This window comes from Myxococcaceae bacterium JPH2 (genome assembly GCA_016458225.1).
Lineage (GTDB): Bacteria > Myxococcota > Myxococcia > Myxococcales > Myxococcaceae > Citreicoccus.
Genome location: JAEMGR010000003.1, coordinates 1 through 57,671 on the forward strand (window position 1 = coordinate 1; position 57,671 = coordinate 57,671).

The 57,671-nt window shown below is 69.8% G+C and carries 42 protein-coding genes and 1 tRNA gene (1 of these 43 running past the window's edge); 18 read left to right on the forward strand and 25 right to left on the reverse strand.

From position 1 onward, the window contains the following. On the reverse strand, positions 1 to 967 hold a 967-nt coding region (locus JGU66_04765; GenBank protein MBJ6760064.1), incomplete at its 3' end, for a peptidase M4. Between the two features lie 262 nt (positions 968 to 1,229). Here JGU66_04765 and JGU66_04770 point away from each other — a divergent pair. Beyond that, complete coding sequence (locus JGU66_04770; GenBank protein ID MBJ6760065.1) at positions 1,230 to 2,444, forward strand: DUF1615 family protein; 1,215 nt, start codon at positions 1,230 to 1,232, stop codon at positions 2,442 to 2,444. Positions 2,445 to 2,454: 10 nt separating this feature from the next. On the opposite strand, the gene JGU66_04775 is transcribed toward JGU66_04770, so the two are convergent. The 5 genes from JGU66_04775 to JGU66_04795 form a co-directional block, all read right to left on the reverse strand. Then, positions 2,455 to 4,080 (reverse strand): fibronectin type III domain-containing protein, encoded by a 1,626-nt coding sequence (locus tag JGU66_04775; protein MBJ6760066.1) that lies wholly within the window; start codon positions 4,078 to 4,080, stop codon positions 2,455 to 2,457. Between the two features lie 139 nt (positions 4,081 to 4,219). Further along, positions 4,220 to 5,680 carry an insulinase family protein gene (locus tag JGU66_04780; GenBank protein MBJ6760067.1) on the reverse strand — a complete coding sequence of 487 codons (1,461 nt, stop codon included), beginning with the start codon at positions 5,678 to 5,680 and terminating at the stop codon, positions 4,220 to 4,222. Beyond that, positions 5,677 to 7,083 (reverse strand): insulinase family protein, encoded by a 1,407-nt coding sequence (locus tag JGU66_04785; GenBank protein MBJ6760068.1) that lies wholly within the window; start codon positions 7,081 to 7,083, stop codon positions 5,677 to 5,679. Before JGU66_04785 ends, JGU66_04780 begins: the two co-directional genes overlap by 4 nt. A 92-nt stretch (positions 7,084 to 7,175) precedes the next feature. Further along, a complete protein-coding gene (locus JGU66_04790; protein ID MBJ6760069.1) occupies positions 7,176 to 10,979 on the reverse strand; it encodes a DEAD/DEAH box helicase in 3,804 nt (1,267 codons plus the stop codon). 351 nt (positions 10,980 to 11,330) lie between these two features. After that, a complete protein-coding gene (locus JGU66_04795) occupies positions 11,331 to 11,873 on the reverse strand; it encodes a hypothetical protein (GenBank protein ID MBJ6760070.1) in 543 nt (180 codons plus the stop codon). A 376-nt stretch (positions 11,874 to 12,249) separates the two neighbouring features. On the opposite strand from JGU66_04795, the gene JGU66_04800 reads away from it, so the two are divergent. Then, complete coding sequence (locus tag JGU66_04800; protein MBJ6760071.1) at positions 12,250 to 12,429, forward strand: hypothetical protein; 180 nt, start codon at positions 12,250 to 12,252, stop codon at positions 12,427 to 12,429. Positions 12,430 to 12,454: 25 nt separating this feature from the next. On the opposite strand, the gene JGU66_04805 is transcribed toward JGU66_04800, so the two are convergent. Next, positions 12,455 to 13,483 (reverse strand): hypothetical protein, encoded by a 1,029-nt coding sequence (locus tag JGU66_04805; protein MBJ6760072.1) that lies wholly within the window; start codon positions 13,481 to 13,483, stop codon positions 12,455 to 12,457. Between the two features lie 292 nt (positions 13,484 to 13,775). Here JGU66_04805 and JGU66_04810 point away from each other — a divergent pair, with 292 nt between their 5' ends. Then, a complete protein-coding gene (locus tag JGU66_04810) occupies positions 13,776 to 14,186 on the forward strand; it encodes a PaaI family thioesterase (GenBank protein ID MBJ6760073.1) in 411 nt (136 codons plus the stop codon). A gap of 146 nt (positions 14,187 to 14,332) precedes the next feature. Here the strand turns inward: JGU66_04810 and JGU66_04815 are convergent, their stop codons facing one another. Continuing rightward, positions 14,333 to 15,433, reverse strand: a complete 1,101-nt coding sequence (locus JGU66_04815; protein MBJ6760074.1) for an alkene reductase — start codon at positions 15,431 to 15,433, stop codon at positions 14,333 to 14,335. A gap of 193 nt (positions 15,434 to 15,626) precedes the next feature. Between JGU66_04815 and JGU66_04820 the strand changes: the two genes are divergently transcribed. Beyond that, positions 15,627 to 16,973, forward strand: a complete 1,347-nt coding sequence (locus JGU66_04820; protein MBJ6760075.1) for a hypothetical protein — start codon at positions 15,627 to 15,629, stop codon at positions 16,971 to 16,973. A 79-nt stretch (positions 16,974 to 17,052) separates the two neighbouring features. Here JGU66_04820 and JGU66_04825 read toward each other — a convergent pair. After that, a tRNA-Phe gene (locus JGU66_04825) sits at positions 17,053 to 17,125 on the reverse strand. A gap of 78 nt (positions 17,126 to 17,203) precedes the next feature. Continuing rightward, entirely contained in the window at positions 17,204 to 18,001 is a 798-nt protein-coding gene (locus tag JGU66_04830; GenBank protein MBJ6760076.1) for a sigma-70 family RNA polymerase sigma factor, read from the reverse strand. 120 nt (positions 18,002 to 18,121) lie between these two features. Between JGU66_04830 and nhaR the strand changes: the two genes are divergently transcribed. Continuing rightward, positions 18,122 to 19,021, forward strand: a complete 900-nt coding sequence (nhaR, locus tag JGU66_04835) for a transcriptional activator NhaR (GenBank protein MBJ6760077.1) — start codon at positions 18,122 to 18,124, stop codon at positions 19,019 to 19,021. A 6-nt stretch (positions 19,022 to 19,027) separates the two neighbouring features. Here nhaR and JGU66_04840 read toward each other — a convergent pair whose 3' ends face one another. Further along, the gene (locus JGU66_04840) at positions 19,028 to 20,749 is read right to left on the reverse strand and encodes a sigma-54-dependent Fis family transcriptional regulator (protein MBJ6760078.1); all 1,722 of its coding nucleotides are present in this window, start codon (positions 20,747 to 20,749) and stop codon (positions 19,028 to 19,030) included. Positions 20,750 to 20,844: 95 nt separating this feature from the next. Next, the gene (locus JGU66_04845; GenBank protein ID MBJ6760079.1) at positions 20,845 to 21,441 is read right to left on the reverse strand and encodes an RNA polymerase sigma factor; all 597 of its coding nucleotides are present in this window, start codon (positions 21,439 to 21,441) and stop codon (positions 20,845 to 20,847) included. 137 nt (positions 21,442 to 21,578) lie between these two features. Here JGU66_04845 and JGU66_04850 point away from each other — a divergent pair, with 137 nt between their 5' ends. After that, complete coding sequence (locus tag JGU66_04850; GenBank protein MBJ6760080.1) at positions 21,579 to 25,520, forward strand: protein kinase; 3,942 nt, start codon at positions 21,579 to 21,581, stop codon at positions 25,518 to 25,520. Positions 25,521 to 25,595: 75 nt separating this feature from the next. Here JGU66_04850 and JGU66_04855 read toward each other — a convergent pair whose 3' ends face one another. Then, positions 25,596 to 28,685 (reverse strand): hypothetical protein, encoded by a 3,090-nt coding sequence (locus tag JGU66_04855; GenBank protein ID MBJ6760081.1) that lies wholly within the window; start codon positions 28,683 to 28,685, stop codon positions 25,596 to 25,598. A 412-nt stretch (positions 28,686 to 29,097) separates the two neighbouring features. Here JGU66_04855 and JGU66_04860 point away from each other — a divergent pair, with 412 nt between their 5' ends. Further along, on the forward strand, positions 29,098 to 30,699 hold the full coding sequence (locus JGU66_04860) for an adenosine deaminase (GenBank protein ID MBJ6760082.1): 1,602 nt from the start codon (positions 29,098 to 29,100) through the stop codon (positions 30,697 to 30,699). 29 nt (positions 30,700 to 30,728) lie between these two features. Here JGU66_04860 and JGU66_04865 read toward each other — a convergent pair whose 3' ends face one another. From JGU66_04865 to JGU66_04875, 3 genes are all read right to left on the reverse strand, one after another. Beyond that, entirely contained in the window at positions 30,729 to 32,303 is a 1,575-nt protein-coding gene (locus tag JGU66_04865) for an aromatic amino acid hydroxylase (GenBank protein ID MBJ6760083.1), read from the reverse strand. 97 nt (positions 32,304 to 32,400) lie between these two features. Continuing rightward, the gene (locus JGU66_04870; GenBank protein MBJ6760084.1) at positions 32,401 to 33,321 is read right to left on the reverse strand and encodes a LysR family transcriptional regulator; all 921 of its coding nucleotides are present in this window, start codon (positions 33,319 to 33,321) and stop codon (positions 32,401 to 32,403) included. Between the two features lie 51 nt (positions 33,322 to 33,372). Then, positions 33,373 to 33,582, reverse strand: coding sequence for a hypothetical protein (locus JGU66_04875; protein MBJ6760085.1), 210 nt, complete (start codon positions 33,580 to 33,582; stop codon positions 33,373 to 33,375). A gap of 218 nt (positions 33,583 to 33,800) precedes the next feature. On the opposite strand from JGU66_04875, the gene JGU66_04880 reads away from it, so the two are divergent. From JGU66_04880 to JGU66_04890, 3 genes are read left to right on the forward strand one after another with little or no spacing between them, the layout of a single operon-like run. Continuing rightward, positions 33,801 to 35,108: a glycosyltransferase gene (locus JGU66_04880; GenBank protein ID MBJ6760086.1), complete on the forward strand. Its 1,308-nt coding sequence runs from the start codon at positions 33,801 to 33,803 to the stop codon at positions 35,106 to 35,108. A 59-nt stretch (positions 35,109 to 35,167) separates the two neighbouring features. After that, positions 35,168 to 36,490: a nodulation protein NfeD gene (locus JGU66_04885; protein MBJ6760087.1), complete on the forward strand. Its 1,323-nt coding sequence runs from the start codon at positions 35,168 to 35,170 to the stop codon at positions 36,488 to 36,490. Beyond that, positions 36,487 to 37,302: a slipin family protein gene (locus JGU66_04890; protein ID MBJ6760088.1), complete on the forward strand. Its 816-nt coding sequence runs from the start codon at positions 36,487 to 36,489 to the stop codon at positions 37,300 to 37,302. Before JGU66_04885 ends, JGU66_04890 begins: the two co-directional genes overlap by 4 nt. Here the strand turns inward: JGU66_04890 and JGU66_04895 are convergent. Then, a complete protein-coding gene (locus JGU66_04895; protein MBJ6760089.1) occupies positions 37,268 to 37,765 on the reverse strand; it encodes a DUF2721 domain-containing protein in 498 nt (165 codons plus the stop codon). The genes JGU66_04890 and JGU66_04895 overlap by 35 nt on opposite strands. Before the next feature lie 116 nt (positions 37,766 to 37,881). On the opposite strand from JGU66_04895, the gene JGU66_04900 reads away from it, so the two are divergent. From JGU66_04900 to JGU66_04915, 4 genes are all read left to right on the forward strand, one after another. Continuing rightward, the gene (locus JGU66_04900) at positions 37,882 to 38,385 is read left to right on the forward strand and encodes a MerR family transcriptional regulator (GenBank protein MBJ6760090.1); all 504 of its coding nucleotides are present in this window, start codon (positions 37,882 to 37,884) and stop codon (positions 38,383 to 38,385) included. Beyond that, entirely contained in the window at positions 38,382 to 40,985 is a 2,604-nt protein-coding gene (locus tag JGU66_04905; GenBank protein ID MBJ6760091.1) for a VWA domain-containing protein, read from the forward strand. Before JGU66_04900 ends, JGU66_04905 begins: the two co-directional genes overlap by 4 nt. A gap of 372 nt (positions 40,986 to 41,357) precedes the next feature. Further along, positions 41,358 to 42,182 carry a histidine kinase gene (locus JGU66_04910; protein ID MBJ6760092.1) on the forward strand — a complete coding sequence of 275 codons (825 nt, stop codon included), beginning with the start codon at positions 41,358 to 41,360 and terminating at the stop codon, positions 42,180 to 42,182. Next, a complete protein-coding gene (locus JGU66_04915; GenBank protein ID MBJ6760093.1) occupies positions 42,179 to 42,880 on the forward strand; it encodes a response regulator transcription factor in 702 nt (233 codons plus the stop codon). The genes JGU66_04910 and JGU66_04915 overlap by 4 nt, the downstream gene beginning before the upstream one ends. An 18-nt stretch (positions 42,881 to 42,898) precedes the next feature. On the opposite strand, the gene JGU66_04920 is transcribed toward JGU66_04915, so the two are convergent. The 4 genes from JGU66_04920 to JGU66_04935 all read right to left on the reverse strand — a co-directional run bounded on the left by JGU66_04920 (position 42,899) and on the right by JGU66_04935 (position 48,457). Then, positions 42,899 to 44,266 (reverse strand): beta-lactamase family protein, encoded by a 1,368-nt coding sequence (locus JGU66_04920; GenBank protein MBJ6760094.1) that lies wholly within the window; start codon positions 44,264 to 44,266, stop codon positions 42,899 to 42,901. 138 nt (positions 44,267 to 44,404) lie between these two features. Next, positions 44,405 to 45,421, reverse strand: coding sequence for an alcohol dehydrogenase catalytic domain-containing protein (locus tag JGU66_04925; GenBank protein ID MBJ6760095.1), 1,017 nt, complete (start codon positions 45,419 to 45,421; stop codon positions 44,405 to 44,407). 159 nt (positions 45,422 to 45,580) lie between these two features. Continuing rightward, entirely contained in the window at positions 45,581 to 47,200 is a 1,620-nt protein-coding gene (locus JGU66_04930; GenBank protein MBJ6760096.1) for a hypothetical protein, read from the reverse strand. Between the two features lie 243 nt (positions 47,201 to 47,443). Further along, entirely contained in the window at positions 47,444 to 48,457 is a 1,014-nt protein-coding gene (locus JGU66_04935) for a pyridoxal-phosphate dependent enzyme (GenBank protein MBJ6760097.1), read from the reverse strand. A gap of 76 nt (positions 48,458 to 48,533) precedes the next feature. Between JGU66_04935 and JGU66_04940 the strand changes: the two genes are divergently transcribed. Continuing rightward, positions 48,534 to 49,451, forward strand: a complete 918-nt coding sequence (locus JGU66_04940) for a LysR family transcriptional regulator (protein ID MBJ6760098.1) — start codon at positions 48,534 to 48,536, stop codon at positions 49,449 to 49,451. A 56-nt stretch (positions 49,452 to 49,507) separates the two neighbouring features. Beyond that, complete coding sequence (locus JGU66_04945; GenBank protein ID MBJ6760099.1) at positions 49,508 to 50,605, forward strand: hypothetical protein; 1,098 nt, start codon at positions 49,508 to 49,510, stop codon at positions 50,603 to 50,605. Here JGU66_04945 and JGU66_04950 read toward each other — a convergent pair. Beyond that, positions 50,602 to 50,874: a DUF1232 domain-containing protein gene (locus tag JGU66_04950; GenBank protein MBJ6760100.1), complete on the reverse strand. Its 273-nt coding sequence runs from the start codon at positions 50,872 to 50,874 to the stop codon at positions 50,602 to 50,604. The two genes, JGU66_04945 and JGU66_04950, sit on opposite strands and share 4 nt — an antisense overlap. Positions 50,875 to 50,988: 114 nt before the next feature. Further along, complete coding sequence (locus tag JGU66_04955) at positions 50,989 to 52,044, reverse strand: ABC transporter ATP-binding protein (protein MBJ6760101.1); 1,056 nt, start codon at positions 52,042 to 52,044, stop codon at positions 50,989 to 50,991. Between the two features lie 123 nt (positions 52,045 to 52,167). Here JGU66_04955 and JGU66_04960 point away from each other — a divergent pair, with 123 nt between their 5' ends. After that, entirely contained in the window at positions 52,168 to 52,806 is a 639-nt protein-coding gene (locus JGU66_04960; GenBank protein MBJ6760102.1) for a nuclear transport factor 2 family protein, read from the forward strand. A gap of 85 nt (positions 52,807 to 52,891) precedes the next feature. Here JGU66_04960 and gyrA read toward each other — a convergent pair whose 3' ends face one another. Continuing rightward, complete coding sequence (gene gyrA, locus JGU66_04965) at positions 52,892 to 55,678, reverse strand: DNA gyrase subunit A (protein ID MBJ6760103.1); 2,787 nt, start codon at positions 55,676 to 55,678, stop codon at positions 52,892 to 52,894. A gap of 190 nt (positions 55,679 to 55,868) precedes the next feature. Next, the gene (locus JGU66_04970; GenBank protein MBJ6760104.1) at positions 55,869 to 56,627 is read right to left on the reverse strand and encodes a tetratricopeptide repeat protein; all 759 of its coding nucleotides are present in this window, start codon (positions 56,625 to 56,627) and stop codon (positions 55,869 to 55,871) included. A gap of 119 nt (positions 56,628 to 56,746) precedes the next feature. Here JGU66_04970 and JGU66_04975 point away from each other — a divergent pair, with 119 nt between their 5' ends. Then, positions 56,747 to 57,671, forward strand: partial view of a M24 family metallopeptidase gene (locus JGU66_04975; protein ID MBJ6760105.1) — the 5' portion only. 425 nt of this gene lie beyond the right edge of the window; only the first 925 of its 1,350 coding nucleotides appear in the window; it begins with the start codon at positions 56,747 to 56,749; its stop codon lies beyond the right edge, outside the window.

Sequence of the window (57,671 nt, forward strand, 5' to 3'; positions counted from 1 at the left end):
ACGCGTTCACGTAGCCGGAGTCGTAGTGCACCGTGCTGATGAACGTGTGGCCCAGGGCGTCGTACGAGTCGCGGTTGAAGTTCTGCTTGTAGCAGTCGTACGTGTAGCCCAGCATGTCGTAGTTCGCGTCCACGACCGCGTCGCCGGTGGCCGCCTGGCCCTCGCTGCGCTTGAGCGTACCGGGCTGCACGACCTTGTTTCCGGCCGAGTACACCTGGCGATTCAGCGCCGTGTGGATCTCCGGAACGCGCATCAGCGTGGAGGAGTCCAGCGCGCTCACGTACACGCGGTCGCGCAGGGGCATGCCGTCACCCTGGCCCACGACCTTCACTTCCCACGCGAGGTTGAGCTTGCCCGCCTCGCTGCGCACGTACACCAGACGGGGCTCGCCCTTCACGGACAGGCCCGAGCCCACCGTGGAGCGCAGCGCCGCGGCGGACGCGCCGCTGCTGGCAACGCGCGGCTGCGACGACACCTTCTCGCCGTCACGCGCTGAGCCGTTCGCCATGTACACCGTGCCATCCGCGCGAACGTGGACGATGAGGTCGCCGCCGATGACCTCCAGGCCGTCCTTCGTCTGCTGATAGCGCAGGTGCTGGTTGCCCTGCGCGTCGGTGTGAGACTTGCGGAACACCATGTCCTGCGCGCGCAGCCGGAAGGCCGGCGCCACCATCGACACCACGGGGGCCGCGGCCTGGCCCACCGACAGCACCGACAGCGTCCGCTCCACGCGGCCCAGCTCGCCCCGGATGGTGTCCGGGATGCCGTCCGGGTGCACACCCAGCACCTGGGCGCCACCGAGCGCCTCCAGGGTCGACTGGATGTCCTGGCCCGCCACCTTCTCCTGAGACGGAGACTGAGGAGCCGGGGTCTCGTTACCACCACCGGTCTGGTCCGCTGCACCGCAGGCCGCGAGGGAAACTCCCAGCCAAGCTGCGCCAAACGTCTTCAAAACTCGATGAGCCAACGCAATACCTCCGTGAAGAACGGCCCCCAAGTCCTGACACACCTGGAAACAGTAGATCAACTGATTTTTAGACAAAGTCGCTTTAAACACTCTCTCCCACATTGCATGAATCATGACACTTTCACGAATTGCATGACTTGATTGATTTTCCGTGAAGTGTTTCAGGTGATTTCCAGTGGACGTGAAGCCCGCCGAGCGGATGTATCACCTGTCACATGGGACACAGGGACTGCGCGTGGGACGGTCTGGGTTGATGCCAGGAATGACGGCGACACGACGCATCAGGAGCGCTCGGGGCACGTGGATGTCCCTGCTGGGACTGCTGTGCACACTCGCGGCGTGCGCCCATCGACAGGAAGTGACGCTGCCCTCGGTGCCGCCGCCGCCGCTGCTCACCGCTTCGCAGGTGGCGGGTCTGATTCCTGGCACCGTGAAGGACCGCGAGGGTTGGGCCACGGATGTCCTCGCGGCGCTGGAGCAGGAGGCGATTCCGCCTTCGCCTCCGGCGGTCTGTTCGGTCCTGGCAATCATCGAGCAGGAGTCAGGCTTCCAGGCGGATCCCGCGGTGCCGGGGCTGGCGCGCCTGGTGCGCCAGCGCCTGGATGCGGAGGCCGGGAGGTTGGGGCCGCTGGGCAAGCGCCTGCTGTCGGAGGTGCTGGCCGCGAAGGCCCCGGGACAGACGCGCTCGTTCGACGCGCGGCTCGGCGCCCTGCGCACGGAGCGAGACCTGGACCGCCTCTTCCGAGACATGCTCGCGTACGGGGAGCAGACGTATCCGAAGACGTTCGCGGCGGCGGACCTGGCCAGCAGCCTGTTGCGCGCGCAGAAGCTGGAGGACCTCAATCCCATCACCACCGCGGGCTCGATGCAGGTGAGCGTGCAATACGCGCTGGAGAAGGCGGGCGAGGACGCGGACCCCGTGGCGGTCCGCGAGTCGCTCTACACGCGCGCGGGCGGCGTGCGCTACGGCACGGCGCGCCTGCTGGGCTTCGACGCCGCGTACCCCGAGCCCCTCTTCCGTTTCGCGGACTACAACGCGGGCTTCTATGCCTCGCGCAACGCGGCGCTCCAGTCCCAGGTGAGTCAGCTCACGGGGCTTGGGCTCGCGACCGATGGCGACCTCCAGCTCTATGACAAACAAGGCGAGCCGCGCGACGAGGACAGCCAGAGCCTGCGCGCCCTGCTCGTCTTCCGACAGCGCTTCGCGCCGGACCTCTCCGAGCGACAGGTGCGCCGCGACGTGCGCGCGGAGAAGACGCTGGACCTCGAGTCCACCGACACGTGGCGGGCCGTGAAGCGCGCCGCGGCGAGGCGGACAGGAGAGACGCCCGCCTACGCCCAGCTCCCCGAGGTGACGCTGAAGAGCCCCAAGCTGCGCTCGGAGCGCACCACCGCGTGGTTCGCGCGCTCGGTCGACACGCGCTACCAGAAGTGCCTGACCCGCTACCACGCACAGGAGCGGGCCGGCACCCCTTGAAGCCAGACGACTACGGCGTGGTGAAGGTGGCGCTGAACGTGTCCGCCGTGAAGATGGGCAGCAGCTCCCCGGAGGTGTTGGGCGCGCGCCACGGTTCATAGTGGGGCGAGCCATCCGCGATGAGCCGGACGTAGTACGTGCTGCCCGGCTCCAGCGTGTTGGGCGGCACGCGGAACTGGGTGGCCGAGCCCGGCACGATGATGCGCAGACGCACCTGCGGATAGTCCATGCCGGACAGCTTGTAGAACGACGCACGGTAGGCCGTGGGCGTGCCCATCACGGGCGACTGCCACGCGAACACGGGGCTGGTGGCCCCCACGGCGCGCGGCACATATGCGTTCACGCCATCGATGGTCAGCTCGCGCGGGGGCGAGATGCGCGGCACCACCGGCCCCGCGATCAAATTGTCCAAGGTGTCGATGACGCCCAGGCTGCCACTCGGGAAGTACACCAGCCCGGAGTCCGTGGTGACGGGCGTAGACGCCCGGAACGAGTAGGTGGCGGACCCGAGGACACCCCAACTGGACGGATAGGGATTGCCGTAGGACAGCCGGCGCGCCACGTCCCACGACGCCCCGCGCGGCATCGTCAGGGTCATCAGCTCCCCTGTGTAACCCACCCAGCCATCCTGGAGGCCGTGCGCCACGGGATAGACACTGAGCAGCGGGATGGACGCGGTGGCCTGCGGGTTCACCGCCGAGGTCCACTGGGTGAACGCGGGCAGCCGCCACTCGACGGAGAAGTCGTTCTGGGGAACCGCCTGCATCACCCCCGTCACCGGCATGGGCGTGGTGCCATCCGGCGCGAAGGAGAAGGTCCCCATCCGCACGCTGCTCACCACGGACGTGTACGCGAGGGGCCCTCCATCCGGCATCGTGCCCGCGTCGAGCGTGTTGAGCTGATTGACATACAGCCGGTCGCCCTTGTCCGCGTCGAAGACGGGCAGCGTGTAGCCGGTGTTGCTGTAGATGTGGCCATCGCGGCTGAGCACGAACGTCTGGCCCGCGACCGGCGTGTCCATGCCGAAGTCGGACGGGGCATACAGGTCGACGTCACCCGACGTGAGCTGCACCGAGGTGCCCGGCGCGTTGATCGAGCGGTAGTCCTGCCACGGCTCCATGTTGACCAGGTTCACCTGGGCCGGCGAGTCACTGAACGCGGAGTAGACCGCGTCCGAGCGCCCCACCCGGTTCACGCCCAGGTCCACGTGCGTGGCGTCCCCCAGGAGATAGAGGCTCCCCGTGCGCAGGTAGTGCGCGCCCGAGGGCACGCCGGTGAAGCGCACGCCACCGCCCTCCACCGCCGTGCCCGTCATGCGCGTGAAGCCCACGCCATCGGGGATGAGCAGCTCCACCGACTCGGGCGCCACGGTCTCCTGCCGCAGGGCCACGCCCACCGCGGTGTGGAAGCGCGTGGTGCGCGTCACCAGCACCGTGCCCCCCTCGGGCACCCCCGCGTCCATCTCCCCGCAGCCGGGCAGCAGCGGAACACCCTCCACCTGCGCGGGGTTCCCATCCGCGTTCAGCGTGGCCTCTCCGCCCGCGGGCCCGTTCTCCAGCCCCGGGTCTCCTTCCGCGCAGCCCAGCCACGCGGCACACAGCGACACCATCCCCCACGACAACCGACGCAACGACATGCAACCTCCAGGAAAGGAAGAACACGCCTCGCGGGGCACGACGGACCCACGAGGCTCGCGAGCAAAGACGTACTCGCGAGCCTTTCCTGAGATGCAAAATGAACAGTCCTTCGTCTGGGAATGAAGGACTGTTCAGGACCTAACGGGCCGGGGCCGGGGCGAAGCGCTTGTCAGCGAGCTTCATCTCGGTGACGGGGCCGTACTTGCGCGCCAGCTCGCGGATGTCAGCGGCCTTGCCCACCAGGACGAAGGTGAGGTTCTCGGGCGCGGGCAGCACGCGCTGGAGGACGGTGCGCACGCCGTCGCGGGTGGAGGCGGAGATGGCGGCGGCGAAACCATCCACGTCGTCATGGTCGAGCCCATAGAAAGACAGCTCGGCCAGCTTGGTGGCCACGGCGAGCCCCATCTCCAGCTTGGGCGGGAACTGCCCCAGCACGTAGGCCTGGGCGGACGCGAGCGTGGCGTCATCCATGCCCGTCTGGCGATAGCGGGCGAGGATGTCCAGGGCCAGGTCGATGGCGCGGCCCGTGGTCTCCGTCTTCGTGTACGAGGAGATGACCAGCGGCCCCGGCTGCGTGCCCGGGAACGAGATGGACCGGGCGCCATACGTGAGGCCGGTCTTCACGCGCAGCTCGCTGTTGAGCAGCGAGGTGAAGCGCCCACCCAGCACGGTGTTCCCCAGCTCCAGCGCGACGCGGTCCGCGTCCGTGCGGGAGATGCCCGTGTTGCCAATCCAGAAGTACGTCTGCGTGGCGTCCGGCTTGTCCACCAGCAGCACGCGGCGACCCTTCGTGGGCGCCGTGGCCGCCACCGTGGGCGCCGGCTGTCCCGCGCGAGCCCAGCCGCCGAGCGCGGCCTCCAGCTTCGCGGCGAGCGCGCGCGCATCGAAGTCACCCACCACGGAGAGCACCAGCCGGTCCCCGCCCAGGTGCGCCTTGGCCCAGCCCTGCACGTCCTCGCGGGTGAGCGCGGCCAGCGACGCCTCCGAGCCTCCCACTGGATTGCCATACGGGTGCCCCGCGAAGTGGAAGGCATTAAAGTACGTGCCCACCACGTTGCGCAGGTCGCCGTCCTTGTTGGACGCAATCTCAGACACCATGCGCTCGCGCGTCTTCTCCAGCTCCTTCGCGTCGAAGCGCGGCCGGGTGAGCAGGTCCGAGAGCAGCTCCACCATCAGGCCGGTGTCGCGCGCCAGGAACTCACCCGAGAGGATGACCGCCTCGCGGCCGGCGACGACCTCCATCTGTCCGCCCACGCCCTCCATCGCCTCGGCGAACTGGCGGGCATCGCGCGCGCCAGCGCCCTTCTGGAGCAGCTCGGCGGTGAGCGCGGAGAGGCCCTCCTTGCCGGCCGGGTCGGTGATGGCGCCGCCCTTCAGCCACGCGCTGAAGGACACGAGCGGCAGCTCGCGCCGCTCCACGAGGATGAGCTTCGCGCCGTTCTTCAGCGTGACGATGGTGGCCTGGGGCAGCTTCACGCCCGAGCGGGCCGCGGGCGCGGACGTCGCGGGCGCGGACGCGGCGGGGGCCATGGCCCAGGTGGGCAGCGAGCCGAGCAGCAGCGCGGCGAGGACGGGCTTCAAGCAAGTCGAGGGGTTCATCGCGCGGCGTCCTTCGCGGCCGGAGTGGAGGCTTCCTGCGTATCGGTGGGCACCAGCCAGCCCACGGTGCGGCGCTGCGAATCGAAGATGCGCGCGGCCACCTTCTTCACCTGCTCGCGCGTCACCTTCTCGTAGCGCGCGGGCGCGTCGAACAGCTGGCGGTAGTCGCCTCGGAACGTTTCGGTGGCGCCCAGCTCGCGGGCACGGCCATCGTTGGTCTCCAGGCCACGCCAGAAGGTGGCCAGGGCGATGTTGCGCGCCTTGCGCAGCTCGGCGTCCGTGACGCCCTCACGCGCCACGCGCGCCAGCTCCTCCGTGGCGAGCGCCTCGGCCTTCGCGAGGTCTCCACCGGGCGGGACATCCACGAGCAGCCACACCAGCGAGGGGTCGAACCCGCCGGAGAACGAGCCGCGCACGCGAATGGCCGCGCGCTCCTCCTCCACCAGCCGCCGATGCAGGCGCGACGAGTCACCGTCCGAGAGGATGCGCACGAGCAGGTCGAGCGCCTCCGAGTCCGCGTCCTTGGCGGCGAGCCCGTGGTACGCGAGCTGGAGCAGCGGAGACTGCGCGAACTTCTTCACCACCACGCGGCGCTCCCCCTGCTGCTCGGGCTCCTTCGTGCGCACGGGCTCGGGCGCGGGCTGCGCGGGGATGGGCTCCAGCGTCTTCTCGATGAGGGCGAAGATTTGCTGGGGCTGCACGTCGCCCGCGATGACGAGCGTGGCGTTGTTGGGGGCGTAGTACGTCTTGAAGTACCGCTGGAGGTCCTCGATGCGCCAGGACTCGATGTCCGAGGGCCAGCCAATGACAGGAATCTGGTACGGGTGCGCGACGAACGCGGTGGCCTGCACCTGCTCCATCAGCGAGCCCGTGTTGTCATTGTCCACGGACGAGCGGCGCTCGGAGTAGACGACGCCGCGCTCGGACTCGATGACCTGCGGATCAAACGCGAGGTTCTGCAGCCGGTCCGCCTCCAGGTCGAGGATGACGGGCAGCGCCGAGACCGGGAACCAGTCCTGATAGACAGTCACATCCTCGGAGGTGAAGGCGTTGTTGGCGCCGCCGTTGGCCTCCATGACGCGGTCGAACTCACCCGGGCCGTACTTCTTCGCGCCGTTGAACATCATGTGCTCGAAGAAGTGAGACAGGCCGGTGATGCCGGGGCGCTCGTTGCGGCTGCCCACGCGGAACCAGTTGTTCAGCGCGACATTGGGGATGTCGTGGTGCGGCCAGACGATGACCTTGAGGCCGTTCTTGAAGGTGCGGGCCTCGACGCCGGCCCCGAGCTTGGGCGTAGCGGAGGCCGAGGAAGGCCGGGGGGCAACCCGGCCTGACTGGGCGCTGGCGGCGGGCGCGGCCAGCAACGACAGGCACGCGGACCACAACAACGGCTGACGGAACATCCTTGCTCCTGAGCAGGGGACGAGGCCCGCGAACGGGCGAAGTCGCACGATATTCCAGAACCCGCCAGGTGCCCTGCCCCTCTCACGCGGCGTCACTCCCGCGCGGTGTCTCCACTGAAGCGCAGGAGCGCCAGGAGCTGCTCCGAAGACAGCGCGCCGCCCCCATCCGCCTCGGACAACAGGCTGTCCGCCAGGTCGCGCTTCTCGGCGTGCAGGGCGAGGATGGCCTCCTCGATGGTCCCCTCCGAGACGAACCGGCACACCGTGACGGGCCGCGTCTGACCGATGCGGTGCGCCCGGTCCGTCGCCTGGTCCTCCACCGCGGGGTTCCACCACGGGTCCAGGTGGAGGACATGGTCCGCGCCGGTGAGGTTGAGTCCGGTGCCACCCGCCTTGAGGGAGATGAGGAACAGCTCGCCCTCGCCGCGCTGGAACGCGTCCACGCGCGCCTGTCGCTCCGCGGCCGGTGTCTGTCCATCCAGGTACAGCACGGACAGGCCCCGCGCGAGCAGGGCCTCCCGCACGAGCGAGAGGTGTCTCACGAACTGGCTGAACACGAGCGCCCGGCCGCCCTCCGCGCGCAGTGCCTCCACGTGCTCCAGCACCCGCTCCAGCTTCGCGGAGGACAACCCCGACTCACCGTCCACCAGGCGCGGATGACACGCCGCGAGTCGCAAGCGCGTGAGCGCGGCGAGCAGCTCGAACCGAATGTCCTGTCCCGAAGTGCCCACGCCCATGCGCGCCAGCGCGGCCAGCCGGGTGTCTTCGTAGAGCCGCCGCTCCGCATCCGACAGCGTCACGGGGACCACGGTCTCCACGCGCGGAGGAAGCTCACGCGCCACCTGGGCCTTGGTGCGGCGCAGGAGGAAGGGACGCACCACGCGCGCCAGCGAGGCCCGCGCTTCGGGGTCGCGGTCGCGCTCGATGGGCTGGGCGAAGCGGTCGCGGAAGGACTCGCGTCCCCCCAAGAGCCCCGGGAACAGGAAGTGGAAGAGGCTCCACAGCTCGGCCAGCCGGTTCTCCACGGGCGTGCCGGAGAGGGCCACGCGCGCCTGTGCCTTCACGGCGCGCACCGCGCGGGCCCGCACCGTGTCTGGATTCTTGATGGCCTGGGCCTCGTCCACCACCAGCGTGGCGAACGTCAGCGAGGCCAGCCGCTCCGCGTCGCGCGCCAGGAGGCCGTAGCTCATCACCAGCACGTCCTTGCGTCCGAGCTGTGCGGGCAGCGTGTCGCGATCCGCCTCATGCCAGACGTGCACGCGCAAGGACGGAGCGAAGCGCGCCGCCTCCCGCACCCAGTTGCCACACACGGACGTGGGCGCCACCACCAGCGCCGGCCCCTCGCTGGCGCGATGCAGCAGCAACGCCAGCGTTTGCAGCGTCTTGCCCAGGCCCATGTCATCCGCGAGGCACGCGCCCGCGCCCCACTCCGCGTGCCGAGCCAGCCAGACGAAGCCCTCGCGCTGGTAGTCGCGCAGCTCGGCCTTGAGGCCACGGGGCACGGACACCTTCAAGTCACGGGCCTCGCGGATGCGCGCGGCCAGCGTGCGCCACTCGGCGGGGGCCTTCACGCTCGCGCCCGCCTCCGTCAGCGCATCGAGCACCGGAGCCGCCGCCGCGCTCACCTCCACGCCCTGCCGCGTCGGCTGCGCATGGTCCGCCAGCGGGAGGAGCCGCTCACGCAGGGCCTCCGTCAGGCGCAACCATCGCCCGGGGCCCAGCAGCACGTAGCGCTGACGCCGCCGCAGCGCATCGAGCAGGAGCGCCAGCTCCACGCGCTCCCCCTCCAGCTGCACCCCGCCCTTCACGCCGAACCAGTCGTTCTGGCGCACCACCTCCACCCGCAGCTTCGAGGCATCGGGCGAGCGCACCACCGACCACGCCTGCTCCTCCCACTCGACGCGCAGCGCCCCCGCGTCCGCCAGGGGTTCCAGGGACTCCAGCAGCGTCAGCGCGGCCTCGGTGTCGTCTCGATGAAAGACATACTCGCCCGCGGTCAATCCCAGACGTCCGAGAAGGGCATCGGCGCGCTCACGCTCAGGCTCGAACGCGCGGCGCACCATGACGCGCTGGCGCGAGCGCAGTCCTCGCACCACCTCGGGCCCCGCGCCGGGAGGCTGGGGAGGCGCCTCCGGGAGCGGTTGGACATACACCCCGCCCGACAATCCCGCCTCACCCGAGGGCCGCAGTCGCACAACGAGCGCGGTGGAGCCCTCAACCTCGTGGGCCTCCAGTGACGCGGGCAGGGACAGGGCGAAGCGCGCCTCCAATCCGGACAGGCGCTCCAGCAGCGCCTCGCGCGCGGTGCTGGGCAGGCGCGCGCCTTGGGTGCGCAGTGTGTCGAGCAAGGGCCGCGCCTCGGGAGGCACGGACACGAGCGTGAGGCGGGGCAGCTCCGGCTCCATGAGCAGCCACGGCTGCGGCCAGGTGGAGTCTTCGGGCGAAGCCTGCAAGGCGTCAATGCCGACGACCGTGCCCTCGATGGCGGGGCGCAGCCGGAGCGTGCCCTCGTCGTCCTCCACGGCGAAGCCCAGCGGGGCCTCGCGCACTCGCAGCGGAGCCTCCGGTTCTTCCGCCCAGCGCAAGCGAGGATTGCGCGCGAGCAGGCGCAACGCCTGGAGATAGAAGCCATGCACGGGATGCGCGGCATCATGGAAGCGCGCGGACATCGAGGCGGCGGACTGGATGAGCGCGAGCGCCTCCGCCTCTCCGGGTCCAGTGAGCACGGCCCGCGCCTCGTCGACCTCTCGCAAGCCCAGGAGCGCGCCCGCGGACATCCCGCCCTTCTTCAGCGGGCGGTGCACATAGACCCTGATGCGCAGGGGGACGCGATCCGCGCCGCCCTCGACTCGAAACGAGACATCGAGCGCGCGAGTTCCCGGCGCATGAGCGGTCACCGCCACGGCGGTCCGCTCCAACGCGGTCAATAGCTCCTCACCCGCCACCACGAAGAGCAGCTCGGCCAGCCGGGCGTTGCTCTCCGCGGCCTTCGGGTCAGCGAGCTGGTCCAACACGGCGTCAATGGCAGACAGCGCGTGGACGCACGCCGGCTCGGCGACGCCAGGAGAGCAAGGACACGCGAGCCCCGCGCGACCGTCGAGCAGTCCCACCGGATTCACTTCCACGAAGCCCGGCAGGTCCACGCCATGACTGGGAAGGCCACTCGACCAGGCCACCAGCTCGGGCTCGGAGACGCACAGCCGGACGGGCCGGTCCTGGAGCACGACCGAGAGACGCGGACCGTGGACGCGCGGCATGGCCTGCGCGCGCACCCGCTCCCGAGCAAGCTGGAGCGCCTGCACCAGAGGGAGCAGCCGCGAGTCCGTGGGTGGAGCGCGAGGAGCGCCCGTGGCCTCCCGCTCCAGCCCCAGCCGCACGCGCTCGGCCTCGGCGTCGAGCCAATCCCAAGCGGCCTGGGTGATGGGCGGGAGGTTGTGCTCCACGAAGTACCGGCTGGAGAGCTTCCCCAGCAGCGGTGTCACCACCTTGTCCTCACCGAAGAAGTGGGTGAGGTGCCGACTGAACGAGGGAGGCAGGTGCGGCGTCACCACCGAGAGCCGCAGCGAAGCGGCGCGAGACAGGTGCCGCGCCTCCAGCCACTCCGTCAACGACTCCGCATCCGACGGCCGCTCCGATGAAGGGGCGGCGCGGGCGTGCCGTTGCAACCAGAGCAGGGCCAGGACACCGGCGTGAACACAGCTCCCTTCCGCCAGATAGTCCTCGCACTGGCACTCGAAGACGAGCCCCAGGTCATCGCTCGAGACGACGGTCTGGAGCGGCGGGCGCCCCGCGACACGGAACTGCCCCTGGATGCGATGGGCCGTCGCCGCCCAGGCGACCGAGGGATAGCTCGACAGGTACAGCTCCGCGGTCGAGAGCCGCGCCGGGCCCAGCATCTCGACCAGCGCCTCCCGGGTGAGCCAGGTCGAGACGGCGGATGACGTGCGAGCTGGCGAACGCGGAGACATGGGCGCAGGGAGACACGACTCGGCGGGTTGCCGCAATCAGGAACAGAAGGGGGGTGTCTCTGGCGCGAACCCACGGCGAGTCGCCGTGCATCCGTCGCGGGGAACTGGAGCCAAAGCGGTCGTCGCGTCGCCGGCCGTCACGCCCCCGAAGCGCGAACAGGGCCACGGGAAGGACCTGCCCGCGTACGGGCCTCACCGCCTGACGGGGCCGAGGCAGGGGGAGAACGGGACGCACTCCCTTCCTCGGCCACTGAGCGGTCGGCTCGCCGCCCCGTCACTTCAGGCGCCGAGCACTTCGCGGAGCACGTGCTGGAAGTAGTTCGTGCTGCCGACGTGGGTGTTGTAGTGCTTGGCGGACTGATGGAGGCGCTGGGCGACGGCCTCGAACTCCGCCTCGCTGACGTCGCGCAGGGACATGTAGAGGCGAGCGGCGGCGCGCAGGTGGGAGAAGAGCGGGTTCTTCGCCTCACCGTCGGGGCGACGGAGCAGGTGGCGGAAGAGCTGCTCGAACTCCTGGTCCGGCTCGGCGCGGCCGGTGGCGCGGCAGAACGCGGCGGCGGTGGTTTCGATGAGGAAGAAGAACGGCTGGTAGTCCGGGGGCGGCGCCTTGGTGAAGTTGGGCGGCTGCTTGTTCCCGGTCCAGAGCTTCGAGATGGACTGGAGCGTCACGTGGGCGGTGGTGTCTCCGAAGCGCACGGGGACGAGGTCGCCCACGGTCTTCACCTGCCCTTGCTCATCCCGCTCCACGGGAACGAACAGGCGCATGGGGTCATCCACCTTCACGCCCGCCTTCTCCAACTCCGCCACCGCAGTCACGTCCATTGCCTGGGCACTCCTCCGAAGGCGCACCCTACCTGTCTCGGGGGAGTGCCATCCACGTCAGAGTGAATCCCGTCCGCTCCGCAACGAACTCCCACCCATGGACTTCCCCGGAGACCCACGAATCCACCCCCGCATTGCCTGCACGTGGGTCGTGACCTACACACGAGCCATGTCGGAGTTCCCCAATCGCAGTCCCCGTCCGTATGACGAGGAGCAGGAGCTGACATGGTACGTGATTCACAACTACCAACGCTTCGCCACGAACCTGGACCGTCGCGTCTTCAGGTCCATCCACGGAAGGCGCTCGGCCCTCCCGCGGACAACAGCGCCGGAGAACAGCGTCAGGCGGAAGTGGGAGGGATGGGACGATCCTGAAGTGAACGCCGCGCTAGCAGATGGACTCGATGCGGCCGAGCACAACTTCCGGAACCGTGTGCTCAAGGACCACGCCCAGGACATCCACATCAACCGCTGTGGCCAGTGCAATCGGATTGTAAGAACACCGAAGGCCCGCCAGTGCTTCTGGTGCGGCTACGACTGGCACCCGAAGCCCTGACGGGCCAACCACCGAGACAACCGCGTCAGTGGTTGAAGCGGGCTTCCAGCGAGCTCAAGCGCTGCTGGTCCGCCGGACCGAATTCAGCGGAGTAGAGCGGGCGACCATCGGCGCCGTCGACCCGCACCACCTCCAGGGCCAGCTTGAGGTTCGGAGCTTCCGCCACGCGCCCCCAATCACTCTCAACTCCGGGAGACAGCGTCCAATCCGCGGAGGCGCCCGGCTCCAGCCCGCCGGGAATCGCATACTCGAAGTTCGCTTGGAGCACGGGCGTCGAGCTGGCGGGCCCAGTCAAGACACCTCGGAAGGCAACATGTGAGATGCGCTGCTCCAGGTCGTTCTTCACCGAGATGTCGATGAGGGGCTTCTTCTCTCCGGACTGCACCGCAACCTTCCGGAACAGCGACCGCGTCACCGGGAAGCGCGCCAGCTCGACGCGAGCCTTCTCCGCCGCGAGCTTCTTCTGGGTCAGCGACTTCAGCTCCGCCACGGCCTGAGCGCGCTTGCGCTCCTCGGCCTGGGCCTGAAGGTCGTACCGAACGCGCCAGCCGTCCTGCGTCCGCACGAACGAGAGCGCATGGGTCGTCTCCCGTCGCGGGCTCGCCTGGGCCCACGCATCGACGCGAGCGAGGCGAGCCTCCTTCGAGCCCATCTGGGTCAACTCGCCCAACCTGCCGAAGAAGTCCGTCGGACCAAGGTCCGGATGGAGGCGCTTGACCGAGACCATGGCCGAGTCATCGCTCACGGCCATCACCGTCACCTCGCAGTCCGTGTGCTTGGACATCCCCTCGGCGAGCGCCTGCATCCCAGGCGCCAGCGCGGCCTTCATGCCCTGAGAGATGGGATTGCCTCCAGCGCCATGCTTCTGGAGGAACTCCAGGTCTTCCTTTCGCAGATGCTCCGAGGGCTGGACTCCCTCGGGGAAGGACTCGAGCGTCGGTGACGTGAGTTGGTTGTAGTGACAGAGCCACTCCGCCTGTGTGCGGAGTTCGCTCTCATCTCGACGACAGCCGACGAGCGCCAGCGTGAGCAGCACTCCCAAGGCGATGCGCATGACTCCCCCGTTCGGTGGCACGGTCACCGCCTGCGCGATGACGACTGGGACGGGGGCGCAGCGTAGGGATGGCGCCACGGGCTGACGACCCACCCCACGGGATGGGCCGAAGATGCTCGCCAACAGGAGCCTCCGCCGAGGGGCGGGCCGATGCGCCTGGGAGGCCCATCCCCGAGTCTCGTGCCCAACGGATGCGCGGGCGGGGTCGACTCGCCCACATTCCACTTTGGATTCACGGGAGCCCATCCCATGCTTCCCGGCTTCGCACCTTCGAACCAGGAAGACCCACACCATGGATGACCTTCAAGAGTTCGCGCGGCAGGTCTTCGCAGCCCAGCCCTTCAGTCAGTTCCTCGGCGCTCAGCTGGCGAGCGCGGGCCCCGGGACCGCGGAGCTCCGGCTGCCCATCGTCGATCACCTGAAGCAGCAGCACGGCTTCGTCCACGGAGGCGTGCTCAGCTACCTCGCGGACAACGCCATCACCTTCGCCGGAGGGCTGGCCCTGGGAGGCAACGCGCTGACCTCCGAGTACAAGATCAACTACCTGCGGCCCGCGGTGGGAACGCTGCTCATCGCCAGGGCCCAGGCCAAGGGAACGGGAAAGAAGCAAGCCGTCTGCCAATGCGAAATCTTCGCGGTCAACAACGGCGAGGAGAAGCTCTGCGCCCTCGCCCAAGGAACCGTGGTCTCCGCCGCGTCCTGAGGATGCGGTTGGGAGACCCGGCTCCTGACCTTGGCACCAGCGAGGCCGCGGCCCTGGACGTCTGTCGAGCCGAGGTCACCATCCGCGACCACCGCGAGCCCAGGTGTCCCCCGGCACAACACACCCAGGGGGCACCGGGTCAGCGCTCAGAGCGTGGGATAGTCGATGTAGCCCTTCGCTCCGCCGCCGTAGAGCGTGGTCTTGTCGAGCTTCGCCAGCGGCGCGTTCTCGCGCAGGCGACGCACCAGGTCTGGGTTCGAGATGTACGAGCGACCGAAGGACACCAGGTCCGCGCCATCCTCGACGGCCTTCTTCGCCAGCGCGCCGTCGTAGCCGTTGTTCACCATCCACGCGCCCTTGCCCCCGGCGTCGCGGTACGCCTGCTTCAGCGCCGCGTAGTTGAATGGCCGGTCCGGCAGCTCGCGCGGGCCCCCCGTCGCGCCCTCGATGACATGGACATACGACAGGTCCCACTTCGCCAGCTCGCGCACGACGTACTCGAAGAGCGGCTGCGGGTTGGCATCGAACGCATCATTGGCAGTCGTGACCGGGGACAAGCGAATGCCTGTCTTCTTCGCGCCAATGGCATCCACGACCGCGCGCATCACCTCCAGCATGAAGCGGGCGCGATTCTCGATGCTCCCACCGTAGGCATCCGTCCGATGGTTGGAGCCGCTCTTGAGGAACTGATCGAGCAGGTAGCCATTGGCCCCATGCACCTCGACGCCGTCGAAGCCCCCGAGCGTCACCGCGTTGCGCGCGGCGGTGGCGTAGTCGCGCACGATGCCCGGCAGCTCCGCCAGCTCCAGCGCGCGAGGCACGGACGTGGGCACGAACTCAGCGGCCCCATTGCGAAGCAGCACGGTCTTGGCGTTCGCCACGATGGCGGACGGCGCGACCGGAGCCCCGTGGTTCGGCTGAAGCTCATGGTGCGAGACGCGCCCCACATGCCAGAGCTGCGCGACGATGCGGCCCTTCGCCTCATGCACCGCGTCCGTCACGCGCCGCCAGCCCGCGAGCTGCTCGGGGTGGTACAGGCCGGGCACGTCGGCGTAGCCCTGGCCCTGGTGTGAGATGGCGGTGGCCTCGCTGATGAGCAGCCCCGCGGTCGCGCGCTGCGCGTAATAGGTGGCGGCGATGTCCGGGGGGATCGCGTTGGGAGAGCGGTTGCGCGTCAGCGGAGCCATGACGACGCGGTTGGCGAGCGGCAGGTCGCCCACGGTGATGGGGTCGAACAGAGTCGGCATGAGCGCTTCGTCCAGAGGGGGAAAGAGAGAACGGCGCAACGTAACGATCTGCCGTCCGGGTCTCCATTGATTGTGGCCGCGCTCGAACGCGGCAGCGGGAGGGCCACGCGCTCGGCCCCTGGGCACCCGGAACAAGGCCGCTGCACCGTGCCTGGATGACTCAGGGACCGAGGAGCGAGGATAGGCTCGCTCCATGGCAGCCCACCGAGCACTCCCCTTCCAGGCATTCCCATCGCTGGCCCCCGAGGACGTCGAGCGGGCGGTCTCCTTGCTCGAGCGAATCTTCTCGCCGCGAAACCCCGGCGGACACAACACGGTCTACATTCCGAAGACCCTGGCCGCGAGCGACCTGGACTGGCTTCGTGGCGTGGGACTCGACCCGAACACGAGCCTCCGGCTCACGCATGACGAGGCCGTGGCCGCTGTCGTGGCGGCCCGGGAGCGCTACACCATCGCTGAAGGTGTCGAGGCCTTCGTGAGCAGCCTCGACAACGTGGGCGCGCCGCCGCATGGGTGTTTTCTCGAAGCCGTCCTCCTCGCGCACGGCATGCCGGCGCATCCCATGTCCTCTCCGAGGGAGGACCCGGCCACGGCGTGGTGCCGCGTGTGTGGACTTTCGCCCGAACTGCTCGTGCGTCCCGCGAGCATGTTCGCGCAATGGCAGACAGGAGGCTCGGGCATCCCAGGAAGAATCGAGTGGGCGCTCGTGGCCCTGGGACAGTTGGAAAGTTGGAAGACGCGTGTGCCCACGCCCCTCGCCAAGGCTCGGCTTGCGCATGTGGTGAAGGTCCTGGATGGCCTGGCCCCGGATACCCCTCCCGGGGGCGCGTTCGGCGCAGTGCAAGCCTTGGGCTTGGACAAGGCAGCGGCGCGATCCATCGTGGAGACGTTGGCCTTCGCGGGCGTGCTCGAAGCCCCGCCGCACGAGGGAATGGCGACGCGCTTCGTCTCCTTCGCCGAGCGAGATCAACGGCCGAGCGTCCGGGTCGAGGTCGACGCGCCCCTGGGTTTCTGGCGAGGCCGGAACGGAGTGCAGTGGACGAATGCCCAGACTCTGTTTGGACTGAGCCGGGACATGCCGCTGCCACCGCTGGAGCAGCCCGCGGCACACACGCCGGCCAAGAAGAAGGCAGCCCCCAAGAAGCCCGGGGCGGCGGAGCGAAAGAAGACACTGCCGCGCCGTCCGCCCGCCAAAGGAGATGTCTGGGCCCTCCGAATCCGAGAGGACGCCTGGGCCCTGCTCTACGTGTGGACGGTGAAAGAGCAAGCCCAGAGGCCCTACGCCCGCTGTGAGTTCATCGAGACGCTGTCGCTCGAGTGCCCCACCTCCGTGACGCCGCCGCTGACCACGCGGCCGCGCTATGACGGGCGCTGGCAGTACTGGGCCTCGGGGCTCGAGAAGGTGACAGGGAGCGCGCTCATCGCCGAGAACGTGCCAGAGCCCACCGCGAAGGAGCCGGTCCCCGAGCGCCTCTCGCATGGCGGAGCCAAGGACCTGCCCTGGTTGGCAAGCAGTTGCTTCGACTCGCTCGACGACTGACCGGAGCCAGAGCCTGATGCCCAAAAGACAAAGGGCTTTGAACCGGAGGTCCAAAGCCCTGAAGACTTTCCAACTTGTGTGCCCAGGGGCGGAATCGAACCACCGACACGGGGATTTTCAGTCCCCTGCTCTACCGACTGAGCTACCTGGGCGAAACGCGGCTGCGAGAAGCACCGCGCTTGTAGAGGCAGACGCTGGCGGCGTCAACCTCTTTCCACCCCAGTTTCACCTCAAGCCGCCAGCCGCAGCGCCTCACCGTCCCAGGCCGTACAACTCGCGGTGAGCCGGTGCCGCAGCTTGGTCCGCAGCGCCTGCTCAATCTGCCGGATGCGCACCGCCGTCACCCCGAACCGGCGGGCCAGCAGCTCCGCGCTCGCCCCCTCCTCCACCAGCATCCGCTCCTCCACCAGCGCCCGCTCCCGCGCGTCCAACTCGGGCCAGGCTTCCTCCACGCTCTCGCGCAGCTTCGCCACCCACCGCGTGCGGTCCGCGGACTCCTCCGGCGACACGTCATCGGCCATGAGCTGCTCCAACCGCGTCACCTCCCCGTCCTGGCCCACCGGAGCGTCCAGCGACACGTCCTTGGCCAGCCCCTCGGCGCCCTTCGCCACGTCCTCCTCCTTCCGGCCCAGCACGTCCGCCAGCCGCTTCTCCACCTCCGGGTGCCCCTCCCCCCAGCGGGCCTCCAGCCGCGCGCGCTCCCGCCGAAGCTGGAACACCACCCACGGCGCCCGCCCGCCCGCCACGCTCCAATTGCGCGCCACGTAGGCGCGGATCCGCGCGCGGATCCACTGCTGGGCATAGGCCCCGAACGGAATCCCTCGGTCCTCGAAGCGGCTCGCCGCCTCCATCAGGCCCACGTTCCCCTCCGCCACCAGCTCGTCCAGCGGGAGGCCCGTCCAGCGGTATTTCCACGCCAGCCGCTGCACCAGCTCCAGATGGCCGCGAACTCGCGCCTCCACCTGCGGCCCGCTTCCCCCCTGCACCGGGCACTTCGTCGTGGTCACACTCACCTCCATCGCTTCCATGGACAGCCCTCCTGCAAGTCACCCGCGCCCCCACTGCGCGCGAACGCCCAAGAGATAAGCGGAAGGCGTCCATGAGAAAATGAGGTAGTTTGAGCGTTATCCTTCGGTTATTTCTAACTCATGTCCTGGCTCAACTATCACCATCTCCTGTATTTCTGGACGGTTGCGCGAGCGGGCAGCATCGCCAAGGCCAGCGAGGAGCTGCACCTGGCGCAGCCCACCATCAGCAGCCAGCTCAAGCTCCTGGAGGAGTCGCTGGGCCACAAGCTGTTCGAGCGCCAGGGCCGCAAGCTGGCGCTCACCGACGTGGGCCGCACGGTCATGCGGTACGCGGACGAGATCTTCCGGCTGGGCAACGAGTTGAAGAACGTGGTCGCCGGCCACCCCGCGGGCCAGCAGGCGCGACTCAACGTCGGGCTGCTCGACGTCATCCCCAAGCTCGTCGCCGAGCAGCTCCTCAAGCCCGCGCTCGAGGCCGGTCCCTCGCTGCGTGTCATCTGCCGCGAAGGGCCGCTGCCCCAGCTGCTCGCCTCCCTGGCGCTGCATGAGCTGGACGTGGTGCTCGCGGACGCGCCGGGCGCGGAGACGGTGAGCGTGCGCTCGTTCAATCACTTGCTGGGCAAGTGTGGCGTCACCTTCTTCGCCGCGAGCGGGCTGGCCCATTTGAAGAAAGACTTTCCGCGCTCGCTCGATGGCGCGCCCGTGCTGTTGCCCTCCGATGAATCCTCGGTGCGCCGCTCGTTGGACCTGTGGTTCGAGCGACAGGGCCTGCGTCCCCTCATCGCGGGAGACTTCGACGACAGCGCCATGCTCCAGGCCTTTGGGCAGACGGGCCACGGCGTCTTCGCCATGCCCTCCATCACCGAGGCCGAGGTGATCCGCCAGCTCAACGTCTCCGTCATCGGCCGGACGGATGAAATCGAGACCTGCTTCTACGCCATCACCGTGGAGCGGCGCCTGCGCCACCCCTCCGTCGTCGCCATCGCCGAGGCGGCGCGCGCGCACGTGTTCGGGACCTGAGCCCGCTCAGCTCGCCTGGGTCAACACGCCGGGCACGGGCTGCCCGATCTCCGTGCAGAGGGCCTCCGCCTTCTTCACCTCCTGGCGCAGCGCCTTGAGGTGATTGCGGCTCGTCACCAGGGACGCGCGCCCGAGCAGCCGGAAGGCCTCGTCTCGCCCCACCTGCTGCACGGCCTCCGCCAGGACGAAGCCGCGCAGCGTCTCCGCGAAGTCGATGTCCAACGGCGCCTGTCTTCGCTGCGCCTCCTGAACGAAGACGCGCGCGGTCTGGCACATCGCCTCGGGCAGCGAGCGCTGCGTCCCACCCTCATAGGCCAGCGCTTGTTGGACGTGGGCCTCGCGCACCTCCAGCTCTGGCCCCATGCCGCCCTGCTGCATCCACGCGAGCGTGTAGGCGCGGCGGACGATGTTGTCGAGCTGTCTGAGATTGCCCGGCCACGCGTTCTGCTCCAGGCGCTGCGCTGCTCCCGAGGCCAGCCGCACGACGCACTCCGAGCGCTTCTCTCGGTGATGGCGCTCGAGCAGGTAGCGCGCCCAATCGCCAATCTCATCCCTGCGCTCGTCCAGCGCGGGCAGCCGCACGGGCAGGACGTTGATGCGGTAGTAGAGGTCCTCGCGGAAGGCGCCCTTGCGGACCGCGTCGGCGAGGTCCGCGTTGGTCCCCACGATGAAGCGGACCTCTGCGGCGTGTTCCCCCGAGGCATCGCCCAGCGAGCGGAAGGTGCGCTCCTCCAGGACGTGCAGCAGCCCCGCCTGGGCCTTGAGCGACAGCTTGTCGATCTCGTCGATGAACAACGTCCCGCCCCGCGCCCGCATCAGCGCGCCGGGGTTGTCTCGCACCGCGCCCGTGAAGGCGCCGCGCCGCCATCCGAAAAGCTCCGCCATCTGGAGTTCCTCGGGGATCATCGTCAGGTCCAGGCTCTCGAAGCGCCCCTCCTGCCGCGACGATTGGGTATGGCACCAGCGCGCCATCCGCGACTTGCCCGCGCCCGTGGGGCCGCTGAGGAGCAAGGTCTCCTCCTGCTGAGCGAAGACGCGCAGCACGTCGACCAAGGGGGCCATGGATGGGCCCACCACGGGGAGGAACGCATCGGGCTCCGGCGTGGCGCTCGGGCGCCAGGGCAGGCCTACGAGGTATGGCGCCGCGACGTCCGCGGCGAGCTGGAGCGAATCACTCAGCTCACGCCAGAGGAACTCCTGGTCCAACGCGGAGGGGCAGCTTGCCTCCAACGCGAGCATTCCATCGATGCGCCCGCCGACCGTGCGCAGGGGCAGAACACAGACATGGGTGGCCTCTCGGCTGAGCAGCCGTTGCTGACTCTCCTGCGTGACGTGGGTGAGGAGGGCCGGCGCGAGCGTGCTGGGCGCTCGGGCAGCGTGAGGGTGCAGCGTGCCCAGGCCCACGTTGAGGGAGACCGCGCCGCCGTGCTCCATCACGGCCCGCCACGCGGACACGGAGGCGAGCAAAGCCGCTCGCGGTCCATCCGTCAGCTCCGCGTTCGACTCCGGCGCGTGGGGCTCCCACTCCAGCGCCACCAACCGGCGATAGGCATCCGCCGGACGCAGGTGCACCACCCCGCGCAGCAGTCGCCCCTGTCCGGCGAAGAGGCTGGCGTCCAGGTGTCGCTGTGCCCGCTCCAGCATGGCGCGCAGGGTGAGCCGCGCGGCCTGCTCGAAGTGCCTCGCGGCATGCAGCCCCGTCACCAGGGCCGAGAACTCCTCGTACATCGACATCCTCCCACTCGCCGGCTCCCGCTCGGGAAACGGCGAGGGAATGTGAGCACAAGCCCCGTGCGCCCGTCGCGCCTGGAATGAGGACGCGCTCATGCCGCGAGCACCGTGGGCTGGAGTTGTGCGAGCAGCTTCGCTCGCGCGTCATGCATCCGCTTGGAGACCGTGCCCACCGAGATGCCCTGCGACGCCGCGATGTCCTGGTACTTCAGTCCCGCGGAGTGAAGCTCGAACGTGCTGCGCAGCTTCGGACTCAGGCCTCGCAGCGCTCGGGCGAACTGCTCGTCCGTGATGGCCTCGAAGCGCGGTGACGCGCTGTCGACCTGCCCGCCCATCACCTCGCCCGGGAGGCAGGGGTCATTCTCCTGGCGCGCGCGGACCCGCCGCTTCCGACACAGGTCATAGAAGAGTCGTGTGAGCGTGGTGACGAGCCACGCGTCACAGGAGGCGTCACGCGGCCGGCGCGCGGGCCCACCGAAGGTCTGGAGGAAGCGCAGCAGGACATCCTGAACGAGGTCCTCCGCGTCCGCGCCGTTGCGACACACCCGCCTCGCGTGGGTCAGCAGCCACGCCCGACGGCGGGCGACGAACACGCCGCTCGCGCACTCGCCTGGCACCCGCGCGGTGCCTGGGTCGGGCCCACCTCTGTCTCGTGCGGTCATCACGCCGCCGCCCTGAGCAGCCCCCATGCCAGCGGGCCTTCTCCCCGAGAGACGCGCGGACCGCAGGCGGGAGGTACCGACTCACGCGTGTCGCGGCTACGGCGGCGCGTCACCCGAACACGCGGAGATAGGCCGCCCGTGGCGCACGCCCTAGACTCCGCGCCATGCCGCCAGCCCGGCCCGCCGGGGCGCCTCTGCCCGTGCTCCCCGCCGCCACCCTCATCGCCGAGCGCTTCTCGCTGACGGACTTCATCGGTCACGGCGGGATGGGCTCCATCTACCGCGCGGCGGATCTCCGCTCGGGGCGGACCGTCGCGCTCAAGCTGCTCCACGAGGACAGCGCCGAGGCCCTGCATCGCTTTCATCGCGAGGCCACGCTCCTCTCGGAGCTGGAGCACCCGGGCATCGTCGGCTACGTGGCCCATGGCACCGGAGCCGAGAGCCCGCCCTTTCTCGCCATGCAGTGGCTGGAGGGCGAGGACCTCGCGCGGCGACTCGCGCGGCGACGCTTGAGTCCCACCGAGGCGCTGGAGGTGCTGACGCACGCGGCGCGGGCGCTCGCTCGGGCCCACGCGCACGGCGTCATCCACCGCGACCTCAAGCCCTCGAACCTCTTCCTGCGCAACGGACGGACCGAGGAGGTCGTGCTGCTCGACTTCGGGCTCGCGCGGCGCGTGCGGCCCTCCGTGGCGATGACAGCCCACCAGATGGTGCTGGGCACGCCGGGCTACATGGCCCCCGAGCAGATCTCCGGACACGAGGCGCTGACGCCCGCCGCGGACATCTTCTCCCTGGGCTGCGTGCTCTACGAATGTCTCACGGGCCGGCCGCCCTTCGCCGCGCCCCACTTCGTCGCGGCGCTCGCCAAGGTTCTCTTCACCCAGCCCGAACCCGTGCGCGCGCGGTGTCCCGAGCTGCCGCGTGGCCTGGAGGCGCTCCTGGAGCGCATGCTCGCCAAGCAGCCAGCACATCGCATCCCAGACGCGAGCGCGCTGGTCACCCTGCTGGAGTCCACGTCCCTCCTGGCCTCGGAGGCGGAGCCGCTCGCGGGTTCGCCGGAGAGCGTGCCCCGCGTCCTGCTGGGCGCCGAGCAGCAGCTCGTCAGCGTGCTGCTGGCCATGCCGCGTCCGTCCGTTGCCAGCCCGCGCGAGACATGGCAATCCTTGCGCGACACCCTGCGCCAGGTGTTGTCGCCACACGGCGCACAGGTGGAGCTGCTCGCGGATGGCGCGCTCGTGGTCACGCTCGCCGCGACCCATGGCTCCGCGATGGACCCCGCCGCGCTCGTGGCCCGGTGTGCGCTGCTTCTTCAAGAGCGGTGTCCCGAGGCCGCCGTGGTGCTCACCACGGGGCGCGGACGCCTGGATGCGCCCCTGCCCGTGGGCGAGGCGGTGGATCGCGCCGGGCAGTTGATGCACCAGTGGGAGCAGTTCCCCACCGAGCCGTCCGCGCGCGTGCTGCTGGATGAGGTCACCGCGGGGCTGCTCGGCCCCGACTTCCAGCTCACGCGTCCGCGCGAGGACCTGTTCCTGCTTCGCGGCGCACAGGTGGATGCCGACGAGTCACGCCCGCTGCTCGGCAAGCCCACGCCCTGCGTTGGCCGTGAGCAGGAGTTGGCGCTGCTGGAGCTGACCTTCAACACCTGCGTGCAGGAGTCCTCCGCGCAGGCGGTGCTGGTGAAGGCGCCGGCGGGCCTGGGCAAGTCGCGGCTGCGCCATGAGTTCCTGCGCCGCTTGCGCAGGCAGGAGCAGCCCGTGTTGGAGCTGCTCGGCCGTGGCGACCCGATGAGCGCTGGCTCCGCGGACGGACTGATAGGACAGGCATTGCGGCGCCTGTGTGGGATGACTGGCGCGGAGCCTCTCGGCCCTCGACGTGAGCGCTTGGCCGAGCGCATCGGCCGGCACCTGCCCGCCGCGCACCAGGCGGAGGTGACAGGCTTTCTGGGCGAGCTGTGCGGTGTGCCCTTCCCGGAGTCTCACCATCCCCGGCTGAGCGCCGCGCGTGGCAACCCGCAGCTCCTGAGCACGCAGGTCGGCCGGGCCCTGGTGACGTTCCTCCGCGCCGAGTGCGCGCAGCAGCCGGTGCTGCTCGTCCTGGAGGACCTGCACTGGGGAGAAGCGCACACCGTGAGGCTGCTGGACGAGACGTTGCGCGAGCTGGCCGAGCAGCCCTTCATGGTGCTGGCCCTGGCTCGCCCTGACGTGGAGCACCTGCTCCCCACGTCCGGCGCGCGGCGCATGCAAGAGCTGCCGCTGCGGGGACTGAGCCGCAAGGCCGAGGCACGACTGGCGCGCGAGGTGTTGGGCGCGGAGGTTCCCGAGGCGGTCATCGAGCGCCTCGTGGAGCACGCGGCGGGCAATCCGCTGTTCCTGGAGGAGCTGATCCGAGGCGAGGCCGAGGGCCGCGGAGAAGCCGCGCCGCGCACGGTGCTCGCCATGATTCAAGCGCGCCTGGGGCGACTGGAGCCTCGCGCGCGGCAGGTGCTGCTGGCCGCGAGCTTCTACGGGCGCGCCTTCTGGGGCAACGGCGTGCTCGCGCTGCTGGGCGAGGCGATGCCTCCCGCGGAGCTGGAGCACTGGCTGCGCCGACTGGTGGACCTGGAGTGGGTGGAGCCCCAGGACTCCAGTCGCTTCCCCGAGCAGGTCGAGTATCGCTTCCGACACGCGCTGGTGCGCGATGCGGCGCATGGCCTGGTGCCGGATGACGACAAGGCCGCGGGGCATGACCTCGCGGGGCGCTGGTTGGAGCGGACAGGGGAGCGGGATCCGCACGTCCTCGCGGAGCACTTCCGCCTGGGCGCGAAGCCCGAGCGCGCCATCCCCTACTTCCTCCTCGCCGCCGAGCACCTCTTCGATCGGCATGACCTGGGCGGCATGGAGCGCTGCATGGACGCCACCCTCGCGCTGTCTCCGCCGGAGGAAGCGCGGGTCCGGCTGCGAGCCCTGCGCGCCACCACCGCGTTCTGGATGGATGACTTCAGCACGCTCGGCGAGCTGGGCCATGCGGTGTTGCCCAGCCTGGAGCCGGGCAGCGCGCAGTGGAGCCGGCTCATCAGTGGACTCAGCCTGGGCTCCACGCTCAGCGGGCATCGGGACTTTGTCGTCGAGCTGTGCGCTCAACTGCGCGCCGCACGCCCCGGCGCCGAGTCGCGAGGGGCCTACTTCCTGGCGCTCTGCTTCGCGTGCTGCATGGCGTCCTACCTGGGAGACATGCCCGAGGTGACCGCGTGCTTCGCGCACCTCGAAGGGCTGGGCCAGGAGGTCATCGCGCGGGACGGCGTCGTGAGGGGCTGGCGTGGCATCGCTCATGGCTTTCGCGACCTGTGCCTGACCGGCAGTCCGTGGACCGCGCTGGATTGGGCGGAGCAGGCCGCGCGGGCGCTCCAGGAAGTGGGCTCCGAGCGCGACGAGGTGGCCGCGCTCACCTGGCGAGCCCAGGCGCTGATGGCCCTGGGACGAACCGAGGAGGCCCTGGAGCAGGTGCGCCGAGGCATGGCGCTGGCGCTGCGCGTGGGACAGCTCTTCCCCATCACCCATGCGCGGCAGACGCTCGCGCTGCTGCTGGCGGGGAGCCCTGAAGTCGCGCACCAGGACGAGGCCCGCGCCCTGGTCCTCGAATGGGTGGATGCGCGCCTGCCCAACCTCGTGCACCGAGGGACAGCGCACCTCGTGCTCTCTCGGGTCGCCACGAGCCAGGGGCGACTCACCGAAGCGCTGGAGCACGCGCGGCTGGCGTGTGACGTGCTCGCGCTGTTCGCGCCTTTCCTCGCCCAGGCGCGCTGGAACTTGAGTGCGCTGCTTCTCGCGTGGGGGCACTGCGACGAGGCACGGAGGACGGCATCACTCGCGCTGGAGGCGCTGGCGCGAAGCGGCGGCGAGGGCGTGGCCCGGGTGGGCCTGCTCCAGGTGCTGGCGGAGTCCTGCCTCGCCTTGGGCGATACATCGGCCGGAGAGGCGGCGCTGCGGCAAGCCCTGCGCTGCATCCACGCACGTGCTCGGGAGATTCCCGATGGCCCTTTGCGCGAGCGCTACCTGGCACATGTCCCCGAGAACGCCCGGGTGCGCGAGCTGACTCGACAGCGCTGGGGCGACACGCACCCGACTTGAAAAGACACTCGCGCCGAGGCCCCTGGAGGGGACAGCCTCGGCGCGAGCGGCGCTCAGGCCTTCAACACCTGCGCGTTACATCTCCTCCTCGTCATTGCTCACGGTGAGGTCGACCTTGAGGTAGTCATTCGAGCCCGACTCTCCGTTCTTGATCTTGAAGTACAGGGGCGCGGCGCTGTCGCGGACGACGTCCACGACATTGGTCGTCTCCGCATCCAGGTCCGTGTTGCTGCACGACCAGCCCTCGTACAGCTTGCCGTGCGCGCTCACCGAGACGTCTGTCTTGTTGCTCGCGCGGGTGAGGGTCAGGGTGACCTCCATGCGGACCTCGTCATCCACGCACTTGGAATAGCTCCACGTCTCGCTCTCGTGGCCGTCCTCCAGATACGCCGTCTGGTCGATGGGGATGGTCGCGTACTTGTTGCCCAACAAGTCCTCCTCCATCGCCTCCAGGACGCCGGTGACGTGGACCGCGCGGTAGTACTCGGGGGGGTGAGCCGGGTCGTTCTGGTGGAAGACCTGGATGGTGCGCGTGAACGGGGTGTTCAGCGTGCGGCCATGGCTGTCATGCAGCGCGGTGACCTGCACCGTCTTGTCTCCAAACGTCGTCCACCGGTGGCGCTTGAGGAACGTCTCGTCGAACCGGGCTCCGGTGAACTCGGTGGGCGCGGTGCCGTCTCCCCAGTCGACGCGGTAGGTGATGGCGTTGTCCTGCTGGAGCGAGGCCGGCGAGGCCAGCGCATTGTCCTTCTCGAACGGGAAGCAGGGGCGCATGCGGATGGTGTAGCCCGTGCTGTCGTACTGGCCCGGGTTGCCCGTGCCGACCAGCATCGGCGCGAGGGCGTTCGCGCCACCCGGGACGGACGAGACGAGGTTCTGGAAGTAGAGGTGGCGCTTGCCCGTGGAGAAGATGTCGTTCCACTGCTTCGCGCCGAGGAAGATGAGCCCCACTTCGCCCGTCACGTTGAGACGCCAGTTGAGGTCGAAGTAGCCACCCTGGACGAACTCCTCCGTGCCATCCCCGTCGCCGTCACCGCAGTTGTTGCCCGAGTAGCCCCACAGGTCTCCGTCGATGTACGGCCGCACCCCGGCCTGTCCGTACGCCAGCTCATCCGTGTAGAGGAAGAGGCGCACCGCCGCCTGCGCCCAGACTGACGGCTGCACGCGGCCGGAGATGCTGCCCGTTGCGTTCAACCCCGAGGGCGGCGGCATGCTCGCGGTCGTCACCGACGTGCAGCCGTCCGGCGTGCAGTCCACGCCGAAGTGGACCGAGGTGCTCTGCGTGGCCGCGTAGGTCAGGCTGGTGGTGGCGTTGGCCGCCACGTCGATGCCCACGGTGATGGGCAGGTTGAGGCCCACGACCACGGGCACCGGGCCTGCCATGAAGGGCATGGTCACCAGGTTCGGCTTCGCGATGGGGAACGCCCAGGTGTTCGCATAGGCGATGGTCCCGTTCACCGTGGCGCCGTAGTTGAGCGCGCCATCGCCCGACACCTTGAAGGACTCGAAGCTGGCGCCCACCGGGATGCACAAGCCGAAGAGGCCGTAGCGAGGAACATTCATGTTCAGCTCGCCCGACGCCTGCGCGGTGAGGTTGCCGCTCGTGGTGATGGAGCCGGTGAAGCCCGAGCCCAGGTCCTTCTGGTAGTTGAGGTTCGACGTGAAGTCGAACGTGTGTCCCCACGAGGCGTGCTCGTCCGGACACCCGAAGCTCAGCGCATTGAAGCCCGAGGCCGGCGGCGAGGCGATCGACTGGAGATAGGGCGTGAGCGAGCCCTGCAGCTCGGAGGCGCGAATCTCCTCGAGGATGCGCTTGTCGAGGAAGAACATCGTCGTCTTCCCGACCGAGCGGTCCGCGAGCTGCGTGCGCAGCCCCTCCGGCATCGGCGCGTTCGCGATGCCCAGGTCATCACTCACCACGTAGAGGTCCGAGTTGAACGGCCCCGTGGCGCTGTCCGTGTTGCCACCGCTGGCGTTGATGAGTTCCCAGCCCGTGCCCGTGTCGAGCACGACCTGGACGTAGAGCGCGGAGAAGACCTCGGCGGAGGCCTGGTCCCCCGTGCTGATGCCACCGACCACGAGCACACGGCCGTTGTTCAGCAGCGTGGCGGTGTGCTGGTAGCGAGACACGCCCATGGCGGGCACCGTGTCCCAGACACCGCGCGCCGGGTCATACAGCTCCGAGGCCGTCTGGATGCCCGTGGACGTGTCATAGCCGCCCGTGACGAGCACCTTGCCGTTGGCCAGCACCGTCGCCGTGTGGAGATGGCGCGGCTGGCTCATGGCACCAGTGGCGGACCACGTCCCCGTCGCCGGGTCATACAGCTCGGCGCGCGTGGAGGGCTCGCCATCCGCCGCGCCACCCGAGACGAGCACCTGCCCGTTGGCCAGCACCGTGGCCGAGTGGTCCGCGCGCGCCGTCCCCAGCGCCCCCGCCGCGGTCCACGTCCCCGTCGCCGGGTCATACAGCTCCGCCGAGGTCAGCCGCCCCGACGCGCCCTCGCCTCCGGACACCAGCACCTTGCCGTTCGACAGCAGCGTCGCGGTGTGGTGCGCGCGGGCCGTGCCGAGTGAGCCCGCCGCCGTCCACGCGCCCGTCGCCGGGTCATACAGCTCCGCCGAACCCAGCGCGGCGCCGCCGTACTCCCCGGACGCGCCGCCCGTGACGAGCACCTTGCCGTTGCCGAGCAACGTGGCGGTGTGGTGATAGCGAGCCGTGCTCAGCGGCGCGGGCGTCGTCCAGGTCCCCGAGGCAGGGTCGAACAGCGCCGTGGTGACGCCCACGTCCGTTCCACCCACGACGAGCACCTTGCCGTTCGACAGCAGCGTCGCGGTGGGCCGATGGAAGCTCGCGGGCGCGGCGCCCGTCTGGCTCCAGGTGCCGGTGGCCGGGTCATACACCTCCACCGAGGGGTTGTAGCCGCCCACGACGAGCACGCGTCCGTCTTGCAACTTGATGGCGGAATGCAGCAGCCGCGCCGCGGCCAGGTTGGGCGTCCGCGTCCAGCCCGTCTCCGCCGCGTTCGACACGGTGCCGATGGCCTGGGCCTGCATGCCCACGGCGGGCGCTGCCTCGGGATTCCCCTCGGGCTTTCCCGTCCCGGTGTCCTCACAGCCGCCGGTCAGCAGCAGCGCGAGGACGCCGAACTTCATGAATCGAGTCACGATGTCTCCTCCACAAGGATGGGGGTCGATGCCCTCCCGCGAATGCCTGCTCAAACGGCGGCCTCGCGGACAGAGCGTGGAGAAGACGTGGGCTCCCTCGTTTTGTTACCCCGCCCTCCGCGAAGACGCCGCATGTCTGGAATGGCCTTGCACCGAGGTAACAAATCGCGCGCTGAGCGTCGTGCCGCGGGGAGGTATGCCTTCACCCGGGTGGGTACCCCCGCGGGCCGAGGACTGCTGACCCTCGGACAATCCCACGCACGGATGTCCAACACCCGGCGCCCTTGGCGTTTTCACGTTTTCCAACGATTGCACAAGCATTGAGCGTGCTGGTGGTGTAGAGGACGCCGCATCGCCCCGGGGCCACGATGCGGCCGGCCCCGCGGCTCAATCCGCCCAACAGGAGAACGTGATGGTGAAAGCACTTCATTGGGGAGTGTGTGTGGCATTGCTCGCGGCGGGGTGCTCGGACGAGCCCACTTCGCCCCCACCCGCGGAGGCGTCTCGCGAGGAGCGCGTGGGCCAGAAGCTGGAGTCCCTGCGCGACCAGCCCGCGCCGCTGCGTGACTTCCTGGTGCAGCTGCCCAAGGGAGCGGACCTCCACACTCACCTGTCTGGCGCGGTGACGATGGAGAACCTCATCCAGTGGGGCACGGAGGACGGCGTCTGCGTGAACACCACCACCTGGGTGGCGGCGGCGCCGCCGTGCGCGACGGGCGCGGTGTCCATGGTCAATACCCAGACGGACGCGACCTTCAAGCGCAACATCCTGCAGGCGTGGTCCATGGAGGGGTTCCAGGGCACGCTCCTGGAGGGGCACCAGCACTTCTTCGACGCGTTCGGGAAGTTCGGGGCGGTCCTCAGCGAGCCGCGCACGGATGACTCCATCGCGGACGTGCTGAACACCGCGGGCCGGAACCATCAAATCTACGTGGAGTTGCTCCAGGGGCTGAGCTCCAGCACCGTGGGGCGCCTGGCCACGAAGTACATCCAGCCGGGGGACCCGTGGGACGAGGCCTATCTCCTGAAGAAGCGGGGCGAGCTGATGGCGGACCCCGTGTTCGCCGCCACGCTGGAGGCCACGCAGGCGTCCATCACCAAGTCCATCACCGGCGCGCGCGACCTGCTCAAGTGCGGCACGGCCGCCGCGGAGCCGGGCTGCGACGTGGCGACGCGCTTCGTCCTGTCCGCCAATCGCACCCAGGACCGCGGCTATGTCTTCGCCCAGTGGGTCTACGCCTACGAGCTGGCGCAGGTCTCCCCGGAGGTCGTGGGCATCAACCTGGTGTCCCCCGAGGAGAATGACAACTCATTGAAGTTCTACGACGACGAGATGTTCGCGCTCGACGTCCTGCGCCGCTTCAACCAGCGCACCGCCAACCGCCGCACCGTCCACATCTCCCTCCACGCCGGAGAGCTCATCCCCTCCGTCCTCCCCACCACGCCCGAGGGCCAGCGGCAGCTCTCCTTCCACATCCGCCACGCGGTGGAGATCGCCCACGCCGAGCGCATCGGACACGGCGCGGATGTCCTCGACGAGACCGCGGGCGACGGCGCGGAGGACCTGCTCTGGGACATGAACGGCTTGGATGTGATGGTGGAAATTTGCCTGTCGTCCAACAGCATCCTGTTGGGCAAGTCGGGCGCGGCCCATCCGCTCAAGAGCTACCTGGGCCATGGCGTCCCGGTGGCGCTCTCCACGGATGACCAGGGCATCTTCCGCACCAACATCACGGATGAGTACGTGCGCGCCGTGAGCGACCAGGGCCTGGACTACCGCACGCTCAAGGCCATGGTGCGCACCAGCCTGGAGCACGCCTTCCTGCCCGGCGTGAGCCTGTGGAAGACCCGCAGCCAGTACGACGGCCGCGTCGAGGCGTGTGCCCAGGACACGCCCGGCCCGAACGCGCCCTCGGCGACCTGCGCCGCGCTGCTCGCCAGCAGCGAGCGCGCCGCGCTCCAGTGGAAGCTGGAGTCCCAGTTCGCCGCGTTCGAGGACGCGGTCCTGAAGTAACGCGAGCCACGGGCCCGCGCGCGGCTCGCCTAAGCGCGCGCGGTTCCGCGCAGCTCGTTCACCTCGGCGAGCAGCAGCCAGTCCGAGGGGAAGTCCGAGGAGGCGCGGACGAGCTGCTCCAGCCGCTCGGGACGCAGCGCGCCCTTCTCGCGCATCTCGCGCACCTCGCGGTAGAGCGTGGCCAGCGCCGGAGACAGCGCCTCGGCCTTGCGCTCCCGAGCGCGCTCCTCGCCGTCCCCGGCGGTGAAGGCGTCCAGCTCCCCGAACCACTGGTCCCACGCGCCCGTGTCCGCCGGGCCGCCCGCCACGGAGGGCAGCCGCTCGGAGACGTACAGGTGCGCCACCGCCGGCAGCTCCAGCGGACGCCCCGCGAGCTGCCCGTGCAGCGCGAGCACTTCTCCGCCGCCCGCCGCGAAGCCCTCCAGCACCAGGCCGCTGTCGAGCGCGAGCCGGAAGGCCCCTCGCTCCGGAAGACGCGCCGCGCCGAAGGCCACCAGCGCGGGGCCATTCCAGGGCTTGCCCACCGCCTTGCCTCGCAGCGACGTGACGACGGGCCCCTCCAGGCGCGCCAGCGCGGTGGACAGTCCGGGCGCCACCGGGCGCGGTGCGGCGAGCAGCTCCACCACGCGGCCCGTCACCTCGCGCCCATCCGCGAGCACCAGATGGTTGACGGTGCGCGCGTGCATCGCCTCGCGCAGGCCGTAGTCCCCGCCGCGCTTCCAGGCCAGCGTGGACTCGAACTCGGCGAGCACCTCGAACAGGTGCTCGAAGTCGCGCGCGACGAAGAGCTGCGGCTGCATCCGGGTGATGTCGTAGTCCGTGTCCGCGCAGGCCACGCTCAGGGGCAGCTTGCGCACCGCGGAGGTGAGGCAGTGCTTCGCCTCGCCGATGCTCGACAGCAGGCCCGCGCCATAGATGCGCGGGTTCGACACGTCGCCGATGAGCCCGTACTCCGCTGTCCACCAGTACAGCCGGCTGGCCCGCGTGCCCTCGCTGACGCCTCGGCGGCTGGCGCTGGCGGCCTCCAGCCGGGCCTGCGCGTGCGACACCTCGACCTCGCTCGTGGTGGGGTCTTCCTTCACCACCGACAGGTTGCGGATCGCCTCGAAGACCGCCTGGTCCTCCACGCTGGAGATGGACTTGAAGCCCACCAGCCCGCAGGCCTTCAGGTACTCGGCATAGCGGCGGTTGGCGATGATGGGCGCGTGGCCCGCGCTCTCATGGACGATGTCCGGCGCGGGCGTGTACTCGATGTGCTCGTGGGTGCGGATGTCCGACGCGATGGCCAGCACGCCCAGCGACTGAAGCTCGGTGAAGACCGCGGGCGGGATGAAGCCGCGCACGCCCACGCACGCCCACCCCAGCTTCGACAGCCGCTCGTTCATCTCGTCCAGGCTGGGGATGGACTCCATCCCGATGCCCGTCGCCTCCAGGCCCTCCAGGTAGACCGGGTGGGCCTTGTCCGCCAGGTGACCGCGCAGCTTGCCGAGGATGTGACGCCACACCGCCTGGTCCCGCGGGGTGTACGCCGCGTAGTCCTGCCCCACCACATACCGGCGAAGGTGAGCGGGCAGGTTGGCGATCGTCCGTTCCGTGGGCGTCATGGTGGCTGGGACCTCCGTCAGCAAAGGCTTGAACGAGGGAGGTATAGCCACCCGGACGGCCAACGAAAATCCGGCAGAATCCGACGGAATCGTCGTTTTATCGCCGTTTGCCCAAACGATGACGCAGCCCGTCCAAGACGGCGCGCGCACCAGGGCCGAGCCCTCCCACGGGCCACAGCGCCACGACCTCCACCGCCTGCGGCTCCTCCTCGCGCAGCGGCCACACGCGCAGGTCCGGGGGAAACGGCTGGAGCAGGCGCATGTCCGGGGCGATGGCGCAGGCGCGGTAGGCGCGCAAGAGCTCGTAGAGGTGGAGGAAGCTCTCCACCCGCGCCACCTCCTCCACCGTCACGCCTTGCGAGGCGAAGCGCACGCTGTTCGCCCCGCCGTACGGATCATCCCTCAACCAGTCCACGAAGGGCTGGCCCCGCAGGTCGCGGGGATGGAGCGCGCGGCGCGAGGCGGCGGTGGTGGCCAGTCCACACTCGGGCCCCGCGATGACCACGAAGGTCATCCGCAGGAGCGACTCGGACTCCACGCCCTCATGGGGTGGCAGGGGCGTGAAGTCCAGGGCGAGATCGAGCTGACGCGTCTGCACCTGGCGCACCAGTTCGTGCGGCCCACCGAAGCTCACCACCAGCTTGAGGCCCTGGCTGGCCGTGTCGTGCGCCAGGCCCCCCAGCAGCGCCCCGGAGAGCGTGGGGTTGAGGCCCAGCCGCAGCGAGGGCTCGGCGCTGGCCAGGTCCTTCAGCCGCTTCATGTCGAGCTGATGCAGCGGCGTCTGCGTGCCCGCGAAGAGGCGCTCTCCGCGCGCGGTGAGCTGCAGCCGCCGGCCCGGGCCTCGCTCCAACAGCGCCTCACCGTCCGCGAGGGCCTCCTCCAGCGCGCGGATGTGCTCGCTCACCACCGAGCGGGCCACGCCCAGGTGCTCGGCCGCCGCGTCGATGCTGCCGGCCTCCACGGCCGCGGCGAAGGACTCCAGCCAGACGAGGTGTCGCAGCAGCTTGCGCGGAGGCATGGGGACATCCTCCCCTTCCCTCGCGCTCGCGGGAAGCGGCTGCGTCAGTCGTCACTGCGGCTTGGGCGGGCCGCTGCCTCCGTCCGAGGGGAAGGGCGCGGCGGGCCCGGGAGGCGTGTCCGGCACGTTCTGGACGGGCTCGCGCACGGTGTCGGGTCCCTCCAGCGGCTCCTGGTTCTGCGTGCCCGGTGGCTGGGTGGTCTTGCAGGCCAGCGGCGACACGGCCAGACACAAGGCGACGAGGAGCACGGCGCGACGCATGGAGCCTCCCGCTTCGGATGGTGGGGACGCTAGGGAGCGAGGCGCCCCCCGGCAACGCGCCCGGGGCGCCAACGTCCACCACTGGATGCCCGCGCTCGCGACCATCCCCTCTCTCCGTCCGTCGCCCACCCGCCCGTCACGGTGGCGCTTCGGAAGTCTCCGCGCCGCGTGTGCACCGTTGCCTCGAACCGGAAGCGGCACCAGGAGGCAGCCTCGCCATGCTGGACCTCGTCGATGTCGGAAAGCGCTCGCTGGAGGCGTATCGCGGCGTCGCGCCCGATGCCCAGCTCGATGAGCTGCACCGGCTGGCGGGACGGCTGCGTGGCGCCCGGTGCCTGCACGTCAACGCCACGCCGTATGGCGGAGGCGTATCGGAAATCCTCCGCTCGCTCGTGCCGCTCTACAACGACCTGGGGCTGGTGGCGGATTGGAAGATCATCCGCGGCGACGAGGCGTTCTTCCAGGTCACCAAGCGCATCCACAACGGACTGCAAGGCAGCCCCGGGGAGCTGACCGAGGCGGAGAAGGCCACCTTCCTGGGCAACTCGCAGATCAACGCCGGCTACTGCGACGGCGACTACGACTTCATCATCATCCACGACCCGCAGCCGGCCGCGCTCGCCGCGCTGTGTCCTCGCGCCAACGCGCGCTGGCTGTGGCGCTGTCACATCGACACCTCGCATCCCAATCCCTTCTTCTGGGAGTTCCTCGAGCCGTTCCTGCGCGCCTACGACGCCGCCATCTTCACGCTCCCGGACTTCATCCCGCCCCAGCTCCCCATCTCCCGCGTGCTGCTGCACCCACCGGCCATCGACCCCTTCAGCCCGAAGAACCAGCCCCTGCCCGTCCAGCTCGCGCAGCACGTATTGGAATGGATTGGCGTGCGGCTCAGCCGGCCCCTCATCACGCAGGTCAGCCGCTTCGACCCGTGGAAGGATCCGCTCGGCGTCATCGCCGCGTACCGGCGCGTGCGGCCGCATGTCCCCGACCTCCAGCTCGCCCTCGCGGGCTCGCTTGCCCTGGACGACCCGGAGGCCTGGGAGGTCTACGAGGAGATCCGCGCCGTCACGGCGGGGGACCCGCTCATCCACGTCCTCACCAACCTGGTCGGCGTGGGCAACATCGAGGTCAATGCCTTTCAATCCCTCTCCAACGTCGTCGTGCAGAAGTCGCTGCGCGAGGGCTTCGGGCTCGTCGTGTCCGAGGCGCTGTGGAAAGGCACGCCCGTCGTGGGAGGCCGCGCGGGCGGCATTCCCATGCAGCTCCCGGATGACATCGGCGGCGTGCTGGTGGACACCGTCGACGAGTGCGCCGAGGCCGTGCTCCGCCTCCTGCGCCAACCCGACGAGGCCCGCATCCTGGGCGGGCGGGGCCGAGAGCATGTGCGCGAGCACTTCCTCATGTCGCGGCTCCTGCTCGATGACCTGCGCTTGCTCGACGACCTCATCCACCAGCGTCCACTCTCGCCTCGCGACATCGTCCCCGCGACGCCCATTGCGAACACCCCCACGGAGGCACACCCATGAGCCTCCGCCGGCATGGCGTGCTCGCCCCTCGGTCGTCGCTCCGGGTCGGCGTCCTCCTCATGCTGGGGCTGATGGGTCTCGCGCTCCTCGCGCCCTCGGCACCTCGGGCCCAGCCGGAGACGCGAGCGGCTCCGCCCGTGGTCCGGTGTGATTGGGAGGGCGTGGTGGACACGGGCGCCGGGGCGTACCTGTCCGACTGCGTGAAGCGCGCCGAGGCCGTGGGCGCCACCGCGTTGCTCGTGCGACTGGACACGCCCGGAGGCGCGCTGGATGCCACGCGCGACATCGTGCGCGCCTTCCTGGAGTCGAACGTCCCCGTGCTCGTCTGGGTGGGACCGGCCGGCGCGCGCGCCAGCAGCGCGGGCCTCTTCATCACGCTCGCCTCGCACCTGGCGGGCATGGCCCCGGGTACTCGCGTGGGCGCCGCGCATCCACTCCTCGGCATCAAGGGTGAGGACCCGGAGCAGGTGGTCGGAGCCCAGCTCGCTCGCAAGTGGGAGAACGATGCCGCCGCTTTCGCCTCGGGGCTCGCGCGTGAGCGCGGTCGCAATGCCGCGTGGGCGGCCTCGGCCGTGCGCGACAGCGCCAGCCTTCCCGCCGATGGCGCCGTGGCCCAACGCGTGGTCGAGTTCGAGTCACCCACCGCGGCCGCGTTCCTCGCCCAGGTCGATGGCCGCTCCGTGCGCGTCGCGAGTGGAGACACCGTGCGGCTCGCCACGCGGGACGCGCGCGTCGTCACGCTGTCGCCCGGCATCTCCCGGCAGGTGGTCCACGCGCTTGCCCGCCCCGTGGTCATCTATCTCTTGTTCCTGGTCGCGGCGCTCGGGCTGGTGGCGGAGCTGTCACATCCTGGCTCCTTCGCGCCAGGCCTCGCGGGCGTCGTCGCGCTCGTGCTCGCGCTGATGGCGGCGTCGGCCCTGCCGGTGCGTGCCGGAGCGTTGGCGTTGATGCTCGTGGGCCTGGGCCTGCTCATCGCGGAGCTGTTCGTCACCAGCGGGCTGCTCGGCGCCTCGGGCGCGGCGCTGCTCGCGCTGGGGGGCTTGTTGCTCGTGGACCGCGTCGCGCCGGGTTGGTTCATCGACCCGTCGTTCCGCGTGTCGTGGGCGGTGGCCATTCCCTCCGCCGTGGTGCTCGCCGCGGGCGCGGTGTTCCTCGCCTTCCGAGGCGCCCAGACGCGCCGCCTGCCTCAACGCGCGGGCGACGCGGGGCTCGTGGGCGAGCGCGGCACCACCCTGGCGCCCGTGAGCCCGGACGGCGGCGAGGTCTTCGTCCATGGCGAGCGCTGGCGCGCCATCTCATCCGAGCCCCTGCGCACCGGAACCCGCGTGGTGGTGCGCGCCGTCCAGGGCCTGACTCTCACCGTCGCGGAGGCGCCGTCATGAACGAACTGGCCGGTGCCCTGGGGACACTCATCCCCCTGGGCCTGCTCTTCCTGCTGTTCCTCTCCGGCGTCCGCATCGTCAACGAGTACCAGAACGGCGTCGTGTTCCGGCTCGGGCGCTACGTGGGCCTCAAGCGCGCGGGCTTCCGCTGGCTCATCCCCTTCATCGAGCGCATGGTCATCATCGACCTGCGCACCGTCGCGCGAGACGTGCCGCCCCAGGACGTCATCACCCGCGACAACGTGAGCGTGAAGGTCAGCGCCGTCGTCTACTTCCGCGTCATCCACGCGGAGAAGGCCGTCCTCCAGGTGGAGGACTATCTCTACGCGACGAGCCAGCTCGCGCAGACCACGCTGCGCGCCATCCTGGGACAGGTGGAGCTGGATGAGCTGCTGTCCCAGCGGGACCGCGTCAACCGCGAGCTGCAGAAGGTGCTCGACGCGCACACCGACCCGTGGGGCATCAAGATCTCCAACGTGGAGGTGAAGCACATCGACCTGCCCGCGGAGATGCAGCGCGCCATCGCTCGCCAGGCGGAAGCCGAGCGCGAGCGCCGCGCGAAGATCATCGCCGCCGAGGGCGAACATCAGGCCGCCGAGCGACTCGCGCAGGCCGCCGACGTGCTCAGCCGCAACCCCGCCTCCCTCCAGCTGCGCTATCTGCAGACGCTGGTGGAGATCACCGGCGGCGGCAACCACACCATCCTGCCCATCCCGCTCGAGCTGCTGAACGCGCTGGGCACCGCGGTGGAGCGCCGCGCACGCGAGGACGGCCCCGTCACTGCCGAGGCGGCTCCTCCAGCGCCTCATTGAGCATCTCCAACTGCTCCAGGCGGATGGCCCGCCGCCCGAGCCGCAGGGACGCCAGCGCGAACACCGCCACCCCCCCGAGCAGGCCCACGCCCACGGAGAACGTCAGCACCGGCATGACCTCCGGGACGTTCACGTCGGCGCGCTTGAGCAGGTACAAGAGCGACGTGGCCACGAAGGACAACAGCGCCGCATAGGTGCAGTTCATCCCCATCGCGAGGATGCCGTGGCGCCGGTCCAGGATGGCCACCTCCTCGCGCAACAACTGACGGCGAGGATGCCCCTCCGGCAGCGAGCGCCACTCCCGCGCCATGTCTCGGATGCGCGCCGTCATCCGCGCGATCTGATTGTCCAACCCCGTCGCCAGGATGCCGCAACCCGACACCATCACCGCCGGCGTCACCGCCGCGCCAATCAGCCGCAGCGACGCCAGGTCCATCAACTCGACCGCCGTGCTTCCCGCCATGTCTCCCTCTGTCCCACCCCGCCCCGGGCCCTCGCAAGTCCTCGACTCGCCACCATTTATGGCGAGTTGACACTGTCGTCTTGACAGTCGAACTGTCGAGTCTTACTGTCTGGGGTGTGAGCACGCGCAAGACACAGACAGAGTGGAAGCTGGCGGAGCTGGCCGAGGCGGCGGAGGTCTCGCCGCGCACGGTCCGCTACTACGTCCAGCGCGGGCTGCTCTCCGCGCCGCCCTTCCGAGGGCCGGACACGGTGTACACGGAGGAGCACCTGGTGCGGCTCAAGGCCATCCGGGTGTTGCAGGCGCGCTTCCTTCCGTTGGACGCCATCCAGGCGGAGCTGACGCGGCTGACGCCCGAGGCGCTGCGGACGCTGTCGGAGTCGGACGCGACGACCACGCCACCGCACGTGCCGGCCTCGCATCCGATGACGGGCGCGTCCAAGCCGCACGCGCCACCGCGCCGGGGAGACCGGAAGGACGAGGGCGTGCGTTACCAGCGCTGGGAACTCGCGCCCGGGCTGGAGCTGCAGCTGGCGGACGGAGCGGAGCCAGGAGTTCGGGCGCTCGCGGAGCGGGTGCGCGCCTTCATCGAAGAGTCCCAGGAAAGGGAGAAGCCATGAACGAGCAGTGTGGATGCGGGCTGTTCACGCGCGACGGGGCGCAGGTTCCACTTCAGGGCGTCGAGGTGACGGGAGAGCTGCTCGGAGGCCATGCGCGGGTGCGCGTGCGCCAGCGCTACCTCAACACGGAGTCGCGGCCGGTGGAGGCCGTGTACACGTTCCCGCTGCCCTCCGAGGGCACGCTCACCGCCTTCTCCATGACGTGCGCCGGGCGCCGCGTGGAGGGCATCGTGAAGGAGCGCGAGGAAGCGTTCCGCGCCTATGACTCGGCCATCACCTCCGGGCACGGCGCGGCGCTGCTGGACGAGGAGCGCCCCAACGTCTTCACCGCGCAGGTGGGCAACCTGCTCCCCGGCGAGGAGACGGTGGTGGAGGTGGAGTTCCTTCAGGCCATCACCGCGGAGGAGGGCAGCGTGCGGTGGATGCTGCCCACGCTGGTGGCGCCTCGCTACATCCCCGGCGGACCCCAGGGCCACCGCACCGCGCATGGCGTGGCCGACCCCACGGTCCGCGTGCCGGACGCGGATCGCATCACGCCGCCCGTGGGCGACGCCCGCTATGGCCTGAAGCTGGACCTGCTCGTCGACGTGGGCTCCGAGGTCGTGGTGGAGAGCCCCTCGCACCAGCTGGCGCTCACCCGCGAGGGGACTCGCGTGCGCGTGGGCTTCTCGCAGGGCGAGGTGGCGTTGGACCGCGACTTCGTGCTGACGCTGCGCCACCCGGATTCGAACGCGATGCTCACGCCCGTCGTCGCGCACCGCTCGGGCACGGGCCCCGGCACGTTCGCGCTCACGGTGGTGCCGGACCTGCTCACGCTCGCCGCCGCGCCGCCGCGCCAGGAGGTGGTGTTCCTGGTGGACACCTCCGGCTCCATGGATGGTGAGAGCCTGCCCCAGGCCCAGGCCGCGCTGCGGCTGTGCCTGCGCCACCTGCGCGAGGGTGACCGCTTCAACGTCATCGCGTTCCAGAGCAGCTTCCGTGGCTTCAAGCCCGAGCCCGTGCCCTTCACCCAGCGCACGCTGGAGGAGGCGGACGCGTGGGTCGCCAAGCTGCACGCGGACGGTGGCACCGAGCTGCTCGCGCCCATGGTGGCGGCGACGAAGGCCGTGCCGGACGGCGTGGTGGTGCTGCTCACCGACGGACAGGTGGGCAACGAGGCGGAGATCCTCAACGCCGTGCTGAGCGCGCGGAAGACGGCGCGGGTGTACTCGTTTGGCATTGGCACCAACGTGAGCGATGTGTTGCTGCGCGACCTCGCGCGCCAGACGGGCGGCGCGGTGGAGTTCATCCATCCGGGCGAGCGCATCGACGACAAGGTGGTGGCGCAGTTCGCCAAGGCGCTCGCGCCGCGCGTGACGGACCTGGAGGTGCAGTTCGATGGCGTGCAGGCCAACGAGCTGTCTCCCACGGACCTGCCCCCGCTCGTGGATGGCGTGCCCTGGACGCTGTTCGGCCGCTACGACGCGCCGGGCCTCGGCTCGGTGCGAATCAAGGGGCGCTCGGGCCGCGAGAGCTTCTCGCTCACCGTGCGCTTGGACCTGCCGGCCACGTCCGACCGTCCGGCGGTGGAGAAGTTGTGGGCCGCCGAGCGCATCCGCGGTTGGGATGCGGCGGTGCTCACCGGCCGGCGCGCCCAGGCGATGAAGGAGCGCATCGTCCAGCTCGCGCTCGCGCACCAGATTGTCACGCGCCACACCTCGTTCGTGGTGGTGGAGGAGCGCGTGGGCGCGCGGCTCTCCACCGCGCAGCCCGAGACGCGCGTCGTCCCGGTGCACGCACCGGCCGGCTGGGCCATGTTCGGCGCGAAGAAGGACGAGGCCGCCGATGGAGGCCCTGGCATGGCGGTGGGCGGTGGCGGAAGCATGCGCAACCGAGGCGCCGTCTCCGGAGGTCCGCCGTCGGTCGCGATCGCCGCGGGCCCACCCCGCATGTCCTCCCCCATCACGGGCAGCTTCGCCGCGGTGCCTCCTCCTCCGAGCGCACCCGCGCCCGCGCCCATGATGGACGCGATGGAGATGGAGCGCGCCGCGCCCATGCGCAAGGAGCTCGAGGAGGCGCGCCGTGCGCCCAAGCTGCTCTCCAAGAAGAAGGGCGGTCCGCCGCCTGGAGCGCTCGCGCAGGACAAGGCCGCGTGGCCCGCGCCGATGGAGGTGGCGCCGTCCGATGACGACGCCTTCTCCGAGCCGATGGAGTCGCTGGCGCAGGGCGAGGGCGGAGAAGACGGGGTCGTCGCGCTGCTCGGGCGACAGCTCGCCAATGGCCTGTGGGCCGGAACCGGCACGGGCGCGGAGCCCGTGCGTCAGGCCCGCGCCACCGCGCTGGTGCTCCTGGAGCTGCTGCGCCAGGGCGTCACCAGTGGCCACGCGCTGCACGGCGCGCAGGTGAAGAAGGCGGTGGACGCGCTGCTCGCGCTCGTCGCGCAGCTCAGCGGTGAGCCCGCGGTGGCGGAACTCGCGCTGGGTGTCGCCTGGCTGGTGGCCGCGGGTCCGCGCACGCGAGGCCGCATCGAGCAGGCCGCGAAGCCGCTCAGCGGCCTCTCCGGCCGGATGGGCAACGAGGTGGCCCTGCGCGAGCACGTGGACGCGCTCTCCACGCGCTAGGTCCTGTCGACAGGGTCCCGCGGTGAAGCGTGGAGACCCGCGAGAGAAGACAGAGCAAGTCGTGGCTGGGGCAGCAGTCCCCAGCCGCGATGCGTCGAGGCCGCGCTTGAGCCATAGTGCACGGCTGAAGTTGAGCGACGGAGCCGGTGGGTGTTGTCAGCGAAAACAGCGAAGTTCTGGCTCCTCCAGGGTCTGGGCTGGTTGCCCTACACGCTCTTGCAGCTCTTGTTTCGAGCAGACGACCCGCCTCACTTTCGCTTCGAGCACGGCCTCTTCGCCGCAAGCCTCACGCTGCTGGCCTTGCTCGGCAGCCTGGCGCTGCGCGCTGTCTATCGAAGGAGCGGGGCACGCCCGGGGGGTGAGCTGAGAGGGTTGGCGCTCGTCCTGGGCGCCAGCCTGATGGTCGCGCTCGCCGTGGACCTGGGGCATCACGCCCTGCTGTGGATGCTGGCCCGGCTGCAAGAGCGCTTCATCCCGCTGGCGGATGAGCAGCCCCTGTTCTCCCGAGCGCCCCTCCTGGTCATCACCTACCTCGCCTGGAGCCTCCTCTATCTGGCGCTGAGCCGTCAGGAGCGGCTGGCGCATGCGGTGTTGGCCCAGCAAGAGCTGGCCTTTGCCCTGCGCGAGGCGGAGCTGCAAAGCCTGCTCACGCAGTTGAGTCCCCACTTTCTCTTCAATGCCATCAACAACATTCGCGCGCTCATCCTGAAAGACGCCGAATCCGCCCGTCAGATGCTCGGCAAGTTCGCGGACCTGTTGCGCTATCGGATCGACGGCAACAAGGCCGCCTTGGTCACGGTCGCCGACGAACTGGCGGTGGTGCACGACTACCTGGACCTGATGCGCCTCCAGCTGGGCAAGCGCCTGCACTATGAAGAACGCATCGACAGCGCGAGCTTGACCCGGATGACGCCCAAGCTGTCGCTGCAATTGCTCGTGGAGAATGCCGTGAAACACGGCATGAGCAGGACCTCCGCCCCCGGGGCGTTGCACTTGGAGGTCGACGCGGACGACACCTCTCTGCGCATGGTGGTCCGCAATACCGGCAGGCTCGGCGACACCAGCTCAGCGCCGGGCATGGGCTTGACCAACCTCAAGAAACGGCTGGCCCTGGCCTTTGGTGACGCGGCCCGCTTCTCCCTGCAGCAAGAGGGAGAGTGCGTCACGGCCCGAATCCACATTGAGAGCGCATCGTGATTCGCACGCTGATCGTCGAAGATTCAGAACTGGCCCGGTTCGAGCTGGAACACCAACTGCGCGCACACCCGCAGATCCAACTCGTTGGCCAGGCGGACGACATCGACAGCGCCGAGGCCCTGATTGAGGCCTCGGCTCCCGACCTGATTCTTCTGGATATCGACCTGCCCGGAGGCAACGCGTTTCAATTGCTGGAGCGGTTGGAGCACATCCCGCCCATCATCTTCACCACGGCGTTCGAGCAGTACGCCTTGGCCGCCTTCGAGTTCAACACGGTGGACTATCTGCTCAAGCCCATCAAACCGGAGCGCCTGGCCAAGGCCTTGGCGAGGGTGCCCGCCGAGCCCGTGCGGCAAGCCACGCTCACTCCGGAGAATCAAATCTTCGTCAAGGACGGCGAGCGCTGCTTCCTGGTCAAGCTCAAGGACATCCGCTGCCTTGAAGCCGTGGGAAACTACACCCAGCTGTACTTCGGAACGAACTCCCCGCTCCTCTACCGCTCGCTGAACAAGATCGAGGAACGGCTGGACCCCAACGTGTTCTTCCGCGCCAGCCGTCAACACCTCGTCAACCTGGGCTACGTAGAACACGTCGAGCCCTGGTCGAATGGTGGACTGCGACTCACACTGCGCGGCGGCCAGGAGATCGACGTCTCCCGCCGCCAGAGTGGCCTCCTGAAACAGTTGCTCAGCCTGTGAGCGGCCCCATGCGCCCGGTCACCGCGTCTTGACGCCCACGCTGTCGCCGGCGAGGCGGTCGTGCAGGGTCATCACGCGCTTCCCGTCCGCACCTTCGCTGAAGGTGACGTGGTTGAAGCCCTCCGCGAAGAAGTAGCGACCGTCCACGCTCTGGAGCAGTTCCACTGGCTCGCTGCCGACGCGCTGGGAGTAGAGCTTTCCCTCGCGGGCCAGGACTTCACGCACCACGCCCTGTCCAAAGTCATACGCCCCCAGCCACTCATCCGCGTGCGGATGCGGCGTGGGCAGCTTGTTGTACGGCTTTCCCAAGGCGATGGCCGCCAACTCCACCGCGAGGTCGCTGGGGTCCAGGAACTCGGCATTCGTCAGGATCGCGACATACACACGCTGCTCGGGGATGCGCAGGACATAGGCGTTGTAGCCATCAATGAACCCGCTGTGCTCGAAGCTCGGCACCCCTTGCACCTCCGCGGTGAACCAGCCGAAGCCGTAGGGCTGTTTCGTGCCATCCACCAGCACCGCCTGGCTGAACGCCTGGGCCAGCAGGCGCTGGCTCACCAGCGTGTCCGAGTAGAGCGCCAGGTCCCACCGGTTCAAGTCGTCGACCGTGCTCACCAGGCCGCCGGCGCCCTGCGGCTGGCTCATGCTGATGAAGTCCGCGTTCATCAACTGCCCCTCTCGCTTCTGATACCCCTGGGCGCGACCCGGGATGAGCGCGAGGTGGCTGCCGTAGCGCGTCTGCTTCATGCCCAGTGGCGCGAAGATGGCTCGCTGCATGTAGTCCGCGTAGGACTGCTGACTGGCCAGCTCAATCAACCGGGTGAGCAGGATGTAGTTGGAGTTGCTGTAGCTGAAGCGCGTGCCTGGCTCGAACTCCAGGGGCAGGTCCTTGAAGAAGGCCAGCAGCTCATCCAGCGAGGCATCCTTGCGCCGGGCCGCGCGCGACTCCGGGATGCGGCTGATGTTCTTCACGCCCGAGGTATGGGTCAGCAGTTGGCGAACCGTGACAGCCGCCAGGGGTCCGGTTGCCCCCGAGAAGGTCGCGCCTATCGGCGCATCCAGTGACAGCTTGCCCGCCTCCACCAACTGGAGCACCGCCACCGCGGTGAACTGCTTGCTGACCGAGGCCAGCCGCAACACGCTGTCTGGCCGCATCGCCACCTGGTTCTCCACGTCCGAGAGACCGTAGGCCTTGCGCAAGAGGACCTCGCTTCCCTTGCGGACCAGCACGACTCCACCCGGCCCTGAGGGCGAGAAGACGGGCTGTGCGGCCCGCTCCAGCCGCGCCACGACGGCGGAAGCAGGCTTGCCTTGCGCCACCAGCGGGGCCACCGTGGCGAGCAGGACGATGAGCCCCATCACTCTCAGGGGTTGGGATGTGTTCAAGGCGTTCTCCAGGTGGGGGTTCCTGGAGGCAAGCTACGGTCCGCGGCCCTCCCGCCCCAGACAGTTAGGATGAGCGGTCGGGACGCTGTTTGAGCGGCGAGGCTCGCGTGGCGGACGGCGCGAGCGCGAGCGAATGGCTCAGCGCATCTTCAGCACCACTCGGAAGCGGGCATGGTTGCTCATCATCCGGTCGAAGGCCTCGCCCGCGCGCTCCAGGGGAAACACCTCGTTCATCGAGCGCACCCCCGTGAGCGCGCTGAAGTCCATGGTGTCCTGCGAGTCCTGGGGAACGCCGCTGGGCCACCCCTGGACGCGCTGGCGCTTCGCGATGAGCTGCAGGCTCGTGACGGGAATGGGCTCGGCGCCCGCGCCCAGCAAGAGCAGGACGCCGTCGCGGCCCAGGCCGCCAATCAGGTCCGCCGCCAGGCGACTGCTCGACGCGGTCATCATGATGACGCGCGCGCCGCCCAGGGCCTGGAGCGCCTTGGCCACCTCGACCTTTTCCGTGTCGATGTAGTCATGGGCGCCCAGCTCCAGCGCGAGCTTCCGCTTGTCCTCTCCGCGCGAGATGGCCACGGTGCGGTAGCCCAGCTTGCGCGCGAACTGGATGGCCAGGTGCCCCAGGCCCCCAATGCCTTGCACCGCCACCAGCGAGCCCGGCTTCGCGCCCATGTTCCGCAAGGAGTTGAACGTCGTCACGCCCGCGCACAAGAGCGGCGCGGCGTCCTCGGGCTTCATGCCGTCCGGGACGCGGGCCAGGGCCTCCTGGGGCGCGAGCATGTACTCGGCGTAGCCGCCGTCGTAGCTGATGCCGCAGACTTGCTGGAAGTCACAGGTGACGAAGTCACCCACGCGGCACGCGGGGCACTGGCCGCAGTGGCCGCCGTGCCAGCCCACGCCCACGTGCTGGCCCACCTTCCACGCCGTCACCCCGGGCCCCGCCTTGTCGATGCGGCCCACCACTTCATGGCCGGGCACCCGTGGGTACTTCACGGGCATCCACCCCTCCTTGGTAATCGCGTCGCTGTGACAGACGCCGCACGCGTCCACGGCGATGAGCACCTGCCCGGGACCAGGCTCGGGGACGTCCTGCTCCACGACCTCGAGCGGGCCCTTCGCCTGCTTCACCTGCACCGCCTTCATCTTCCTGGCCATCGCGCCCTCCCCCGTGGGTGTGAAGAACGCGGATGAATATGGACAGGCCCCGAAGTGAAGACGACAGCCCCTCTGGAGTCATGGAGGCGGCCATGCGGGCGGCCGCCTCCATGTCAGCGATGCTCCGTCACACGGACCGGAGCCGTGGGGCACGCCGTCTCAGGGACGGTGCTGCGACAGCATCCAGTTGAACACCTTGGGGTCCTTGTAGACGTTGTCCCAGATGCTGTGGCCGCCCACGTCGTAGAGCGTGAAGAGCACGGGGGGCGAAGCAGGCTGGCCGTTCGCATCCACGGCCGTCTGTCCATCCACCCACTCCCAGGTGCCCGTGGCCGGGCGGAAGAACGCGGTCTGCGTGCGGTTTGGATACGTGTACGCGTCCATCACGCTGCCCGTTCCGCCCATGGCCAACCCCAACTGGTTGAACCAGTCGCGCGTGCCCGAGTACGAGAGCGGATCATTCCGGGCGTGTGAACCCCAGACCGCGAGCTGCCCGCTCACCATGACCTGGGCATGCGCCGCCGACGAGCCGAAGCCGCCATTGCAGATGGGGACGATGGCCGCCAGCTTCGACGCGAAATACGCCGCATAGGAGAACGTGCCCGCGCCGCCCATGCTGAGGCCCGTCAAATACACACGCTTCGGGTCCACCTTGTACGTCGACACAATCCGGTCGATGAACGGGCTCAGGTCCTGCTGGGCCTCGTAGTCATTCCAGTAATTGCCGTCCGCCGTCTGGGGTGACACGAGGATGAACGGGTAATCCTTCCCCTCCTTGTCGATGTAGGACTGGGGCCCGAGGTTCCGGACGTTGTGCAGGTCCGTGCCGCCGTTGCCGCGCTCACCCGCGCCGTGGAGGAAGAACACGATGGGCCAGTTCGAGGCCGACGCGTAGCCCGGCGGCAGGTACACGACGTGGCCGTAGTTCCCCGCCCCCGGCGTGCTCGACTTGTAGATTTCCTGGGTGGTGCCGCGCCCGCTGGGCGAGGGGTCCACGCGAACCTTCGTGCGCGAGGTCGCCGCGGCGCCCTGGTCATCCGTCACGCGCAGCTCGAACTCGTAGAGCCCCACCACCAACCCGAGCGCCGAGGCGGACAGCGAGGTCGCCGCCGAGAGCGTCGCGGTGTTCGGCCCCGAGACCTGGGTCCACTGCTGCGAGACGACGGTGCCATCGCTGTCGCTCGCGGTGCCCGTCAGCGACGCGGACGACGCGGGCGCCACCAGCACCTGGTCCGCTCCGGCCAGGGCCGTGGGCGGCACGTTGGTGGGCGCGCCCCCCGCAGGCGTGCCGTAGACGACAATCTCGTTCGAGGCCCCGTACATGCTGCGCACGAAGTGCAGGTAGCGCGTGCGCTGCCCCACGGGCGCCAGCGTCCACTCCTGCCACTTGTTGGTGGTGATGGCTGGCAGGTCGGTCCAGGCCCCCGGCGAGCCCGTGCCGAAGGTGATGGTGCCCGTGTCATAGGTGTCGAACACGCCCACCTGGCTGATGTCGTAGAGCTGTCCCAGGTCGATGACGAAACCCATGGGATACTGCGACTCGTTGTAGACGACGTTGCCCCACGTCGTGGCGGGCTTGAAGGTCGAGCCCACTCGGGGGTCGCCAATCAACGTCTGCTCATCGAAGAGATTCTGGTAGGCCCCCAGCGTCGGGCGGACGCCGTCGGGCTGGACCATCGACGGGGTGATGACAACCTGCTGTCCCACCAAGGCCGAGCTGTGCGAGCCCAGTTGCTGCGCCTCGGGTGCCATGTCGGGAGTTCCGCAGCCCGCCAACATCAGGGCCAGCGCGGCGAAACCATGCTTCCGTGTCACAGGAAACTGCCATCGAATCACAGAGCCTCCTCATGCAAGAGATGAGGAGACAGACATAAATAGACCCATTCAAGAAAATCAAGACTACCTAACATTCCCAACATTTTACACTTCAAGGTGCAAGTACCCAGACATGGGACGCGAAGCGACGCGTCACGGGGTGGGCCCGCAGTCCCGATAACCCAAAACGTTTTGAGACAATTGGGTTCAGCGCGACGCGGCGTGTTTCGCGTCCTGGGAGGACTCGCTTGGAGCCGTGAGCCGCGCGCCCAGCAATTGGACATAGCGGGGCCGGCTGATGTTGCGCCCGGTGATGACCACCGCCACGTTCCGGAAGCCCTCGGGCGGATGCCGGAGCAGCGCGGCCACGGGCGCGGCGCCCGAGGGCTCGACCACGAGCTGGTGCTCCTCCAGCAGCCACGCCATGGCGTCCCGAATCTCCTCCTCCGAGACGAGCAGCATGCGGTCCACGTACCGCATCACGAGGGGCACGGTGAGCGAGTCTGGCTCCAGATGAGCGCCCAACCCATCCGCGATGCTCGGCTGCGTCTCCACGGGCACGGGCCGCCCCGCGCGCATCCACGTGGCGAGCACCGGGCTCACCTCGGGCTGGACGCCCCACAGCCGCACGCGCGGGCTCCACTCCTTCAAGGCCAGGCCCAGGCCGCTGATGAGCCCGCCACCGCCCATCCCCACCACCACGAGGTCCACCTCCGGCAGGTCTTCCCGCAGCTCCAGCCCCACCGTGCCACCGCCCGCGATGATGTCCGGGTCGTTGTACGCGGAGACGAACAGGCGCCCCTGCGCGCGGGCCTCCGCCATCGCCGCCTCGCGCGCCTCGGACACCGAGTCGAAGACGTGCAGCCGCGCCCCGTTGCGGCGCATGACGTCCACCTTGCGCGCGTCCGCGGTGCGCGGAATGAACAGGTCCACCGGCACGCCCAGGGTTCGCGCGACATGGGACAGGCCCATTCCGTGGCCGCCCGCCGTGGAGGCCACCACGCCCGGCGCCCGCGTCCGCGCGTCCACCGCGAGCAGCTTGCTGAAGGACACGCGCGGCTTGAACGAGCCCGTCACCTGGAGGCACTCCAGCTTGAGGAAGACTCGCGCGCCGGTGCCCCCCGCCAGCTCGGGCGAGGGCTCCAGCGGCGTGTGGCGGATGAAGGGCGCGATGCGCTCGCGTGCAGCAAGGACGGTGTCGGGAGACAGCGCGGAGGACATGTCGCCTTCAGTGCCATCCCGACGCGTGAAGCGAAACGGGCAGGAGCGCGGGGATGGGCATGCGAGAATGCAGGGCGTGGATTGGAACGACCTGCGCTACCTGCTCGCGGTGCACACGGGCGGCTCGCTCGCGGCGGCGGGGCGCGCGCTGCGGGTGGACGCGGCCACGGTGGGGCGCAGGCTCGCGGCGCTGGAGCGCGACGTGGGGGTGGCGCTGCTGGAGAAGGCCCCGGGCGGCATGCGCCTGACCCCCGCGGGGGAGCAGGCCCTCGAGGCCGCCCAGCTCATCGACGACGCGGCCACCGCGCTGGAGCGACAGCTCTCCGGCACGTCCTCACAGGTGTCCGGCACCGTGCGCATCACCGCGCCCGAGACCATCGTCAGCCACGTGCTCGCGCCTCACCTGCCAGCGTGGCGCAAGGCCCATCCCGCGCTGCACCTGGAGCTGCTGGCCGCGACCCAGGTGCTCAACCTGTCGCGCCGCGAGGCCGACGTCGCCGTGCGCCTGTTCCGTCCTCCCGCCGAGCCCGCGCTCGTCACGCGCAAGCTGGGCACGTTCGCCTGCGCGCTGTATGCCTCGCGAGGCTACGTGCGCGAGCATGGCCGCGCGCGTCCGGAGACCTTGCGCGAGCACATCCTGCTGGGTCACGACGCGTCGCTCGCGCACACGCCGGAGCAGCAGTGGCTGCAGCGCCTGGGCGCGGGAGCCTTCTTCGCGATGCGCAGCAACAACCGCTACGCGCTGCTGGAGGCGACGCGCGCGGGCGTGGGCGTCACGGTGCTGCCGTGCTACCTGGCGGATGGGCATGACGACCTCGTGCGGCTGTGCGCCCCCGAGGTCGCGCCCGAGCGAGAAGCGTGGCTCGCCCTCCACCCCGACCTCCAGCGGGCGCCTCGCGTGCGCGCGGCCATCGACTTCCTCGTGGACGCCTTCACGCGGGCCAGGCCTCGGCTGCGGGGTGACGTCGCCTCCCCGCGGCGTCGGAGGACCTGAGCCCCGAGGCCACGGCGGAGGCTTCGAGCGAGCACTTCGCGTAACGTGGCGGAGACATGGTCCTTCTTCCCGTGCTGTTGCTCACCCTCGGCGCGCTCCAGCCCACGCCTCCGGACGTCCCGCCGGGCTCGACGTCCCTGCCCGCGCCGCCGCTCCTCGCCAGCCCGACGGCGTGCACGCAAGAAGCGGAGTACGAAGCGGGCTTCAACGCGCTCGCGCAGGGACGGGATTCGGACGCGCTCCAGTTCTTCGAGCACGTGATGACCGCGTGTCCGCACCACCCCTTCGCGGAGGAGATGGCCCGGCTCGCGAAGACGCGCCTCAACCCTGGCGCGCGGCTGGCCCAGGCCACCGTGGTGGAGATGTCACGCGAGACGCCCTCGGGTGGCGCGCGCGCCTCGCTCACCGTGCTGCAGACGCTGCACGGCATCACCCAGGGCATCCTCCTGTGCGTGGTCGCGGAGTGCGATGCGCAGACGGGCGTGGCCGTGTCCCTGCTCGGCGGAGGACTGGGGACCACCATCGCCCTGCTCGGCTCCGCGAACGGCATCACCGCGGGACAAGCGGCGGCCATCAACTCCGGCACGCTGTGGGGCCTGGGCTATGGGCTCGCCTCGATGGAGTCCATGAACCTGGAGGGAGACGCGCGGGTGGGCATGGTGATGGGCAGCACGCTGGCCTTCACCGGCGTGGGGCTCTTCATCGCCACGCAGCTCCACCCGAGCGTGGGGCAGGTCTCCATGGCCAACTCCGGCGGCCTGTGGGCGGGCGCCATCACCGGCCTGTTCCTCGGCACGATTGACGGTGGCGACAGCCAGACGTTCTTCGCCGTGGAGCAAGGCGTCGTGTCGGCGGGAATCATCGGGATGGCGCTGCTGGCCCGCAGCGAGCCCGTGTCCCAGGGGCGCATGCTCCTCATCGACTCGGGCGGCATCCTGGGCGGACTGCTGGGCGCCAGCCTCGTCTTCATCGCCGATGAGCACAACGGCGACGCCATCCTCGTGGGCAGCGGGGTGGGCGCGCTCGCGGGGCTGGCCTCCGCCACCTGGCTGACCCACAACTTCGACATGCCCACGGCCCCCGCCGTCACGGTCGCGCCTGCTCGGATGGGACGCGGCACGGGCGCGGGGCTCGCGGTGATGGGCCGCTTCTAGACGCGCGTGCGGCCCTGCCCGTCGCGCGGGAGGCCATCCAGCACCTCGACCTGCACCTCGGCGGTGGGCTGGTAGCGCTGCACCTCGCGCATCACGAAGAGCGCCGCCGCCGACAGCACGCCCAGGTCATCCAGCCAACCCAGCACCGGGATGAAGTCCGGAATCGCGTCCACCGGCGACAGGAAGTAGAGCACCGCCAACACGCCGACGAGCTTCCGCCAGGTCGGCACACGCGGGTCTCGCACGTAGCGGAAGAAGCGGGTCCCCATGCCTCGTAGTCCTGCGATGTTCATACCCACCTCTACGCGTGAGCGGCCCCCAGGATTGCGCCGCGAGCCAGACGGTGAGCGTAGGCTGTCTGGCCGCTCGTAGGACAGCCGGGCTCACTCCGGACTGTCTTCCAGCACCACCGCGCGCCCCGCCACCTCCAGCCGCGCTCGGCTGCCCTCGCGCAACGCCAGGTCGGCCGCGCCGCGCACCAGGAGCGCCTGCCCCGAGCACGCCACGGTGAACTCCACGCTGCCACCCTGGAAGGCCCGCGACAGCACCTCCGCGCGCAGCGCCCCGCCCACCGCGACCTTGTCCGTGTCCGGCACCAGCCGCAGCGCCTCGGGCCGCAGGGACAGCAGCACGTTGCCGCGCGCCTCGCGGTCGAGCGGCAGGTTGCCCAGCGCGGTGCGCGCGCCGTTGCCGAAGCCCGTCCCGGGCAGGAGGTTGGTGCCCCCCAGGAAGTACGCCACGAAGGCCGTGCGCGGGCGCGCGTACACGTCCTCGGGCGTGCCCGTCTGCGCCACCGTCCCCGACCGCAGCACGGCCAGCCGGTCCGCGAAGGACAGGGCATCCGCCTGCTCGTGCGTGGCGAAGAAGAGCGAGCTGCCTCGCGACGCCAGCACGCGCCGCAGCTCGCCGCGCACTTGGGCGCGCAGCATGAAGTCCATGTCCGCGAACGGCTCGTCCCACACGAGCAGCCGGTGTCCGGGCAGCAGCGACTGGAGCAGCGACACGCGCCGGACCTGTCCGCGAGACAGCGTGCCGAGCGGACGCGACTCCAGCCCGCTCAGGTTGAACAGCTCCAGCAGCGCGCGGATCCGCACGAGCGAGTCCTCCGGCGGACGCGCGCCCAGGCTCGCCATGAGGTGCGCCTGCACGGGCACCTGCGGCGTCGCGGGAACGTCTCCCCACGCCGCGCCCACGCTGCGCTCCTCGGGCGGCATGAACGCGCCCGGCCCCGCCATGACGCGCCCATCGAGCAGGATGCTGCCCGCGTCCGGCCGCGCCAGCCCCGCCAGCAGCCGCAAGAGCGTCGTCTTCCCCGAGCCCGACGAGCCGAGCAGCGCGAAGACCTGCCCCGGCTCCATCGTCAGCGACACGCCCTCCACGGCAGGGACGCCGCTGACAGGGTGACGCAAGGACACGGACTCGAGCGAGAGCAAGGGCATGGCGGGCGGGCACAGTACGGCCTCCCCTCGGGCAGGAGAAGCGCCACCGTGTCACGGGCGCCAGTCCCCAACGCTCGTGCCAGAATGCTCGGCCGCCGTGTCCCTCGCCGTCGCGGAGTCGCCATGCTGCGCCCTCTCGTCGCTGGTGCCGTCCTGTTCGCCACCTCTCCCGCGCTCGCTGCGGATCCCCCGCGCGCCGCGCCGCCACCGCCGTCGCAGACGAACTCGCAGAGCCCCCCGCAGACCAACCCCCTCAAGGCCGCCGCCGAGCGCACGCAAGCCGCGCTCGCCAGCGCCCCCACCGCCAGGCCCGAGGACGTGCGCACGGTGGACGCGCTGCTCGCCGCCCTCTACGACGTCATCAGCGGACCGCCGGGTACGCCGCGCGACTGGCAGCGGATGCGCTCGCTGTTCCACCCCGGCGCGCAGATGCTCCCCGTCGGCCGAGGCAAGTCCGCGGGCGCGGGGCTGCACGCCACCGTCACCACCCCGGAGGAGTACATCGCCTGGGGCACCGGCTACTTCCAGACGCACGGCTTCTACGAGAAGGAGCTGTCGCGCCAGACGATGGGCTACGGCGACCTGGTCCAGGTGCTGAGCGCCTACGAGACGCGCGAGGCCCTGGACGGCCCCATCACCTCGCGGGGCGTGAACAGCCTCCAGCTCTTCAACGACGGCACGCGCTGGTGGGTGCTGAGCATCTCCTGGCTCGACGAGAAGTCCGCCGGCGTCCCGCTGCCCAAGGACTTCGCGCGCAAGTAGTCCCCACATGCGAAGAGGGCCCGAGGGGAAGCCATCGCTCCCTCCCGAGCCCTCTGGGCTTCAGCTCACCTCACCGCCGGGGCGCTCAGCCCTCGGCGGGAGGCTCCTCGGACGACGGGGCCGCCGCCTCGGTGGACTCCGAAGCAGGCTCGGGAGCGGACTCGGTGGAAGCCTCCGCCACGGGCGCCTCGCCCGCCGCGGACTCGCCGGTCGCGCCCTCCTCGCCGCTGCCCTCCTCGTACTCGGAGGCCTCGGACTCGGGCAGCTTGGAGAGGGCCATGACCTTCTCGTCGCCGTTCTCCAGCGCGATGAGGCGCACGCCCTGCGTGTTGCGGCCGATGACGGAGATCTCCTTCACCTTCATGCGGATGAGCATTCCGCCGTTGGTGACGAGCATCACCTCGTCCGCTTCCTTCACCTGCACCAGGCCCACCACGCGGCCATTCCGCTCGGTGGTCTTGATGTCGATGATGCCCTTGCCGCCGCGCCCCTGCTGCCGGTACTCGGACTCCTGGGTGCGCTTGCCGTAGCCGTTCTCCGTCACGGTGAGGATGGCCGCGTCGTTCTCCACCACGTCCGCGCCCACCACCTCGTCGCCGTCCTCCAGCGTGATTCCCTTCACGCCGTAGGCCTGCCGGCCCATGGAGCGAACCTCTTCCTCCGGGAAGCGGATGCTCATGCCCGTCGCGGTGGACAGGAGGATGTCCTTGGTGCCGTCGGTAATCATCACGCCGACCAGCTCGTCACCCTCGTCGATGCCCAGCGCGATGAGGCCGCTCGAGCGCACGTTGGCGAACGCGCTCAGGTCCGTGCGCTTCACCACGCCCTTCTTCGTGACGAAGAAGACGTAACGGTTCTCCGGGAAGTCGCGCGTCACCAGCACCTGCGCCAGCCGCTCGCCCTCACCGAACTGCACCAGGTTCACGATGGCCTTGCCGCGCGAGGTGCGGCTGGCCTGCGGAATCTGGTGCACCTTCAGCGAGTACAGCTTGCCCTTGGTGGTGATGGGCATGATGTACGCGTGGGTGCTGGCCACGAAGACCTTGGTGACGAAGTCGTCTTCCTTCGTCGCCGCGCCCGTCTTGCCGCGCCCGCCGCGCTTCTGCGCGCGGTACTCGGACAGGGGCGAGCGCTTCACGTAGCCCGTGTGCGAGAGGGTGACCACCATCGTCTCCTCGGCGATGAGGTCCTCATTGGTCAGGTCATCCACCGCGCCGGTGATTTCCGTGCGGCGCTTGTCGCCGTAGCGCTCGCGGATCTCCATCAGCTCGGCCTTGATGACGCCGAGCAGGCTGCGCTCGTTGGCCAGGATGTCCTGGAGCCGGATGATGTCGCGCGCGAGCGCGATCAGCTCGCGGAACAGCTCCTCGCGCTGCAGGCCGGTGAGGCGCTGCAGGCGCATCTCCAGGATGTTCTGCGACTGCTCCTCGCTGAAGCCCGCGCCCTCGTACTTGTGCGCGAGCCCCTGGTAGCTGGGCTCCTCGCTGCGCGCGCGGGAGACGAGCAGCTCCATCTGCGCCTTGGCCTGCGCGAGGTCGATGCGCTGGAGTTCCTTGAAGCGCTCACGCTCGTAGAGCGTGGGGGACAGGATGTTCATCAGGCCCCAGCGCGCCTCGTCCGGGTCTCGGGACGCGCGGATGAGGCTAACCACCAGGTCGATGAGGTCCTGGGCCACCAGCAGGCCCTCGACGATGTGCATGCGCGCCAGCGCCTTGCGCAGCTCGTAGCGGCTGCGGCGCGTGACCACGTCGCGGCGGTGCGCCACGAAGCGGTCCAGCATCTCCTTCAGGTTGAGCGTGCGCGGCTGGCCGCCGTCGATGGCCAGCATCACCGCGCCGAAGGTCGTCTCCAGCGACGTCATGGAGAAGAGGTTGTTGAGCACCACCTGGGCGATGGCATCGCGCTTCAGCTCGATGACGATGCGCATGCCCTGACGGTCGCTCTCGTCACGGATGTCGCTGATGCCCTCGACCTTCTTCTCGCGCACCAGCTCGGCGATCTTCTCGATGAGGCGCGCCTTGTTCACCTGGTACGGCAGCTCGGTGACGATGATGGACTCGCGGTCCCCCTTCTTCGTCGCCTCGATCTCCGTGCGCGCGCGGGTGGTGATGATGCCGCGGCCCGTCTCATAGGCCCGGAGGATGCCCTCGCGGCCAGTGATGATGGCGGCGGTGGGGAAGTCCGGACCGGTGATGAACTCCATCAGGTCGCGGACGGTGCACTCGGGGTTGTCGATGAGGTGCAGCGTGCCGCTGATGACCTCCGTCATGTTGTGCGGCGGGATGTTGGTGGTCATGCCCACCGCGATGCCGCTGCTGCCGTTGACGAGGAGGTTGGGGAACTTGGACGGCAGGACGAGCGGCTCCTCGAGGGAGTCGTCGTAGTTGGGACCGAAGTCGACGGTCTCCTTCTCGATGTCCGCCAGCAGGTCCTCCGCCAGCCGGTCCATGCGCACTTCCGTGTAACGCATGGCCGCGGGGGAGTCGCCGTCCACCGAGCCGAAGTTGCCCTGGCCGTCCACCAGCAGGTAGCGAAGGCTCCACTCCTGCGCCAGGCGCACCATGGCCTCGTACACCGAGGCGTCGCCGTGCGGATGGTACTTACCGATGACGTCACCCACGACGCGCGCGCTCTTCTTGTACGCGCGGTTGTGGGTGTTCCCCAGGTCGTTCATCGCGAAGAGAACGCGGCGATGCACGGGCTTGAGGCCGTCGCGGACGTCGGGCAGCGCGCGCCCGATGATGACGGACATCGAGTAGTCGAGATACGAGCGGCGCATCTCGTCTTCGATGTTCACGGGGATGAGCTCCCCGGCGCTTCCCGGGGGAGGCGCGGGGGGCATTGCCGGCTTGTCGGTCGTGTCGTCAGCCATGAGCTCTGGAAGGGTGATGGACGGGGCCGCAGCGCGGGGCGCCGTCACATGGGTGAGCGTTCGTAACCCCCGGATTTCCCTACGTCAACAGAGGAAACAAGGCAGTGATGACCCGCGCGCCCGCCCGCTCGGCGGAGGGGCGCGGAAAAGGGTCCGGGAGGCCCTTTTTTGAACGCCTGAGCGGCGTGTTTCAAGCCGGGTTTCGCAAGGGCGCGGCCAGCCGCTCCGCTTCGAGTCCGGCGGGCCCCTCGGGGTCCTGCTGACGGGCCTTCTCGAAGGCCGCCAGGGCCCCTTCCCGGTCGCCTTTCAGCTTGAGCGCCACGCCCATGTTGAGGTGCGCGCCGGCGTTGTCGCGGTCCATGTTCAGCGCCTCGCGGAACAGGGCGAGCGCCTGGTCCATGTCGCCGGACAGCAGGGCCTCCCGGCCGGCTTGCACGCGCTTGTCCGCGTCGTTCACCAGCTCCACCTGGAACACACTGCCGCCCACCACGTTGGCGATGAGCATGCGCAGGATTCCGCCCCAGTAGAAGGTCAGCCCCTCGGCGGCCACCACCGCGGCGAAGGGCAGGTCGGGCAGCAGCTGCTTGCCCCGGAACTTGAAGCGCACCTTGGTGTAGCGGCCCTTGTTGGCCCAGTGGACCAGCTCCCCTTGCAGCTTCTTGAGGCCCTCCTCCACGCGCTTGGGGTCGATCTCGAACGGGAGCACGCGCCCCGGGAGATCGCCGCCCGAAGGCAGCGCGCGAGGCTCGGCGCGCACGTCGTCGAACACGGGCTCGGCCTCCAGCACCGGCGACGCGCTCCGGCGCGCGGGCAGCTTCCGAGCCGCGGGCGCCTTGCGTGCCGCGGGCGCCTTGCGCGTCGCGGCCCCCTTCTTCGCGGGAGCCTTCTTCTTCACGGGAGCCTGCTTCGCCTTCGCCGAGGACTTCTTTCGGGGGGAACTCTTGGCCATGTCCGTACTCTAAGCGAGCCCCTCATTCAGTGCTTGTCCCCCTCTCCGGGGCGCGCGCGCGAGCACGCGGGCCTTCGTGGAAGAATCGCCGGGCTCCCCTCACCTGGAAGACCCCATCCATGACGCGTGCACGGTCCGCCCTCCTCCCGTCCCTCTTGCTCCTCACCGCGCCCATGGCGCCCATGGCCCAGGCGGCCTCGCCCGCGGTGCCCGCCGCGGAGGGTGCCTGGCCGCGCATCCGCAAGGAGCGAATCCAGAAGCTGCTGCCCTCGGCCATGGCGCAGGCGAAGGTGGACGCCTGGGTGGTCATCTGCCGCGAGAACGACAACGACCCGCTGGCCGCGCACGTGGGCTGCGAGAACGCGGGAGGCACCGCCGCGTTCCTCTTCTTCCGCGAGGGTGACCGCGTGCGCGCGGTGGGGCTGTCGCCGGCGGGCGAGGCCGTCGCGCTCCGGGACATGAACCTGCTCGACGAGGTCATCGCGTTCGAGCGCGGCGCGAATGTGTACACGAAGGTGGCCGAGCAATTGGCCCAGGCGAAGTCCACGCGTGTGGCCATCAACGCGTCCGAGTCCGTCACGGTGGCGGATGGCCTGTCCGCCACGCAGCGCGCGGCGCTGGAGAAGGCGCTGCCGCCCGCGCTGCGCAAGCGGCTGGTGTCCTCCGAGGACCTGGTGAGCGAGTGGATGGCGGTGAAGCTGCCCGAGGAGGTGGACATCCTGCGCCGCGCCGCCGCCCTCACCGCGAAGATGGAGGAAGAGGCGTACCGCGCGGTGGTGCCGGGCAAGACGCGGGACTCGGACGTGGCGCGCTTCCTGCGCCAGCGCATGGCGGAGCTGGGCGTGGGCGACGCCTGGGCGCCGGACCAGAACCCCAACGTCAACAGCGGCCCCACGCGCGGCCACTCCAACGCCACCGACCGCGTCATCCAGCCCGGGGACTTCATCCAGACGGACTTCGGCATCCGCGTGGGCGGCGCGTGGGGCACGGACATCCAGCGCTTCGCCTACGTCCTGGCCCCGGGAGAGACCCAGCCTCCGAAGG

What these genes read in the sequence shown, in the direction of transcription:
- JGU66_04810 (MBJ6760073.1), top strand. Translation starts at nt 13,776, where the DNA reads ATGGATGACCTTCAAGAGTTCGCGCGGCAGGTCTTCGCAGCCCAGCCC.
- JGU66_04970 (MBJ6760104.1), bottom strand. Translation starts at nt 56,627, where the DNA reads ATGGCCAAGAGTTCCCCCCGAAAGAAGTCCTCGGCGAAGGCGAAGCAG.
- JGU66_04885 (MBJ6760087.1), top strand. Translation starts at nt 35,168, where the DNA reads ATGCTGGGGCTGATGGGTCTCGCGCTCCTCGCGCCCTCGGCACCTCGG.
- JGU66_04785 (MBJ6760068.1), bottom strand. Translation starts at nt 7,083, where the DNA reads ATGTTCCGTCAGCCGTTGTTGTGGTCCGCGTGCCTGTCGTTGCTGGCC.
- JGU66_04850 (MBJ6760080.1), top strand. Translation starts at nt 21,579, where the DNA reads ATGCCGCCAGCCCGGCCCGCCGGGGCGCCTCTGCCCGTGCTCCCCGCC.
- nhaR (MBJ6760077.1), top strand. Translation starts at nt 18,122, where the DNA reads ATGTCCTGGCTCAACTATCACCATCTCCTGTATTTCTGGACGGTTGCG.
- JGU66_04830 (MBJ6760076.1), bottom strand. Translation starts at nt 18,001, where the DNA reads ATGGAAGCGATGGAGGTGAGTGTGACCACGACGAAGTGCCCGGTGCAG.
- JGU66_04960 (MBJ6760102.1), top strand. Translation starts at nt 52,168, where the DNA reads ATGCTGCGCCCTCTCGTCGCTGGTGCCGTCCTGTTCGCCACCTCTCCC.
- JGU66_04925 (MBJ6760095.1), bottom strand. Translation starts at nt 45,421, where the DNA reads ATGGCCAGGAAGATGAAGGCGGTGCAGGTGAAGCAGGCGAAGGGCCCG.
- JGU66_04935 (MBJ6760097.1), bottom strand. Translation starts at nt 48,457, where the DNA reads ATGTCCTCCGCGCTGTCTCCCGACACCGTCCTTGCTGCACGCGAGCGC.
- JGU66_04815 (MBJ6760074.1), bottom strand. Translation starts at nt 15,433, where the DNA reads ATGCCGACTCTGTTCGACCCCATCACCGTGGGCGACCTGCCGCTCGCC.
- JGU66_04780 (MBJ6760067.1), bottom strand. Translation starts at nt 5,680, where the DNA reads ATGAACCCCTCGACTTGCTTGAAGCCCGTCCTCGCCGCGCTGCTGCTC.
- JGU66_04865 (MBJ6760083.1), bottom strand. Translation starts at nt 32,303, where the DNA reads ATGACGCCCACGGAACGGACGATCGCCAACCTGCCCGCTCACCTTCGC.
- JGU66_04875 (MBJ6760085.1), bottom strand. Translation starts at nt 33,582, where the DNA reads ATGCGTCGCGCCGTGCTCCTCGTCGCCTTGTGTCTGGCCGTGTCGCCG.
- JGU66_04820 (MBJ6760075.1), top strand. Translation starts at nt 15,627, where the DNA reads ATGGCAGCCCACCGAGCACTCCCCTTCCAGGCATTCCCATCGCTGGCC.
- JGU66_04860 (MBJ6760082.1), top strand. Translation starts at nt 29,098, where the DNA reads ATGGTGAAAGCACTTCATTGGGGAGTGTGTGTGGCATTGCTCGCGGCG.
- JGU66_04895 (MBJ6760089.1), bottom strand. Translation starts at nt 37,765, where the DNA reads ATGGCGGGAAGCACGGCGGTCGAGTTGATGGACCTGGCGTCGCTGCGG.
- JGU66_04770 (MBJ6760065.1), top strand. Translation starts at nt 1,230, where the DNA reads ATGACGGCGACACGACGCATCAGGAGCGCTCGGGGCACGTGGATGTCC.
- gyrA (MBJ6760103.1), bottom strand. Translation starts at nt 55,678, where the DNA reads ATGGCTGACGACACGACCGACAAGCCGGCAATGCCCCCCGCGCCTCCC.
- JGU66_04790 (MBJ6760069.1), bottom strand. Translation starts at nt 10,979, where the DNA reads ATGCTGGGCCCGGCGCGGCTCTCGACCGCGGAGCTGTACCTGTCGAGC.
- JGU66_04950 (MBJ6760100.1), bottom strand. Translation starts at nt 50,874, where the DNA reads ATGGGGACCCGCTTCTTCCGCTACGTGCGAGACCCGCGTGTGCCGACC.
- JGU66_04955 (MBJ6760101.1), bottom strand. Translation starts at nt 52,044, where the DNA reads ATGCCCTTGCTCTCGCTCGAGTCCGTGTCCTTGCGTCACCCTGTCAGC.
- JGU66_04775 (MBJ6760066.1), bottom strand. Translation starts at nt 4,080, where the DNA reads ATGTCGTTGCGTCGGTTGTCGTGGGGGATGGTGTCGCTGTGTGCCGCG.
- JGU66_04805 (MBJ6760072.1), bottom strand. Translation starts at nt 13,483, where the DNA reads ATGCGCATCGCCTTGGGAGTGCTGCTCACGCTGGCGCTCGTCGGCTGT.
- JGU66_04840 (MBJ6760078.1), bottom strand. Translation starts at nt 20,749, where the DNA reads ATGTACGAGGAGTTCTCGGCCCTGGTGACGGGGCTGCATGCCGCGAGG.
- JGU66_04845 (MBJ6760079.1), bottom strand. Translation starts at nt 21,441, where the DNA reads ATGGGGGCTGCTCAGGGCGGCGGCGTGATGACCGCACGAGACAGAGGT.
- JGU66_04880 (MBJ6760086.1), top strand. Translation starts at nt 33,801, where the DNA reads ATGCTGGACCTCGTCGATGTCGGAAAGCGCTCGCTGGAGGCGTATCGC.
- JGU66_04905 (MBJ6760091.1), top strand. Translation starts at nt 38,382, where the DNA reads ATGAACGAGCAGTGTGGATGCGGGCTGTTCACGCGCGACGGGGCGCAG.
- JGU66_04945 (MBJ6760099.1), top strand. Translation starts at nt 49,508, where the DNA reads ATGGTCCTTCTTCCCGTGCTGTTGCTCACCCTCGGCGCGCTCCAGCCC.
- JGU66_04890 (MBJ6760088.1), top strand. Translation starts at nt 36,487, where the DNA reads ATGAACGAACTGGCCGGTGCCCTGGGGACACTCATCCCCCTGGGCCTG.
- JGU66_04795 (MBJ6760070.1), bottom strand. Translation starts at nt 11,873, where the DNA reads ATGGACGTGACTGCGGTGGCGGAGTTGGAGAAGGCGGGCGTGAAGGTG.
- JGU66_04870 (MBJ6760084.1), bottom strand. Translation starts at nt 33,321, where the DNA reads ATGCCTCCGCGCAAGCTGCTGCGACACCTCGTCTGGCTGGAGTCCTTC.
- JGU66_04930 (MBJ6760096.1), bottom strand. Translation starts at nt 47,200, where the DNA reads ATGTTGGCGGGCTGCGGAACTCCCGACATGGCACCCGAGGCGCAGCAA.